The organism is Aquimarina sp. AU119 (genome assembly GCF_900312735.1).
In the GTDB taxonomy this organism is placed as follows: domain Bacteria; phylum Bacteroidota; class Bacteroidia; order Flavobacteriales; family Flavobacteriaceae; genus Aquimarina; species Aquimarina algiphila.
Genome location: NZ_OMPF01000026.1, coordinates 1 through 40,617, shown reverse-complemented (window position 1 = coordinate 40,617; position 40,617 = coordinate 1). Strand labels below are relative to the sequence as shown.

Genomic DNA, 40,617 nt, shown 5'->3' with positions numbered 1-40,617 from the left:
AATCATCCAAAAGTTGAGCAGTCTCTCCTTTTGATAAATAATGAACATCATTAATACTTTTAATTGGATCTGATAAAAGACACGACAATAAACTCTGATAATGAAGAATGAATTTCTCAATCATTCCCTGATCATAAACATCTGTGTTATATTTGAACATCATATTTATTCCTCCCGCTATTTCTGTAGGATCAATCTCCAAATCAAACTTAACCATACAGCTTCCCAAATCTTGATTATCATTGAAAACTAAACCATTCTCTGAAATACCGTGATAATCCATTTTCATATCAAACAATGGACTTCTACTTGTGTTTCTCACTAAGTTTAAGTCTTCTAATAATCGATCAAACGGATACATCTGATGATCAAAGGCATCCAATGTGTTCTCTTTAATTTGATCAAACAATTGAATAAAATTATGATCAGGATTAATCTTATTACGCAATGGTAAAATATTAATATAAAAACCGATCTGATCCTCTAAGTCTGGGTGATCTCTGCCTGCCACAGGATTACCTATAGTTATATCTGTTTGGCCTGTATATCGGTAAATTAACACCTTCCAAACTGCCAATAATCCCATAAATAAACTACCTCCTCTTTCCGTTGTAAAATCACGTAATTTCGAAGTCATTTCTGGAGAAATGTAAGTTCCTATACCTTTTCCTTTATAAGTCTTTACAGGTAATCTCTTCTTTTTTGTCGGTAGATCTAAAACCGTCACTTCATTTCTAAACTTAGAGAGCCAATATTCTTTATGACTTTGAAATGAAGAACTATTTAACTGATCCAATTGCCAAACAGCATAATCCTTATATTGAATTCGTAATGGTGTAATATCTGGGAAAGTACTGGTTACAAATGCCTTATAATACGTCATCATATCCCGAGATAAAATTTCCATTGATACTCCATCACCAATGATATGATGCATATTATAATAGAATATGTATCGATTATCAGAAATTTGTAATAAACTAGCTCGTAACAAAGGGCCTTTTTCTAAATCAAAAAGTTTATACGAATCTTCAGTCACATAAGCATCACAGGAAAACTCTGGATCCTCTTCATATCTATAATCTTTAAAATCTATCGAAAACTTTGTTTCTTCGAGAGAACTGATGTATTGCCTAACTTCTCCTGTATCTGTTATCTTGAAAACAGTACGTAAAATCTCGTGACGTTCTATTACCGAATGTAAAGCCTTTTGAAAACAATCTATATTATAATTTCCATCCAAAAAAACTGTATTTGGTGTATTATAAGCAACTGATCCTTCTTCATTTTGACTTGCCAACCAAAGTCGATATTGCGCATTCGAAACAGGGTAATTCTGTAAGTTTGATTCAATTTTTGGAATAGATGAAGTATATTCTGACCTATCTTTATTATTGCTTTCTAAATATAAGATGATCTGATCTTTAATTAATTTAATTTCATGTATTTGATCTTGACTTATTTTATTTTTGTAAGAAATAATTTCTAAATCGTCTCCTTTCAGAATTAACTTAATTTCTTGTTTTCTAAGCTTGGCAAGTAATTCTATCACTTTTTTCATTGGCTTTTAATTTACTGATAATGAATAAATTGCATTTTAAAGTGCTTCCAAAAACAAACCTAAAATCTTACTTTCAAGTTCGGGAAGTTTTAGAGTCCAATAAGGTTTTATTAGATTATCTATCTCACCTATCTAATATTAGTTACAAAAAGAAGGATGTACCAAGGTGAGTCTTTAGTTTTTGAAAAGTATAATCTTTAAATATTTTTGTATCTAATATTCAATCGTTTTTTCACCATATAATCGAACTGCGTCAATTCCTCTTTTCTTACACTCTTCAATCAACCTGTTTGATTCGACAATCGGCTTTGATTCGTCCGTATATTTTATAGAACTGATAAACTCCAACCAAGGCTCCATACCCATAGCATATATAAATACATTTTTAGGATTAAATATGTTTACAAGTCTTTCTCCTTGTTTAAAATTTGAACCAGCTAATCGACGCGATTGATCTTGATCTCTGGTAAGAGGTTCTGGTAACAAAGGGCCATATAACCAAGATAATGGAGCTCCATCACATTCCATACCCAAAAACAACACATCTACATCACCCATAATTTTATGAATTCTATCATATACCATAGGTTCAACATTTTGAGAATCTGCTGCAAATAAAATTTTAAATCTATTATGAAGTTCTACATGATAACAAAGCTTACTTCTAATATCTAAATCTGAGTGCTCTCCGATAAAAGGTAAACCAGTAATAGTACATCTATCTAATTCTACAGATTCCATGTCATCTAATTCAATAATATTATTAAAACCAATCTTATTAAACATGATTCTTAAACTAGGGTCTTGAAGGTTACCCTTACTTGCTCCAGGAAGGATTATTTTCCCAATTTTGTGTCTCAATTGCAATAAGGTTTCAAATAAAATATGGTCTTGGTGATTATGTGTAATCAAAACATAATCTATAAATTCTGGTAGATCATCAATAGTATATCTATTAACATCTGTTTCATACCCATCATAACTAATTACAGGATCTACCAAAATTGAAACTTCTTTTGTTTCTACCAATACACAAGCATGTCCAAAATATCTAGTAAGAATTCCTTCTCTCTCATACTTTTGATATTCTTTTGGTGGTTCAGTAGTAAAAAAAGATTCAAAAAGATCATTTTGTTCTGCTGGTATGTTTAATGCTTCTTTAATATTTTCTACATCTCCCGGTTGACGTTTCATTTTAAACAAATCATCAATAACTGAGTTTTTGAAAGGAATATCCAAGTGAATCACATTAGGATCATCTAATCTTGGGGTACTCAGACAAAACGAGCGTGAATTATCGGATTCTATAATTTGTAATGAAATGGTTTGCATAGACTCATCATAAAATTCGCTTTCATATAGTAAAGATTCGAAAAATCTAAAATTTGGATGGTTATTTAAATCATAATAAAGCTCCACATAACCTCTTAAAATTTCAGGTATTTCATCATATAAAGAATCTAAACAGTACCCTTTAGCCTCCTTTTGCACTATGGTATTTAGGTCATTTACCGCTTCGCAAAATTCTAAAACTTTCTCTCTTTTGTTAATAGTTTGCTCATACAGTTCTTTAATTTCTTCAACTCTACCTCCATCATAATCAATAAATGGTCCACCTAACATTTCAGGTTTGTTCACTGCCGCAAAATGAATTTTAGGGTTTTTAATATAAGATTGCATAATTTTTAAATGCCTTTCTTTGATATTCATTGCAGCTGTTGCAGGGGATATAATGTGTGGCCATGCATACCATCTATCAACTAATGCTTCTAATCCTACGTTTAATTTTAAATACTTGTTCATTTTGATTAAATTAAATTGTTATTTTCTCCACGACTTGACTTGTTTCTATTTGCTTCTTATCCCATAACATATTTGCTATAAGTTGTGCTAGTTCTGAAATACATCTTACTCTAAAAATTAATGTAAAATCAATCCTTACATCAAAAACTTTGTTTACTCTTGATAACATATTAACAGCCTTAAGACTATGCCCGCCTAAGTCAAAAAAGTCATCCATCACACCTATTTTCTTTGTTCCTATTACTTCTTCCCATATAGTCACCAATTGCTTTTCTATTTCATTTCTAGGAGCTATATACTCTACATTACTAGTAAGAGTTTCTGCGTTAAGTTTTAACAAAGCTTTTTTGTTTAACTTGCCGTTTGGAGTAAGCGGAAATTCTTCTAATTGTATGTAATGCGAAGGAAGCATATAATCTGATAAGGTATTCTTCAATGACTTTCTTAAATCAGAAGTGTTTTGTTTTTTTGAAGAAATGATGTATGCAATTAATTCCTTTTCATTGTTGACATATTCCTTTACCAAAACTATAGCGTTATCTATTTGTTCTAATTTTAGTAAAGCATTTTCTATTTCCCCAAGTTCTATACGATGACCTCTTATTTTTACCTGATCATCTTTCCGTCCAATAAATTCTACATTACCATTGGGCAACCATCTTCCCAGATCTCCCGTTTTATAAACTCTTTCTCCTTGTTTAAATGGATGAGGGATAAATTTTTCATCTGTTAATTCCGAGCGATTTAGGTATCCCCTAGCCAATCCAGGGCCCCCTATACATATTTCTCCAATAACCTCTTTTGGTACTAAAGAATTATTTTCGTCAATTATATATATCTGAGCATTAGATATTGGACTCCCAATTGGTATATTATTTGACATCAGAGTACAACCTTTATCTATCTTAAAAATTGAGGCACAGATACTAACCTCAGTAGGACCATACCCATTATAAAATGTACCCCAATTAAGAAATTCTGAAACTTTATCAGGAACTGCTGATTCTCCTGCAGTTATCAGTGTTTTTAATCCTTGTATTTTTTGAATATCCATCAATTTTAAATATGAAGGAGAAATTGTGGCTATATCGATGTTTTCATACTCGATAAAAGATTCTAATAACTTAGGGTCATTTCTTTCTTCTTCACCTGCTATATGAAGGCTTGCTCCTGATAATAAGACTATAAAAATTTCGAATATTGAAGCGTCGAAGGAAAAAGATGCAAATAATAATCCCCTCTTATGACCCTTAAGGTTTAAAATATCTATTGAAGATAGAATTGTATTTACAATTCCTCTATGCTCAATCATAACTCCTTTAGGTTTTCCTGTGGACCCAGATGTATATATCACATAAGCCAGATTCCTTATATCAATATCAATATTGGGTGCAACTTTTGAGCTATTTTCTTTTCTTTTGAAAGTGTTTAATAGTTCATCATCTATAATAATTTTACAATTACTATCCTCCTCTATATGAGACATTATTTGATTAGGATAGTTGGGGTCTATTGGAACATAAGCCGCTCCTAATTTAAGGATTGATAATATCGAAATTACAAACCATTCGCTACGATCTAACTTTATTCCTATTATATTTTCTTTCTCTATTTTATAGTTTGACAGTAAATAATTTGCTAAACTGTTGGAGTCTTCGTCTAATTCTCTATACGTAAGTGTTCGTCCCTTAAAAGCTAATGCAATTGCATCAGGAGTCTTTGTTATTTGTTCTTTAAACAAATCGACAATAGTCTTATCATTTGGATAAATAACACTGGTAGCATTGAAATCATATAGCAATTCTCTTTTTTCTTCTTGTGTTAGAAAATCAATCGAACCTATTTTTTCTTTAGGAGTTAATAAAAGGTTATCCAGTAATTGCTTGAAATGATGTATTAAATTATTGATCATTATTCCATCATAAACATCTGTGTTGTAGATAACCTGGAAAGAAAGACAATCTCCTACTTCTTGAAAACTAAGCTCTATATCATATTTCGATACTGTATTTCCTAAATCTTCTATCTTATTGATATTATGCTCTGAAATGTCAAACTCATTTATATCTGACCCTGCATTTTGCAACACCAACATGATATCAAAAATTGCATTACGTCCTACATCTCGCTTTAAATCCAAATCCTCAATCAAACGATCAAATGGGTACATCTGATGATCAAAAGAAGATAAAGTTGATTTTTTCACCTTATCATAAAATGAAATAAAACTCTCTTCTGGATTTACAGTATTCCTTAGAGCTAGTGTATTTACATAAAACCCAATCTGATCAACTAAATCTTCATGATCCCTTCCTGCAACAGGACTTCCTATGACAATATCTTGATCAGATGTATACTTATATAATAAGACATTCCATGTTGACAAAAGACTAATGAACAAACTTCCTCCTTGTTGCTGACTAAAATTTCTTAAATTCTTAGTAGTACTTTTGGATAAATATGTCTTAAAACTATGCCCTTTATGTGTTTTAATAGAAGGACGCAACTTACTGCTTGGTAAATCTATAACCGGTAATTCACCGGACAACTCATTTAACCAGTAATCTCTATCTTTATTGTTAGATAGCTCTTCTAGGTTTGATAACTGCCAGGATGCGTAATCTTTATATTGAATTCTTAAAGGAGAAATAACAAATTCTTTATTGTTTTTAAAAATTTCATAAAAATTCAATATTTCTTTTGATAGTACATTCATCGACCATCCATCACAAATAATGTGATGCATATTACAGTAAAAGACATATTCGTCATCTTCAAGGTGAAGTAAGCTTGCTCTTAATAAAGGACCATTTTCTAAATCAAAAGCTTTATAAGAATCTTCTTTGATATAGGCTTTTATCTTGTCCTTTTTATCCTCATAGTTTCTAAAATCATGATATTCTAAATTAAAATCTAATACTTCTTTAGGAATTATATATTGATTTACCTCTCCAAGATCATCCAACTTAAAAACGGTTCGTAATATCTCATGACGATCGATTACTGCACTTATTGCACTATTAAAAGAAGTAACATCATATTCTCCTTTTAGAACTACTTCAAAAGGCATGTTATAAACCTCAGCTCCTTCATCCAATTGACTCAAAACCCATAACCTACGCTGACCAGCAGATAATGAGTACCTATCTGATTTGGTCACTGGTGTAATGCGTTTAAATTTCATCTCATTAAGGTTATTACTTTTTTCAAGTAACTGAATCAGCATTCTTTTGTTATCAGAAATATTGATTTTGTCTTGCTTTGTTAAAGAATTAGTATCTCCAACTACTCTTAGCTTCTCTCCTGAATCGTCAAGAAAAATCTGAACATTTTTGTTGGACAAAACTTCAATAATACTTTTAACTTTTTCCATTTTTTAATTATCTATTTTTTACAAAACCTTTTCGATATTCATCTACAACTATTAAGAATAGTTTCTGATAAATGTTTTTTCTTGGATAATGTCTTGATCAATTGAGTGAGGGGGGGTAGAAAAACTTTTAGCGATAAGCTAAGATTAGTTTAAATAAAAACATTAGAAATCATATAATTTCCTTCGATATATACTACTATTTTGAAAGACAGAGTAGGTATCTAAAATGTAATAGAATATTTAGTTTTTAAAACACTAATTCATCGCCTTCGATAAGGGTATTACTTTCTTGGGCGTTCAAAATTTGAATTGATTGTATATAATTCGACAAATTAGATATTGTTGGTTTTTGATATACCTCTTTTAATTCGATCTTTACATCAAAATCTCGTTGGACTCTGGATATCATCCTTGTAGCTTTTAAGCTATGCCCTCCTAAAGTAAAAAAACTATCCTCGATTCCTATTGTCTTTTTCTGAAGAATATCCTGCCATATTAACACTAGTTTTTCTTCGAGAACATTTCTGGGAGCTACATATTCTATAACATTAAAAGATTTTAGATTATCCGGCTCGGGTAAAGCGCTTTTATTAATCTTTCCATTAAGTGTTAATGGCATAGACTCCAATTCAATATAATAGCTCGGCAACATATAATTCGGTAACTTCTTACTTAAAGATGAATGTATTTTTTTTCTATCTATATCTTTATTACTCACCAGGTAAGAAACGATTATACTATCTCCTTGTACCTTCTTGACTATCACTACACATTGATCAACATCTTCTTGAAGCAATAGTGCATTTTCTATTTCTCCTAATTCTATTCTATATCCTCTAACTTTTACTTGAGTATCTTTTCTTCCTAAGAATTCAATATTTTTATCTGGTAACCATCTTGCCAGATCACCAGTATCATAAATATATTCTCCTTTACAATATGGGTTTTCTATAAAACTTTGGGCTGTTAATTCTGAACGATTCAAATACCCTTGTGCAACTCCTGCTCCAGAAATATATAATTTTCCTATTGCTCCTGATGGTAATAACTGCATATTATCATCTAAAATATAAACTTGAGTGTTTGTTATAGGTCGTCCTATTGGAATTGATGTATATACTTTTGTGTTTGTCAACTTGTAACATGTACTATAAGTAGTATCTTCTGATGGACCATAAAGATTTCTAACCTCTATATTGTATGGTAAAAGTTTTTGAGCAATATCAACAGTAAAAGGTTCTCCTGCTAAATTAATAGCACTTACATTGTTTAAATCATACCCTTCTTCTAAAATATTTCTTATACTAGAAGGAACAGTATTTAACAAAATTTTACTATCCTCTCTTAAATGTTCCCCTATTTTCAATGCATTATCAAGTAATTTTATTTTTTTTCCTACAGATAAAGTATAAAATAATTCAAATATAGAAAGATCGAAACAGTGAGAAGTAGCTGCATAAACTACATCAAAATTAGTGTCTGAAAATTCATCCTTTGCCCAGTTAATTAATGCAACAGCATTCTGATGGGATATCATAACTCCTTTAGGGTATCCAGTGGTTCCTGAGGTATAAACAATATAGGCCAAATTACTTGCCTCGCTATTATTTCCTATGTTTTCCTTTGAATAGCCTTTTTGACACTCTAAAAAACAACCGAATTGATTTTCATCTATAACCAATCTACAATTACTATCCTTTTCTATATAAGCAATTCTCTCTTTTGGATAATTTACATCTATTGGCACATAGGTAGCACCAGCTTTGAGGATTGCTAGTAGTGTTATTAATAACCTTTCACTTCTTTCTAATTTTACTCCGATAAAATCCTGTGCAGAAATATTCAATTCTTTTTTTAAGTAATATGCTAAATCATTAGCCAGGTCATTGAGCATAGAATAAGTAAGCTCTTTGTCTCCATATTCAATAGCTATATTTTCTGGGTTTAATATTACTTGCTCTTCAAATAAAGAAATAATGGTTTCATCGGTATTATGAACAACTCTAGTATGGTTATATTCTTTCAGTAAAATTTGCTTCTCCTCTGTAGTTAATATATCTATTGCTTCTATTGCTATAGATGGTGATTCTAGTATTTGTAAAAATATATTTTCCAGATGCGAAAAAATACCTCGTATAAAAGACTCTTCATAAATATCGGTATTATAAGAAATACTTAAGCATAAACCTTCCTTCTCCTCAAATGCAAAAGACAAATCAAATTGTGCAAATTCTGAGTCAAGATTAAATTCACTTATGGTTAAATCTTGTATTGATGTTCTATGCTGAAAATTCGACAATTGTTGTTGGTTCTGTAATACTACCATCACATCAAATAAGGGAGACCTAGAAGTGTCGTGATTTAAATTAAGCTGTTCTACAAGTACATCAAAAGGAAAATCTTGATGCGAATATGCATCTATTAAATGTTGTTTTTCTTTCTTCAATACATCCAAAAAACTATCATTCTTATCCAATTGTGTTCTAATTGCCAACGTGTTAAGATACAAACCTATTTGAGATTCTAAATCTGGATATTCGCGTCCTGCAATCGGTGTACCTAGAATGATATCTTTTTGATTACTATATCGAGAAAGCAAGATTTTAACCACAGACATTAAAGTCATAAATAATGTCACCTCATGATGGTTTGAGAAATACTTCAGTTCTGACAAGATTTCTTCTGAATAACTATGAGTCAAAACGTTCCCTGAATATGTTTTTACTTGAGGACGTTTTTTATAGCTCGGTAATTCTAATATAGGTAATTCCCCCTGGAAAACATTTAGCCAATACTCTTTTGAATCTTTTTCTGAACCTACGGTATTTCTTTCTGCAAGCCAAACCGCATAATCTTTAAACTGTAAGGACAACTCTGGCAATACTATATTTTCTCCTAATTGTAGTTGTTGGTATCCTGTGATAATTTCAGAAGTTAAAATTTCTATTGACCATCCATCGCTAATAATATGATGCATCGATAAGAAAAATATAAAGCTGTTATCTTTTCTTTTTAAAAGTGAAGCTTTTAATAAAGGTGCATTGGATAAATCATACTCTTTTTTTTGTTCTTCTTTTAAATATTTTTTAAGAGATTCCTCAGAGGATGCTGATTCTGAAAAATCTTCTACGGAAAGATTAATTTCAAAATCAGATTTTGAAAGTATAAACTGTTGTAAAAAACCATCATCATTATTTTGGAAATAAGTTCTTAATATTTCGTGACGATTGATTACATGGTTAAAAGCTCTTTGAAAATTCTCAACCACAATATTACCTTCCAAAATTACAGCCCCAGAGATATTATATGCCTGAGTAGCTCCTTCAAATTGACTTAAAAACCATAGCCTTTGTTGCGCAGGTGTAGTAGGATAAAAGTCAGATTTACCTACACAATTTATAGGTAAGAACTCTTGGTCCTTTAATTCATCACACAACCTCTCTATAGTCGGATTATTATAAAACAATGCATACGAAATGCTCTTACCTATATTCTTATGAATTCGATTAATAACTTGGGAAATCATCAAACTATGCCCTCCTAAATCAAAGAAGTTGTCGGTAACTCCCACTCGTTCTTGATGTAAAACATCTTGCCAGACTGATACTAATTTCTTTTCCAATGTTGTTCTGGGCGCAACATATTCATGCTTGAGAATATTTTCTCCTGTAATCTCTGGAAGATCTTCCTTGTCTATTTTACCATTAGAAGTTAATGGAATTGCATCTAATGTCACATAACAATTTGGTAACATGTAATCCGGTAAATTTCTACTTAGGTTAACTCTTATTTTTTGCTCATCTACATCGCCTGATTCTGAAACAATATATGCAACTAGCATAGGACCTATCGCTTGTTTCTTAACTGTAACTACAGCTTGTTTTATCCCGGGTTGGGATAATAAGACATTTTCAATCTCACCTAATTCTATACGGTATCCTCGTATTTTTACTTGATCATCTTTTCTTCCAACAAACTCAATTACTTTATCTGGTGTCCACTTTGCTAAGTCACCTGTTTTATACAATCGCTTTCCTTTTTTAAATGGATGAGAGATAAACTTTTCTTCTGTTAAATCTCTTTTATTTAGATATCCTCTTGCTAGACCATCTCCACCTAAATAGATTTCACCAATTACTCCTACGGGAACTGGACGACAATTACTATCCAAAATATAACAAGTACTATTAGATATAGCCGTACCGATAGGTATTGTTTGAATATTTTCTTGTACATTTTTGATAGTGTAATAAGTAGAATAAGTTGTATTTTCAGTTGGACCATATACGTGATGAAGGTTCACTTCGGGATATAGCTCTTTAAATCGTCTCACATGTTTTACTGACACTTGTTCTCCTCCAAATAATATGTATTTTAGATTTCCTATTGATCTTAATTCTGACTCTACAAGGGTATTAAATAAAGCTGTTGTTATAAAAAAGCTGTCTATATGTTTCTCTATTAATATATCTTCAAAATTATTAATATCTAAAAAAATATTTTTTGAGGATACTACTAAAGTAGCTCCTCGCAAAAGAGACATAAATATATCAAACGTAGAGCCATCAAATGAAAAACTAGATAACCCTAAAATTTTATCTCCTTCAACAACTTCAATATAATTTGTATTTACTACTAATCTTACAACAGATCGGTGCTCAACTAATATTCCTTTTGGCTTTCCAGTTGATCCCGAGGTATAGATTACATAAGCTAAGTTGTCTGGTTTGATTCGTATTTCTGGAAGAGTATTCGAGTAATTTTTAGCTCTTTTAAAAGCTTCTAATAAATCTTTATCTATAACTAACTTACAGTTGCTATCTTCTTCAATGTATCTTATTCGAGATTGAGGGTAATTTGGGTCTATAGGTACATAAGCTCCTCCTATTTTTAATACTGCTAATAAAGATATAATAGATAATTCGCTACGATCCAACTTTATTCCCACCAAATCCTCTATTTCTATTTTATAGTTAGATAGTAAATAATTAGCTAAACGACTTGACTCCTCATCTAACTCTCTATATGTAAGTTCTTTTTCCTCAAAAATTAAAGCTATTGTATCTGGAGTATTTTTTACTTGATCTACAAATAATTCTATAATGGATTTGTCTTTGGGGTAATCTGTTTTAGTATCATTAAAATCTATTAATATTTCTTTTTTCTCTGAATCAGTTAACAAATCCATATCTTCTATGCTAAGGTCAGGAGATATCAATATCTGTTCAAATAAATTTTCTAGATGTAAAAAGATACTTTTTATAAATACTTCATCATAAATGTCAGTGTTGTATGATATATTTAAGGATAATTTATCGTCTTCTACAAATGCAAAAGATAAATCAAACTGCACAATTTCTTGTTCTATTTCAAATTCACTTATTGTTACGTCAGTAAGACTTGTTCTATTCTGGAAATCAGATAGCTGCTTTTGATTTTGTAATACCATCATTACATCAAATAATGGTGATCTAGAAGTATTTCTATTTAAATTAAGTTCCTCTACTAACCTATCAAAAGGAAAACTCTGATTTGAATATGCTTCTAATAAATGGTGTTTTTCTTTCTTTAGTAAATCTAAAAAACTATCCTTTTCATTTAGTTGTGTTCGTATTGCTAATGTGTTAATATATAATCCTATTTGAGGCTCTAAATCGGGATGTTCTCTTCCTGCAATTGGTGTACCTACTATGATATCTCTTTGATTACTATATTTGAACAGTAAGGTTTTAATTGCTGACATTAAAGTCATAAATAATGTCACTTGATATTGCTGTGAAAAAACCTTTAATCGAGATAAAACTTCTTCTGAGTAACTATGATTTAATTCTTTTCCTGTATATGTTTTTATCAAAGGACGATTTTTAAAACTTGGTATTTCTAATACAGGTAATTCACCTTCAAACGAATTCAACCAATACGCTTTTGCCTGTTGCAATGAATTTTCAGTATTCGTTTCTTCTAACCAAGAAGCATAATCTTTGAATTGTATCGATAAATATGGCAATGAACACTCTCCTTGCTCTAATTGCCTGTAACTTTCTATAATTTCAGATGTTAAAATCTCCAATGACCATCCATCACTAATGATGTGGTGCATTGATAAGAAAAAAACATATTTAGTGTCGTTAATCTTCAAAAGTGACATAGTAAATAAAGGTCCTTTCGATAAATCATATCCTTTATTTTGCTCTTCTTTTATATACTCCTTAACAGATTGATTTGGTCTTGCTGATTTAGAAAAATCTTTAACAGAAACATTAAAGTCAAATTCAGATATCGGAACTATATATTGTTGTAAAATTCCATCTTCATTATTCTTGAAATAAGTTCGTAATATCTCATGACGGTCAACTACATATTTAAAAGATTTTTTGAAATTTTCAACAATAATATTCCCTTCTAATAATAAAGCTCCGGTAATTTGATAAGCCTGATTATTATTTTCTATCTGACTTAACAACCATAAACGATGTTGAGATGGTGTTATAGTATATGAATCTGAGATAGGAATCTTCTTTATAGCAACAAATTCATCTTTTTGCAGTAACTTACTTATACTTTCAATAGTTGGGTTAGAATAAAAAGCCTTAAATGAAATACTTTTATTCATCACCTTATATACTATATTGAACATTTGAGAAATCATCAAACTATGCCCACCTAACTCAAAAAAATTATCTTTTATACCTATACCCTTAATTCCTATAACCTCTTCCCAAATAGATACTAATTTCTTTTCTGTTTTATTGCCTGGAGCCACATAAGTATCTCTTAACACATCCAATAAATCAACATCTGGTAGTGCTTCCTTATTAACTTTTCCATTAGGTGTTAACGGTATAGATTCTAATTTAACAAAATGGTTAGGAATCATATAGGACGGAAGATATTCTCCTAAGTATGTTCTTAAATATGATTTATTAACTATACTACTTTCTATATAATATGCTACTAAAGCTTCTTCTTTTTGAACCTTTTTTACAACAACTACTACTTGTTGAATATCTTTAGAAAACTGTAATATTGCATTCTCTATCTCTCCTAATTCAATACGATATCCTCGCAACTTAATCTGGTCATCTCTTCTACCTAGATACTCTATATTATCATTGGCACCCCATCTTGCTAAATCACCAGTGTCATACATCTTAGTTCCTTTTAAAAAAGGGTTCTCTATAAACTTCTCTGAGGTTAAATTAAAACGATTTAGATATCCTTTTGCTATCCCATTTCCTGATAGATAAAGTCTACCTGTTACTCCAGAAGGAAGTAATTCTAAATAATCATCTAATACATACGCTTGTGTATTAGAAATAGGTTTTCCTATAGGTATTGTTCTATATGAATTTTTAGTTAACTTATAACACGTGCTATATGTTGTATCTTCGGAAGGGCCATATAGGTTTCTAATTTCAATATTCTCTCCTACTAGTCTATTGGCAATATCTACCGGAAAAGGCTCGCCTGCTAAATTTAAAATTGACACATTCTGTAAACTATGACCTTCTTCTAAGACCTTTCTTATTGTAGAAGGCACAGTATTTAATAAAATATCTTTATCAAGATCTAAATATAGAGGAATCTCCAATCCATTATTTAAAATTCTCATAGGTTTCCCTATAGATAATGTGTAGAATATTTCAAACACAGAGAGATCAAAACAATGAGATGTTACCGCATATACTATATCAAACATTGAAGTATCGAACTCTTGTTGTGCCCAATAGATTAAAGAAATTGCATTTGAATGAGTTATCATTACCCCTTTCGGTTTTCCCGTAGTTCCCGAAGTATAAATAATATAACCTAATTCGAAAGATGGGACTACAACCAAAGAATTTTTAGATGAAAAATTCAATTCAACATCAATAAAATCGTTCCAACAATGTTTATCTACAATCAATTTTGAATTACTATCTTTTTCTATATAAGCAACTCTGGCACTCGGATAATTAATATCAATAGGAACATATGCTGCTCCACATTTAAGAATCCCAATTAAAATTATTGGTAAAAGTTCATTTCTTTCAACTTTTACTCCAACCAAATCTCCTAATTGTATTTGACAAACTGTTTCTAAGTAATTTGCAAATCTATTAGCTCTCTCATTCAATTCTTGATATGTAACCTGTTTGTCAAAATACTCAATAGCTATAGCGGTAGGGCATTCTAACGCTTTTGCTTCGAATAAGCCATGAATAGTCTGGTTATCCTGTATCTTTATATTATTAATACTTTTTGAAAAAGCAAGTATTCTTTTTTGACTTTCAATATTCAATAAAGGAATTTTAAGCACATTAATATCTAAATTCTTTTCTATATTAATTAACCAATTTTTAAATGTTTTCAAAAACTGATCTATCAAAAATTTGGGATAAGATAAAGAATCATAAATAAGAGAAAATTCTAATTCGGATTTCGGATTTTTTTTGACGTCCAACTGAAAACCTACTACAGGTTTTGAAGTATTAGTTAATCCATAATTAATATTAAAATCTGTATATTGATTAAATAAGTCCTCGTGTACTATAGTTTCTTCATAATCTAAATTTTTATACGCTTCTTGAACTTCTTCTTTTACTTCTTCTAAAACCTCTCTTATTGTTTTATCCTTAACATCTATAAAAGAAAAAAACAATGGCTTACTTTTAAAACAGGAAGATTTAGAAATAACATCTCTTTTACCTTCAAAAAACCTATGCATCAAAATATTAAAAAGAGTAAGTAATACTGTATACTCCACAACTGTATTCTCTTGCGTTAATCTATTAAAATACAGTAAATCACTAACAATCAAAACATTCTTTTCGTGTACTTGGTTTTCTTTATTACCTCTTTGTACAATAGATAAATGCTTGACCTTATTTAACCAAAATTTACTCTTCTTTTTTCTGGCAATATCATTCATAATAGGATTTTAAAAATTGTATACTAAGGTGTATATTAACATTAGAAGAAACATCTATTATTGCTGAGTGGTTTATACAAACCCAACAATTTTAATTGAAATATCTTATGAAATAAAATTATTTTATTAGACAGGAACTATAAGGAGTGAGAAATGATAAAGGAATAGTTGCATATATACTCTGTCTAAGTGAATTTATCGAAACCTGAATTTTAAAATTATCATCAACTCTTTCAACTTTGCACTTTAAACCTTCTAGAGGTCCATAAGATATTTTCATCGTCTCTCCCAAATGTGGCAAACTATAATTACTTTGTAAGTCTTTTATACCATCCATACTTACCAATCGACGTATATTTTCTATTTCAGATTTTTTTACAACTGCATATTCTTTTCCAAATTTTATAAAGGTACATGCTCCATCTGCACTTGTAGCCATATAGAAGTCCATCTTTGAATTTATGTTTACAAAAACATACGAACTAAATAATGGAACTTTTAATTTCTTCTTTCTATCACTCCATTCACGAATAACAGTTGTCATAGGCAGAAAAACATCTAATCCTTTTTCTTTTAATGACTGATAAACCTTATTTTCTTGTTTAGATCGTACATAAAGTACATACCAACTATTACTGATTCCCATATTTTTATTAGATTTTAATTATTAAACAGGGCTTCGCCTCTCCCAGTCACATGGGTAATTATTCAAAATTGGGAGGTAAATAAAAGTAATTCTATCTATTACCCTTACAGGTGAATAGTCAGATAATAGTAATCTAGTTCTAAATAACTATCTATACAATGGTTTTTATAAAATTCAGATCTACTACTATTCTTGTCAAATAGACAAAACATCTCATACACTAAGTGCACGTAGTTTTTGTATAATTTTCTATTAATCTAACTTGGACTAATAAAATCAATGAACTCTATTTTTTTCTATTGTAACTTAATCAAATTTAAGTCACAATGATTGGCATTTTGCTACACCTTAGGGTAGTAACACTCTAGGTAACTGAATACTACACTATTGTGTAGCAAGCCTTTAAAATCTTAATAAGAATCTCTTATTCAATTAAGTGTTTGTTTTTATTATAGAAATCAATTAATCCATAATAAGACATACTTACAGGAATTGTTTCTGATCCTAAATAATCAATGGATTCTCCTACAATTTTAGTTTTGATTCCCATAAGAGTTATAATACGAAGTAGTTTTGCATCGCATTCGGCAAAAGCAATATTATCTTTATGCTTACAGATTGGTCTAATGGCGCATACCATCAATTTTTTTAATAAATTTATATCACGTGCCCCTTTTTTAATAGCAAACCTTCCTATATGCCATATTTCATTTATAGAATTATCATTAATACATACTAACGGGTTTATTCCAAATATCTTTTGAATTGGTAATAGGCTAATGTAATTCCATTTTAAAGCCCTAATTGTACCGATTATCTCGTTATTTTCATTTTTTATAGCAAAAACTTGTGAATTCTCTAGGTAATTCATTTCCTCCTTATAAATAGAGGTTATATCATTTTTATAGTCATTTGGAAATTTTTCATCTGTATGATGCTTAAAATTCTCGGTAACTACAAATTTTGACATATTAAAGAGTTCATTTTGTGTAATTCTAACTGGATAATTTTGTGTGAATATCATGTCTTTTGTTTTACTTAAAACTATCACACAACAGACAGAGATACGCTACACAAAATACTAGTTACTATACCTTTACACTAAAACTACCTTAAAGTGTAGTTTGTTAAATGAATTATAAAAGATCAATCTAATCCAATGTTTAGTTAGAGTAAAATTATAATCTCAAAATTTAATAAATTGCTAGGTTAAGGTTAATGATTCTATTCGAAAACATCCTTATACTTATATTGGGTTAATCCAATAAAACATAATACTGTTAAAACTTACAAAAAAGGCGGTTGTTTTGAAGGAGAAGTTCGTGTTATCTCTTAATATTTAAAAAAAAATACTACTTTTAATATTCAATAAAAAAACCAACTTATTTATGGTAAGTGAAAGTGACTTTTTCTCTTCACGTAACACCGTTAACAATATCTCTGAAAATGAGAAAATTCAATCTATGTACTATTTGGAAGCAATTAAAGCTTTCGCTAGAACTACATATAAGAGTATTTATGTAATCGATTATGAGAAAAAAGGATTTGAATACGTTTCTGAAAACCCGCTGTTTTTATGCGGACATACCGCAGAAGAGGTTAAGAAATTAGGGTATGCTTTTTATTTCAAATATGTTATTCCGGATGATCTTGATTTACTTTTAAAAATAAATACAATTGGATTTGACTTTTATGAGAAAATTCCTATTGAGCAAAGAATATATCATACAATTAGTTATGATTTTTATCTAAAAAATTTAGATGGAAAGAAAATTCTTATTAATCAAAAATTAACTCCTGTATATTTAACTCAAACTGGAAAAATTTGGAAGGCGATTTGTATAATTTCACTTTCTACAGAAAAGAATTCGGGTAATGTTAAAATTTATAAAAAAGGAGATAATAAAGTGTTCCGATATGACTTAGAAGGTAACTTTTGGAAAATTATGGACAGAATAACTTTGACCGATCGCGAGAAGGAAATTCTTCAGTTTTCTATAAGGGGGTACACCATTGGTGAAATTGCAGAGACCATTTTTGTATCTCCAGATACTGTTAAATTTCATAGAAGAAAATTATTCGCAAAACTTGGTGTAACAAATATTTCTGAGGCAATAGCATATGCTACAAACAATAATATATTAGTTTAATGACTATAGATTATCATCAATTATTTTTGATAAATAAAATTCTGGGAATTTTTTAAAATTTTTCCCTGTAGCTATATTAAAAAGTAAGTGAGTACACATTGCTGCTACAGACCAAGAGGCAATAGCCAATTGAGGTGGTGGTAGGTTTTCTTCTTCTTCCAAATATTTTTTAATTATTTCATCTATCCATTTCTGTGGATTCCCCCAAAATCTTAAATAACTTGATGCATATTTCACTAAAGTTATCTCATTAAAATCTTCATTAGGTTTTGATATTGTATCCAATGAAAATCCATCCTTATCAATTATTGTAACAAGACTACCCCAGCCAATATTGTATGGATGCAGAATAGGGATATTTAACTTTTGACAGGCTGTATCAAATATTAATGGTACAGGCGAAGAAAAATCTAAAGCGTTTATTGCTACTTTATGACCACTAATATATTCGTCAATATTTTCAATAGTTAAAAAAAAATCTAGACACCTAATTTTTGCTTCTTTATTAATAGATAATAAACGTTTAGCCAATGCATCAACTTTATTTGTATTAATATCATCCTCAGTATAATTTTGACGATTTAAATTAGACCTTTCAACTTGGTCTCCATCAATAATAGTAATATTTTCAAAACCAAAACGTAAAGCACATTCTGCTATTACACTCCCAATACCACTACCTGCAAGTAAAATAGGGAAGTCTTTGATTATTTTCTGTTCTTCTTCGCTAATATATATCCTATTTCGAGCATATTGACTTTCCATATTTCATTTTAATTCAAATGTACACTAACATAAATAAAATAAACTTAACTAAAAGGGTAGTTTTATTTAAAATCATTTGAGCATCCTTTCTATTTGATTAAAAAACTCAATATAATGGTAAGATTTTAACAATAAAAAACACTTCAGATTAAAAATTTTCTAATTCAAAAAACAAATGTTGACTACATACTCTCTGAACAAAATATATAAATACCCAAAATACCAGGGATAAACAATAATGAATTTACCATGCAGATATCTAATATACTTTAATTTACCTAATAGAAATGATGTGTGTTTTCCATATATCCTTATTCAAATCAATTTGCCCCACAACACAATTATCACATCAAATAAACAATACTATACAAATCTATACAATTTAAAGAGATAGATTACACTTTTAATTGTTAGTAAATATATAAATCACCTTTCTTTAAGCTTTTTTAAGCTTCATAATTCGATCCTAACACAAGTGCACACCTCTTTCATAGAATTCTGATTTATATCACCTATTTATAGCCCGAAAAATTATCTATACTTTCAAAAGGTAGTATCAGACTCTTATTTTTGATTTGGAGTTTCTTCTGGAAATGAAAAAAACCTACACAAATTGTATAGGTTTTTAATTTAAAGTGGGCGCTAAGGGATTCGAACCCCTGACCCCTTGGGTGTAAACCAAGTGCTCTGAACCAACTGAGCTAAGCGCCCGCTATCTTGCGATTGCGGATGCAAATATAAGACAGTTTTACAGTCTACCAAAAGAATTTTAAAGAAAATTTAAATTATTTCTGCAACAACAAATGTGCTTCCTCCTACATATACAACATCACGTTTTGTAGCCACCTGTAATGCAGCTTCATACGCCTCTTTTACCGTACCATACTCTTCGCCAAACAAATTATACTCTAAAGCCTTTTTCTTTAATTTTTTTGCATCCAACCCTCTTGGAATATCAGGTTTAGAAAAATAATATTGAGCTTCTTTTGGAAATAAAGACATAACACTATCTAAATCTTTATCATTAACCATTCCCAAAACGATATGAAGGCAATCGTATTTTTCTTCTAATAATTGCTCCAAAACTTTGGTTAACCCATCTTTATTATGAGCAGTATCACATATAACCTTAGGCTCTTTATGTATGATTTGCCATCTTCCTAACAATCCTGTATTGACTACAACCTTAGTAAGACCTCTTGAAATAGCAGGTTCATTAATTTTCCACCCTTGTCTTTGTAAGATCAAAATTGTTTGCAGTACGGTTCTAATATTCTCTTTCTGATAAACCCCAAGTAAATCTGAAGAATACATCTGACCATCATATTCTATTGCAAAATGTAAATCACTATTACATTTTTTAGCCTTTTCTGTAAAAACTTTTTTTGTTTCAGGTGTAGTTCTCCCAATTACTACAGGTACATTTTTTTTAATAATTCCAGCTTTCTCTCCTGCGATCTTTGTTAGCGTATTTCCTAAAAATTTAACATGATCCATTCCTATATTAGTAATGACAGAAACTTCTGGAATAATAATATTAGTAGAATCTAATCTCCCTCCAAGCCCTACTTCAATTATTGCAATATCAACCTCTGATGTTGCAAAATAAAGAAATGCCATCCCAACTGTCATTTCAAAAAAGGATAATTGATTTACCTCAAAATAGGATTTATATGTAGAAACAAAATCAACAACATACTGTTCTGGGATCTCATTACCATTAATACGAATACGTTCTCTAAAATCCTTAAGGTGCGGAGATGTATATAACCCTACTTTATATCCTGCTTCTTGTAAAACCGATGCCAACATATGACTTGAGGATCCTTTTCCGTTGGTTCCTGCAACATGAATACTCTTAAACTTGGTTTCCGGGTTTCCTAAGTATGCAGCTAATTTAATGGTATTATGAAGATCAACTTTATATGCACTAGCGCCATCACGCTGGTACATTGGCAATTGGGCAAACATCCAATCGAGAGTTTCCCTATAATTCATATGCTATATTATTCGGAAAGTTTAAACTGATAGATAATAGTTCCTACTTGTTTTGCGGGAGCTTTAGAATCATTATTAAATCGTGTAGCCAAAGCAGCTCTCTTTGCCGGCTCCATTAAGCATGAAGCACTATTCGTTGTTCCTTTCATCCCAGGAGTAGCTCGTATTACCTTACCACTTTGATTAACTTCTATTTTCACTACAACAATACCAGATTCATTACAATCCTGAACAAATTTTTCTTTGTTAAGTGCTTTCCTTCCTCCTAATCGATAATTCCCATCGCCATCCAGTCCTTTACCTGTGCCATAGTATGACTTAGCATTAGGATCTCCATCTGGACGACCTTTATCTCCAGGTGATCTATCATCACCTTCCCCTCCTTTGGCTTTACCATCACTTTTGGGGCCATTAGAAAAACTATTCAATATATCCAGAGTAGATTTATCTGGTTTTGGATCTGGTTTCTTTTCCTCTACCTTCTTAACAGGTTTTTCTTCTGTCTGATTCTTTGAAGGTTTCTGATCAGAAGGCTTAGGTTTTTTCTTAGGTTCATCCACCTTTTTTTTAGGCTTCTTTTTTGGTTTTTTTTCAATTACCGGAGCATCATCCAGATTTTGAGTAACCACCTTATCTTCGATTTGGGGTGTTTCTTCTTGTGGTTCTGGAGTAGATGAGGTTGTTTCTGGTGTGGTTTGTTTTGGCGTAGATTTGATCGGTTTATTAGGCTGAATATTACCTGATCCCGTCTCTGTAGTTCCAAAATTCACCGCAATACCACTTTCCTCCTCAGGATTTATATAACTTAAACTTAGATAAAACAATAAAAATATAATCCCAATGTGAACTATTATAGTCAGTATAAAGGATTTTCTTTTATGTTTTGTATCAAGCTTTATCATATTATTATTCAGGTCTTACCGCAAGTATTACTTTATATTTATTTCTATTCGCAATATCCATTACACCAACCGCCTTCTCTATCGGAACTCCTTCCTCGGCTCTTAAAATAATGGTAGGCTCATTGTTTCCTTGTAATCTAGATAATAATTCAGATTCTAACCTACTTTGACTTATACGTTCTTCATCAATATAGTATTGTAGTTTATTTGTAATACTAACCGATATGTTCTGCGCATTAGAACTTTTTCCTTTTGCCTTCGGTAATATTAAATCCAAAGCCTCTGGAGTAATTGCAGGTGATGTCAATAAAAAGAATACCAATAACAGAAATACAATATCTGTCATTGAAGACATGCTAAATTCTGGACTAACCTTATTTCTTCCTCTTAAATTCATACTATGCAGGTTCGTTTAACAAGTCCAAGAAATCTACAGCGTTAGCTTCCATACTATGAATCACTTTATCCGTACGTACTACCAGATGATTGTATCCAATATATGCTACAATTCCTACTACTAATCCACCTACAGTGGTTGTCATCGCAGTATAAATACCTTCAGCCAGAACCCCCATATCGGCAGTTCCTGAACTAGAAGCCAAATTATGGAATGCCAAAATCATACCAATTACTGTTCCTAAAAATCCAATCATGGGAGCTGCTCCTGCAACCGTTGCTAAAATACTTACATTTTTTTCCAGTTTATATACCTCTAGTCTACCTGCATTTTCAATAGCTTTATTTATATCCTCTAAAGAGTGACCTATTCTAGAAATTCCTTTTTCGGTTAATCTTGCTACGGGATTATTGGTTTGAGCACATAAAATTTTTGCTGCTTCAATTTTACCACTAACTACACTATCTCTAATTTTACTCATAAAACCTTCGTCATATTTTGAAGCTGCTTTAATTGCAAAGAGTCTTTCAAAATAGATATATACAGCTACAAAGAGCAATACAAAAAGAATAGAGATGATAACTACAGCACCGGTACCTCCGCTAAACAAAAGGTCCATAATAGATAATGAAGTTTCTTCTAATTCTGGGTTATTTTCTGGGGTGTTTTGGGCTAAAACACCAAGCATAGATAAATACGTCATTTTGATTTTGTTAATTTAGTGTTAGTATACTAACGTTATTTCTGTAGGTTAAGTATGTTTTTTCTCTTTACAATATATATATTATTCCCAATAAACCAATACCTCCTAGTACTATTGTATATGGAAAGGCCATTTTTACCATTTTCATATAGGACAATCCAATCAATGGAGCTAAAGAGGAAGTTAGTAAAAATAAGAACGCCGCTTGCCCATTAGGTGTTGCAACACTTGGTAAATTTGTTCCTGTATTTATTGCAATTGCTAATTTTTCAAACTGCTCCCTAGATATTGCTCCGTTATCAAAAGCCTGCTTAACTTCTCCTATATATACTGTAGCCACAAAAACATTATCACTTATCATAGATAATACTCCATTAGCCACATAAAACATGGAAGGCTGCTGTCCTGGATCTAGAGATAATGCCCAATCAATAATCGGTTTAAAGAGATGCTGATCATGAATCATTGCAACAATGACAAAGAAAACTACAATCAAACCTGTAAATGGAAGTGCTTCTTCGAATGCTTTTCCTAAATGGTGCTCTTCTGTAATCCCCATAAATGCCGTCTGTACAATAATTAATGCTAATCCAATAAACCCTACCGGAGCCAAATGTAATGCCAAGCCAACAATCAAAAGCAGAGCTGATACAGCCTGTACTATTAGTCCGTATTTGGATTTATCAGATCTGTTAGCATCTTCCTTTTCTGTATAATTCTCAATAATATTTCTAGCAACCTCTGGTAATTTTGCACCAAAACCAAAGGATCCTGTAGTCTCCAGAATAACCGTTGTAATAAGCCCTGCTCCTAAAACAGGTAATGAAATTGGTGCCATTTTAAGGAAAAATTCTATAAAATCCCATCCCATTCGCTCTCCAATTAATAAATTTTGAGGCTCACCAACCAATGTACATACTCCTCCTAGCGCAGTACCTACAACACCATGCATTACCAAACTTCTTAGAAAACTTCTAAATTGCTCAAGAGTTTCACCACTTAATTCTTTTTTATCTAAAACTCCACTCTCATCATAGTCTCCAGACCCAGAATGAATCTTATGATATACTCCATAAAATCCTACTGCTACACTTATCAAAACAGCAGTAACCGTTAGAGCATCCAAAAATGCAGAAAGTACTGCTGCTAAAAATACAAACAGTAAAGAAAGTATCATTTTAGATTTTATTTTAGTAAATACTTTACTAAAAATATACATTAACAAGGGTTTCATAAAATAGATTCCCGCTACCATAAACACCAACAGTAACACAACTTCTAGATTTTGATCTACCTCATGATAAGCATTTTTTGGTGTTGTTAGATTTAATGCTAGAATTTCTATAGCCAGTAACCCTCCTGATTGCAATGGATAACATTTAAGTGCCATCGCTAGAGTAAAAATAAATTCTCCAATAAATAGCCAAGCTGTCACGGTTGGCCCCAAAATGAAATAAGAAAATACATTAAAAATTAAAAATCCGATCATTAGAGTTTTATACCATTTCGGACTATTACCTAAAAAATACTTAAACATAGTTGTACTTGATTAATGCGATTAATACTATATCAGCTGTTTGAGAGCAATCTCAAATGCTGTTTTACTTATATTAGTTTGTGTTTGTTTATTATTGTAAGTGCTTTGAATAGCCCTTTTTATGGTTTCTGATGTATCCATGAAAATAGCTTCATCTGTCATTTGTACTTTGCGCTCCATAAAATATGCAAAAACTCTTGCCATTCCACAATTAGAGATAAAATCAGGTATCAAACTTACTCTCTCATCCGTATATTCCATGATTGGTCCAAAAAATATTTCTTTATCAGCAAAAGGAACATTGGCACCACAAGAAATCACCTCAAGACCCGAATTAATCATTTGACTTATTTGATCTTCTGTTATTAACCTTGACGCAGCACATGGAGTAAAAATTTCTGTTTTGAGCGACCATATTTTTTTATTTAATTCTTCAAAAGGAATAAGGTTTTCGCTATACAGTTTATTTCCTTTTTTATTTAAATACAGTTGTTTAATTTCTTCAAAAGAAAAACCGTTTTCATTTATTAACCCTCCGGCATGATCGATTATTCCCACAATCTTTGCTCCCATTTCTGAAAGATAATAAGCAGCTGCCGATCCTACATTTCCAAATCCCTGTACTACAGCTCTTTTCCCTTTTACTTCTCCACCATAAATATCGTAATAGTGTCGAACAGCTTCAGCAACTCCATATCCAGTAATCATATCTGCAACAGTATATTTTCTGGAAACATTAGGAGAAAACATAGTATTTTCTAATACCTTAATCACTCCTTGTCGTAGCTGTCCAATTCTATTTATTTTGTCAGCCTCAGTGGGTTGAAAATGACCATTAAAAACTCCTTCCTGAGGATGCCAAACTCCACATTCTTCTGTAATAGGTATCACTTCATGAATCTCATCAACATTAAGATCTCCTCCAGTTCCATAATAGCTTTTTAATAATGGGGACACTGCTTTGTACCATCGTTTAAGCACTCCTTTTTTACGCGGATCTTCTGGGTCAAAATTAATACCAGATTTGGCTCCACCTATTGCAGGTCCAGATACTGTAAACTTAACTTCCATTGTTTTTGCCAAAGAAAGTACTTCATTCATATCTAAACCCTTTCTCATTCTTGTTCCTCCTCCAGCTGCTCCTCCTCGTAAAGAATTTATAACCGTCCAACCTTCTGCTTCGGTTTCTGCATCTTTCCAATTAAAAATTATTTCAGGCTCTTTATTTTCGTATATTTTTAATAACTCTTTCATTCTTTTAAATTTCAATCCATTGAATACATAACTGTATGCTTTTGCAGCAACATCCTTTATAATTGTCTTTTTTTTAATAAAATAATCCCTCCATTACAGAGGTTAGAGTTGAGTCATATTATAAGGTATTACAATACATTGAAATTACAGTCAAAATGAGACTTCACAAATATAAAAAACTAAATACGTCAAAAGGATAAATAAAAATAAAATTATGCTAATAAACAACAGAATGTTTCGCTTGAGATATTATCATAGAATTTAGTAAAGCATATTCAAAAAATTTCTTAAACAACACTAATAAAAATCATTATATCAAAAAACGAAAAAAACAGCAAAACTATCATATTATCACTTATATTTGTGGGATTAATAAAATTTACGAGGTTATCTCGATTTATTTTCATCGAAAAGTAAGAATTGCGTGTTATGCGCGCACAGTAAATTATACAGAAATATGGACTTTAAATTATCCGAAGAACAGTTAATGATACGAGATGCAGCTCGTGATTTTGCCAAAACTGAATTATTACCAGGAGTAATTGAGCGTGATAACAAGCAAGAATTTCCTACTCAACAAGTAAAAAGAATGGGGGAACTTGGGTTTTTAGGCATGATGGCTTCTCCAGAATATGGAGGAGGAGGAATGGATACCATCTCTTATGTTTTGGTTATGGAAGAGTTATCCAAGATAGATGCATCTTGTTCTGTTATTGTATCTGTAAATAATTCTTTAGTATGCTGGGGACTTGACACCTATGGCACTCCAGAACAAAAAGAAAAATATCTAACAAAACTTACCACAGGAGAATCTATTGGAGCTTTCTGTTTATCTGAACCCGAAGCTGGTAGTGATGCAACATCTCAAAAAACAACAGCTGTAGACAAAGGAGATCATTATATTCTTAACGGAACCAAGAACTGGATCACTAATGGAGGATCTGCAGATTACTATTTGGTCATTGCGCAAACGGATAAAGAAAAAAAACATAAAGGTATTAATGCATTTATCGTTGAAAAAGGATGGGAAGGATTTGAAATTGGCCCCAAAGAAGATAAGTTAGGGATACGTGGTAGTGACACTCACTCTCTAATTTTTAATGATGTAAAAGTTCCTAAAGAAAATCGTATTGGAGAAGATGGTTTTGGGTTTAAATTTGCAATGAAGACTTTAGCTGGAGGGCGTATAGGAATTGCAGCTCAAGCACTAGGAATTGCAGCAGGAGCGTATGAATTAGCAAAAGAATATGCTAAGGTTCGTAAAGCTTTTGGTACTGAAATTATGAATCATCAAGCAATCGCTTTCAAACTTGCAGACATGCATGTACAGATTGAAGCAGCTCGTATGCTAGTATATAAAGCAGCTATGGACAAAGATAATCACGAAAATTATGACTTATCAGGAGCTATGGCAAAACTTGTTGCATCTCAAGCTGCAATGGATGTTAGTATAGAAGCAGTACAAGTACATGGAGGTAATGGTTTTGTTAAAGAGTATCATGTAGAGCGATTAATGAGAGATGCTAAAATCACTCAGATCTATGAAGGAACCAGCGAAATCCAAAAGATCGTAATATCACGAAGCATTCTTAGAGATTAATTAGTTAAAATTCTCTAATCTAAAAGCCCAAATCACTAATCTTGATTTGGGCTTTTTGTTGTTCATTCTAGGTAGTCTAAATCATGTAATATTAATAATCATCAATTCTTTTAAAAGCAGTCCCAACACAAGGCTTAATATCAGAAACACAACCTCCTCCACTACAATCATTACCAAGTCTTGAAGCTCTTTCTAAATCATTACCCCCATTTACATATTGCATTGAGATACCCAATTTTGTAATGTTAATTTTTTTTAATCCGATTTTTCTTTTTTCCATAACATCTTTTAATTAGTAGTTAAAAATAAAAAAGAAATATTGATCAACATAGATTCAAAATTATTTAGCGGTTAAAATTTATAAATTTTAACCTGTTTTTTTTATATAAAACTATATACAGCAAACTAATCCCTATACCTTTTAACATATTCTGCAGGGTTACACCCTTTATTTTTAGAAAAGGCCTTTGCAAATGATTGAATGTTATTAAACCCTACTTCTTTTGCCATTGACTTAATTGAATATTGTCTAAACATTTTATTCTCTTCTATCTTTAAAATACAATATGCAATTCGCAAATCATTAATGTAAGTTGCAAAATTCTTTTGTTTTTCCATATTAATAACATTAGACAAATAAGTAGAATTCGTTTTTAAACTTTTTGAAACCTTAGCTAGAGTAAGATCATTTTTCAAATACCCAAGATCACTTTCAAAATCACTTAACTTCTTAAGTATCTCTTGTTTTAACTCTACAGAAAGGTCTAAACTTGTCTTTACAGATTTGGAATTCTTTTTCTCTAAAACTTCAACTCTTTTCAATTCCTTGTTCAACAAAGTTTTGTAAGCACTTTTCCTTTTCTTATAAAAATATCTGAATAAAAAACTTATCCCAACCATTACAAAAGCACTTAAGACTATCAACCTATAAGTTGAACGCTTATTATTATTAACAATTTCTCTTATCAATTGATCTTTATCCTTTATCAATTGTGGAGTATCATATTTTTTAACAATTGAGTTATTTAAACGACTCTGTTTTATAGCAGAAATACTATCATATCGTACCAATTTTTCCATTACTTTTAATTGGTTGTTTTGATCATTACTTTTTTTATAATGATCAATTAATAAAGTAAAAGCGTCTCTTATCTCTAATCTATAATTCGAATCATTGGTTACAGCATCAACTTTTTGTAAATAACTTAGTGCCCGGGGCTCTTCTTTTATCTTTAAATAGATCTTTCCTAAATATAAATAACTAATTCTTACCTGTGATTTATTAATATCGTCTTCAAATAAATTTAGCGCTTTTTGTAAACTATCAATCGCGGGGTTGTATTCATTCCTGTAGTAACTATTTATCCCAAATGCAAACAACAAATCTGAATAATAGAACTTACGATTGCTAGATAAACTAGATTTTATACCTTTTTGCAAATAAAAATATGCCGAATCATATTTTTTAAGACGATTGTAACTTTTTGACAACCCATACAATGTAGCAATATAGATCTGACTAGGCTTTTCTACTTCATCTTGTTTTTTGAAATGATTATAATTCTCCTTAAACACTAATAATGCTTCCTCCTCTTTCCCCAGAATAGTCTTTAATAAGGCAATGTTATGTTTCAACCCCATCAATTGCCAACTGTTATCATTAATTTCCGCATACTTTTTAGCTATTAAATATGCCTCTAAAGATTCATCATATCTTTCAACTCCACTTAATAAATTTCCTTTCATCATATACCCCGTGGATGGGTAATGATTATTTTCTAAGTCTTTTGTTACATTTATAATAGAATCTATATACCGTAATGATATCTCTGGTTGTTTTTCATAAATAGAAAGAAACATTTGATATCCATCAGCAATCTTTTCTCTATCCTTATTCTTTTTAGCCTTTACTATGTAAAAATTCGCTAACTCATGCTTGATTATTGAATCCTGATTTTTACTATTCCAAAAAAGAGTATTGAGTTCTTGAAGTGTCTTCTCTTTTAGTGAATCAGAAGAACTATTATAGATTTCTTTCTGTTCTTGCATAGAATACAATGTAGATATAAAGCATCCTATTATTACAAATAAACTAATAACTCTCATATGTACTCTAACCAAGGGCAAGGATTAGTTTTTAACAAAATTTTGGGTAAACATACAAAGAATATTAAAGGAAATGCAAAAAAAACAAGGTTATCATGACAATTCTAAAAAGGATTAGAAGTTACAAAATGGTAAGGTAAAATTTATAAATCGATAAGGTAAAATTTATAAATGCTGACCAGATCCTCTTGAAAAAATTTCCTTTTACACATACTTTAGTATCTCAAAACTATGCAGCCAACCTGTATATTCATATCATTTTCTATAAAATGAATGTATAAAAATTTTAGTCGTAGAATCACAAACGACACTAAACATATTGTGGTATCAAATAATTAAAATATATATTATGAAAAAATCGATTTTAGATTTCGGAAAAACATTAAGCAAAAGTCAACAACAAAAAATAGTCGGCGGGGCACGTATATGTGATCATAGTATAGGAAGGTGTTATGAAGGATCCGCACCTACTAATGATCTTAACAGATTGGTATATCTTGATTCAGAAGGGGTATATCATATATTCTAAACATTAAGTTAGCATTATTTAACTTTAAATAAGCAAAGTAATTATATTAACTTATAAATTCCGGAAACAAACGGTTAATATAAATTATTGCGAAAAAAGTTCTATGTTAACTACTTATGATTAGATAATTATTCAATAACACTTTAAAATTACATTTTATGTATTTAAAAAATTTTTCTAAGTATAGAATTGACAAGAAATTATTATCAAAAATCAATGCAGGTGGGCATGGTTTAGTAATTTGTGGTAATGGAGAATCATTTAGCGCATCTGCAGAATCAGAAAGCTCAGTAGAACGAGGCGGTAGCCGCTGGTGCCGAGATAGAGGTGGTGTATCTGCTACTGTATATCTTGAATAAAATAAACTTTTGCTAAACGCTACGAAAAGATAAAATAGGGCTTGGTATTAATTATAAGCTTCTAATAAATCGTGTTTCCAAACATCCTTCTTTCTTATTGTAGCGTTTAGCAACCAATATACATTCAATTTACTAATAGCAAATCTACAGAATTGGCTAACCCCACAAATAGCAAAGAGATAGAACACCTCACTATCCTCCATAATTTCATATACTATGGGGTCTATAATATTAATTTTACAACTGGTAAATAAAGAATATAACATTACAGTTTTTTGAGCAGCTCTATGAAAACCCGAAAACAGATAATTCTTTCTGCCTAGAGCCCATAGTTTGATGATGTTCTCCTCCTAATTGTTGTAAATCTCAAAACGACATCAGTGATATATCTTTTCAGTTTGTTCCATAATTTTAATGCACATCCAATTGCTTTTCCCTTAGCACTTTTAGGCAGAACCTCAAGAACCTGTGCCTTAGACTAACTTTCAAAACTATTTAAAATTGAAGCAGCATATAATTTGCGGTAACGGTTTCTCTGTTCAGCTGAACTTTCAAGTTTCCTTGCTTTTCACTCTATAGCGTATAGCTTTTGATTTTGCCCCAATACATATCTGGCTCAGAATACATCCCTATTCAGAGTTTTTTCAAAATCCCTTCTAGCATGTTCCATACATACCAATAAAGTAATGTTTCCTTTTGTATTAAAGTTTGCGAAAACCGAAAAGCTTAATAAAAATAGAGTAGGTATAATTCTTAAAAATTAATTATGAAAAATTTAAAGCAATTTAAAATAAACGCAAAACAACTAAAAAAAGTTTATGGAGGAGAACTGCTATTGACACATCAGGTCTTGAACGACGTATAGAGCCTGTAGGTACAGGGTTCGATACCGAACTAGTACTTTAATTAGAAAGCTAAAGATGGGTATATAAATAAATCTTATCCATTGTTTCAATTCCTCTCCTTAAATTAAATATAAAATTATTGGACTATAAGGCTTCAATTATACAAAAGACTCTTTCATTTCTTTTCGATATAGAAGTAAATATGACTGTCTTTCTCAAAAAAGTTCTAACCGAATGCTCATATAGACTGGTCAAGTCTTTTTTCTAAAATCCTTTTTGTTCATCGTTTGTCATAATACCACATAGTAAAATCAATAATTAAAATTTAGTACAGACAGAATTTAGCTTACATGCTCATTAACCTTCAAGTTTTTTATCCTCATTTTGGTATATCGCATTTGCAAAATTCATAACCGAAAATCTTAGGTTTTGATAACTATTCTTAATCGCTTCTTCTAAGGGAACAATATCCAAAAGAATTGAGGTCGAGAATCTTAGTCCTAATTGATGGTAATCTTTATCTGGGATATCCACAATTCCACAAAAAGCAGCTACCGGAATATTCATTTTTTTAGCACTATCAACAACTCCTTTCATTGTTTTACCTGCTAATGTTTGCCTATCTAATCTGCCTTCACCAGTAATCACCCAATCAGCATCTTTAATATGTATATCAATATCTGCCATTCTTTTAACTAACTCAATTCCAGATATTAAGTTTGCATTTAAAAATGTAATTGCTGCCGCTCCCATTCCCCCTGCCGCTCCAGATCCTTTTTCTTTTTGCACATCTTTAGAAAACTCTACTTTTAATAGGTTAGAAAAATGTCGCAACCCAAGATCCAAAAATTCTATTTCACTTTTGGAAGCCCCCTTTTGTGCTGCATATATTTTTGCTGCTCCATTTTTTCCGTATAGAGGATTATTCACATCACACGCCACTTCAAATTTTACATTTGCCAATTTTGGATGAAGATGATGTGTATTTATTTTTGTTATTGAAGACAAATTCTTTCCGACAGGAGTCACTTTATTGCCAGCACAATCTAAAAACCTATACCCTAGTGCTTCTGCCATTCCAATTCCACAATCATTAGTACTACTACCTCCGATTCCTAATATAATTCTTTCTGCTCCTTTGTCTATTGCATCTACTATTAATTCTCCTGTTCCGTAAGAAGAAGTATTCATACAATTCTGTTCTGATTCTTTTAGCAATTTTAATCCAGAAGCTTCTGCCATTTCAATATATGCTATCTTTTCTTGAGAATTAAAGAGATAGTTAGCACTTATCTTTCTAAAAAGAGGGTCGTTTATTGTACTACTGACTTTTTCGCCCTTTAGATAATATCGAATAACTTCCATTGTTCCATCTCCTCCATCTGCAAGAGGAAGCTTAATTATTTTTGCTTTTGGAATTACTTGCCGCAAACCTTCTTCAACAGCATCACAAAACTCAAAACCATCAAGAGATCCTTTAAACTTATCCGGCGCAATTACAAATTTCATTCGCTTATATCTTTTCGAGTATTAATTGTATTTAGAATAGTTTTGGTAAAAACCATGCAATAGAAATGATTAGTATAAAATATCCCAAAAGAATAAATATTTCTTTTTTTTGTTTGTAAAAAACGGTCTCCAATACATTATTATTTCTGTTTTTTAACAATAAGCTTATCGAATACCCTATAATGATTGTAACGAGACAACCGATAGCATTCCACCAAAACCAAAATATTTCGGGAACATATAACCATAAATACATATTACATAAAACACCAGTGATAATACCAATGTTAGCTCCAAATGCACTAGTCTTTTTTGTTAAGATAGCTAATACAAACGCTGCGAGGATAGGCCCATAAAATATGGAACTGATTTTATTTATGACTTCTATTACTGTCCCTTCTATATTTCCTGCAAAAAATGCAAAACCTAAACATACTATTCCCCAAAATACCGATAGCACCCTGGAATATGTTACATATCGATCCAAAGGAATATCTTTTTTGTATCTCTTAATAAAATCTTCCATTGTCACGGCGGATAAGGAATTTACGGTGGAGCTTAGCGAAGACATTGCTGCAGACATGATTGCTATAATTAGGATTCCTATAATACCATTGGGTAAATAATGGATTATAAATACTGGAACCATTAAATCAGCTTTTTTTCCTTCTAATGATGTAATATTTTCTTGATATATCGAATCCATTGCTTGTGCAAAATTTACATCCATTACTAAAAGTGTTCCCAATACTAACCCCATAATACAATACGTAAGTGTTATAGGAAATCTAAAAAGTCCATTTGCTAACAATAGTTTTTTAATTGTAGACATATTACTTGCTGATAATAATCTTTGAGACTGTGTCTGATCAGTACCATAATAGGAAGCATATAAGAAGAAACCACCTATTACCATTGGCCAGAAACCAAATTCATCCTGTTTATCAGCATTATTAAATCCCCATTTTGAAAAATCAATTGCAGTAATTCTATCTTGATCTACGTTTGTTAAAAAATTATCTAAACCACCCAATTCGCTAATACCATAAATCAAACAAATAACAATTCCCAGAAAGAGAATGATCATTTGTATTACATCTCCCCATATTACTGCTTTCATTCCTCCCTGATATGAATATAGCAAAGTAATAACACCTATTATTAAAATGGATACCCAGAAATCAATTCCAATGGTTGCTTGCAAAATTAGAGACATCGTATATACCATTACTCCTGTAGCTACTGACCTACTAATCTGAAAAACAAAACTTATCAATAATCTCGAAGAAGCATCAAATCTTCTTTCAAGAAATTCGTATACACTGATAATTCCCGATTTATACAATGGAGGGATTATCGCAATCATTAAAAAAGCCATCGCTAGAGGCACTCCAAATTCATAAGTCAACCATTGCAATCCACCTCCATCTTTCAAGCCTACAAAAGCTGGAGCTGAGATGAAACTTATTGCTGATAATTGTGTAGCCATTGTAGATAAGCTTAGAGGAAACCACCCCATGCTTTTTCCGCCTAAAAAATAATCTTGGGATGTTTTATTTTCTTTAAAGAAGTATCCTATCCCAATAAACCCTACGAGGTATAAAATGATAATGATATAATCCAAGTAATTCATATGGTTCTGTATAATGTATTAACAACAGCTAAAAACAAGTATTCCTTAATAATCAGACTTTATTTAATTTATTTTTCAATTCGTATTTTACATTTTCATTCCATTCTTTTTTAAGAATACCTAAAACTATAGCATCGGTTCTTCCTTTTCCATTAAGTGATGGAAAAAAACCTCTTAATATTCCTTCTTTTTTACATCCTACACTTGTCATCGCCGCAATACTAATTTCATTCTCAACATAAGCTCCAAAGCCTATTCTTTCCAACCCTAATTTTTCAAACGTAAATTCAAATAATAAATATTTGCAATGCTTATTTAATCCAGTACCTCTAAATTCTTTTCCATACCAGGTATGTCCCAGTTTAATAGTATTAAGATCTGGTATAAATTCATAGAAACGAGTACTGCCTGCATATCTATTTTTTCTTTTATCAAACACAACAAATGGATACTCTTTCTTACGTCTTCGGTTTTCAATTGCAGATTTGACATATTTGGTTAAATTCTCGATTTCGTTTCCTTTTTCAAAAAAATACATCCAAATATTCGGATCATTTGAAATTTCTAATAAGCTTTTAATATGTTCAACTTCTAGCGAAACCAATTTCACCACATCATCCTCCAAAATATACGTATCTGAAAAATTAAATCTTATTTTTTGCTTATGCATATCTATAAAATTAATCTTTTAAAAGGTCTATCAATAATGCTGCACTCCAAGAAAAATTTCTTCCTCCGTATCCACCATGCTCCATATTCTTATACATATTTTTTCTTGGATCAAAATATTCATAAAAACCAGCCTTATCAATAAGTTCTACCGAATCATTTTTAACTCTCTTAGCTAATTCATCATATCCATATTTCTTTAATCCGTAATACAACATCCAGTTTAGATTAATCCATACTGGACCTCTCCAATATTTTTTTGGATTAAATCTTTCATTTGCAGGATCAAAAGAAGCGCACAAATACTTATCCTCACCTCCAAAACGTTCTAACATTGTATTGACAAGAACTTTTGCTTTATCTATATCTGGAATCCCTGCAAACAATGGAGCAAAAGATGATGATGAAACAAATGAAATCTGTTTTTCATTTCTAAGGTCATAATGAACATATGCTCCTAACTCATTATTAAAAAGCTTCTCATTAAAACTCCTTATACTTTTTCTTTGCCATATTCTTAACTGATCAATTTTGTTAGAGTGACCTCCTATTACTTCATATAAATTGATTAATGATTCATTTGATTTAATAAGCATTGCGTTAAACAATGGATCTTGAATCAAAAACGGAGAAGTTTCTGCTATTGCTTTATCATCATAGTTATGATTCTTTGCAATTTCTATAATATGTAGGTAATGATCATATTCTCTTTTTGAAGGACGTTGAGATGGATCTACATGAGTAGTATCTCTTCTTTCAAATTCATATTCTGGAGGATTCATAGTTTTCCATATATCATCCCACATAGGTGAATTATCTGTTCCAGACTCCCAATTATGATAAATATACACTAGTCCTTCATTACGAGGATCTCTTTGCCCATAAAAATATTCATGATTTTTATATACTCTATCAATATGACTTTTAACAAAAGACAACATATCTTCTTTATCTTCCACAATTCTATGCATTTCCTCTAAAATGAAACCGGTAATCGGTGGTTGTGTCATTCCTGTAGAACGGAATTCTCTTGAAGATTGTGGATGTAATTCAGATTTATGAAAATCAGGTCCTGGAAAATAAGTGTCACTATCTGTGTGAAAAACAATATGCGGAATAAAACCATTTTCCCATTGCGCATCTAGTAATGTAGTTATTTCTTTTTTGGATTTTGCAACATCAAAATAAGCATAACCAATTGCAATAAAACCAGAATCCCATTTCCATTGGAATGGATACAACCCTTCACAAGGAATTGTAAACCCTTCTTTCTGAAAGTTATTATTCAAGACTTTTTCTGCTTCTTCAATCAAATTTCTTTTATCCATAGTATATATTCAAAAAAGCATTGATGTTATATAAAACACCACTAATGCTTTTAATTCTTAAAAAACAATTAAACTGGTATCATGAAAATATTAAAAACTAAATGTAGCATTGAAGAATAATCGAATTGGCAGAATCGGTCTTCCTACAAAAAATTCTGCTTCTGTTTGACCATCTCCTAATCTTGGGGATCCTTCAGTTATTCCTGCATCATCAAACAGATTAAACACTTGTGTTCCTAAACGCAATGTTTCCCCATCATCAGTAAGATCAAAAGTATATCCAGCATCAAAATTCGCTATCCCGAAACCTTCTAACTCAATTGTGTTCGTTTGATTAGAGAATTTATCACCGGTATAATTATATCTAAGACTACTATCAAACTTACCGTTATCATATTGAACACCTATATTGGCCAAGAAATTAGGCTGTCTTCTTAGTTCGTTACCTTCTAAAGTCGGATCATTCTCTGATTTTGTAATTTCATGTTCCTGATAAGTAACAGATCCACTTAAGCTAAAAGCGTCATAAAACTTCCAATTCCAAGTTCCTTCTAAGCCAACAGTTCTCGTGTTTTGCACATCTACATCCTCTGTAAATCCTCCACCAGGGGCATTTATAAAAGTGATTGATCTTCTATCATTAAGTCCTGTTGCATAAGCTGCAAGTGTCCCAGAAAATTTACTGGCCCCATATTTCACTCCTAATTCACCTTGTATTATGCTTTCGGCTTCATATGAAGATGGATCACCATTACCATCAAAGCTTGTTCCTCTTAATTCTGGAAAGAAATACCCTTTTGAGAAGTTAGCATATATACTCATATCATCATTAACCTTGTACAATCCAGCCAACGCGACTGCAAAATCGGTCGCAGAAACATGACCTCTTGTAAAACTCCCATTACCCCATATGACATTATCTAACCCATCAATACTGGTATTATCAACTAAAAAAGATGAAGTCCCTTCATTCTCTATATCTCCTGAAGCTCTCTCTATTCTCACGCCAATATCAAAATTCCAACGTTCTAACTGAATTTCATCAGTTAAAAACACAGCAACTTTATTACTTGATATATTTCGGTTTTGATAACCAAGACCTCTATTAGAAACTCCATTAACAGTATGATTAGACACATTAACTAGTCGCGGACGATTATTAAACTCACTTAAATATCTTGTAATTACATTAAAATCGCCTGCTTCTGATCTGGACAGAAATGCTCCAAGTGTAATATTATGAGAATCAATTGTCTTTGTAAGTTTTATATCAGCCATTAACTCTCTTAACGGCCTACTTCTATCTAATATTCGATTCTCAAATAATAGTGCATTCGAAGGAAGCGCTTGTCCATTTAAATACGTGAACGTTTCTGCCCCAAGTCCTCTTGTATCTAGGTATTGCTGTTGTGTTTCTACAGGCCGGGCACCACTAACACCGCTACCGTCTAAAAAGAGATTAAATTGATGCTTATACTTTGAATATCTAACTTTGGCATCTAATTTAAAAGTTCCATAATCCTGTTTGAAGTTCGCCATGATATACCCACCCGAAGTTGAAACTCCATCTTCTATTGGAGAATTATAAATCCCATCCGGAGTTGCATAAGAAATATCACTAGCATCAGCCGTTTGTAAAGTTAATATCTCATTTCCATCATTCCCATTAGGCCGATCTCTGCTTCCACCTTCTAGTGGAAATGGTAGAAAAAACTGAACTTGGTCATCTATATATTGACCTGAGATAGTGATTGACCCTTTTTTAGTGAGCTGTTTAATATTTCCTCTTAACTGAAAACCTTCTGTTGGTAATCCCGTTTTCAAAGGACCTTCATCGTATCTATAAAAGCCAGAAAGTGCATAAAATGTATTTGAATCCTCATTACCCAAAGGTCCACTAGTTACAAAATCTGCTTTATATCGCGAATTAGATGCTACTTCTGTACGTATCGTAGTTTTTGGTACCGCTGAACCTGTGATACTGGTGTAGTTAATAATTCCAGCAACTGATCCTACCCCATATAGAATTGATGCTCCACCACGAACAAATTCTAGACTCTTGACACCAATATCATTCCTAAAGTATACATCATGAGCCGATGAATTCAATCCAAACGTACTTAAGACAGGCATCCCATCAATTTGTAATGGATTAAATTGAAATTGTCCTCCTGAAGGTAGCCCTCTAACAAAAACATTTGAAGCCACTTCACCACCACCACCTTCTGTAGTTATCCCAGGGACACTTCTTAAAACATCAGCTTGACTACTAGTATTAACTTTTGATAGCTGCTCAGCATTTAGCGCAGTTATAGATAATGCTGTTTCTTTTTGTGATCTTGTTGTTGATGTAGCGGTCAATAAAATTTCGTCCAATGCTTCTCCACCCTCTGTAAGTATTGCATTCACTTGAATTGGTTTATTCTCTAGTACTATATCTTTTTCAAAAGTACTATATCCAATATATGAGATTAATATTGTGTATATTCCTGTTACATCGGTAGTGAGTGTAAAATTACCATCAAAATCTGTCGTTGTCCCCAAGCTAGTTCCTTTTAATAAAATATTAGCTCCAGGAATTAGATTGCCCCTTGCGTCTTTGATATTCCCCGTGATCTCTGTTTGTGCATTAACAAAAAATAAAGAAAATATAAAAAACATACTTAGAATTAGTTTTTTCATAAACTTGTCTGTTATATTAGCATTAAAATTTTCAATAATATTTTAATAAATGTATAGCCCAATTATTAATATAATATCAATTTTTTAACAAAAAAACTACGCAAACGTTTGCGAAAACGTTTGAAATTTATTTTATAAATGAGTAAGAGAAGTATTACATTAAAAGATTTATCAAATTCGCTTAATCTATCCATATCTACAGTTTCGAGAGCATTAAAAGATCATCCGGATATCAGTACTGAAACTAAAGATAAGGTTCAAAGGCTTGCTAAAGAATTAAATTATGTTCCTAATTCTTTAGCTCAAAATCTTAGAAATAGTAGTACCAAAACGATTGGAGTTGTTATTCCTAATCTTCAACTAGATTTTAGTTCAAAGGTTATCAATGGTATGATTCATCAATCAAGAGAAGAAGGATATAGACTTGTTATATCTGAATCTGGCCACAGCTATGAATTAGAAAAAGACATTTTACAAAATATGATTCGATCAGGAGTAGATGGAGTGTTGCTTTCTCTTACCAATTTTACTAAAAATATTGATCATGTTCTTGAAGCCATGGATACATGTCCGATTATATTATATGATAAAGTTTCTGATAAGGTACCCTGTACTAAAATCATTGTAGATGATGAAATAGGAGCTTGTAAAGCTGTAGAACATCTTATTGAACAGGGAAGAAGAAAAATTTTATACATCAACGGACCTGATCATTCTTTTAATGCAAGAAAAAGATTAAGAGGTTATGAAAAGGCTCTAAAATTACATGACATCCAAGTTCTTGAAGAACGTATTATAAAATGTAAAAATGTATCCATTGATGAAGGAAAAGAAATTGTAGATCAAGCACTAAAAAATGGTTTAGATTTTGATGCTATTTTTGCAGTTACTGATAATGCTGCTATTGGAGCAATTAAATCCTTAAAAAATCATAGTATAAGTATTCCTCAGGAAGTAGCGATTGTTGGTTTTAGTAATTCTAAAAACGCAACAATTATTGAGCCTAACTTAACATCTATTGAACAGCCAGGATATGATATTGGTAAATACGCTGTTTCTTATTTAACACAATCACTAAGGGATAACTTAAAATCAGATGATTATATCCAAACAACTTCTAAAACTGTTGAATTAAAAACCAATTTAATCATAAGAGAATCCAGTAATCTTATCTCTTGATCTCTCTATATCCCTCATAAATAGTAGATATAAAAAAACCCTTCAATATGAATATTGAAGGGTTTTCAAGGAAGGCGGCGACCTACTCTCCCACGATTGTAGTACCATTGGCGCTAATGGGCTTAACTTCTCTGTTCGGAATGGTAAGAGGTGAGCCCCATTGCTATAACCACCTTAA

General features: G+C 31.3%; 25 protein-coding genes, 1 tRNA gene and 1 rRNA gene. 5 read left to right on the top strand and 22 right to left on the bottom strand.

Features of this window, described 5'->3' with window-relative positions; genetic code table 11:
- The 6 genes from DK442_RS23775 to DK442_RS23740 all read right to left on the bottom strand — a co-directional run.
- A partial coding sequence (locus DK442_RS23775) for a condensation domain-containing protein (protein WP_235011026.1) occupies positions 1-1,561 on the bottom strand: 1,561 nt, incomplete at its 3' end.
- A 213-nt stretch (positions 1,562-1,774) separates the two neighbouring features.
- On the bottom strand, positions 1,775-3,364 hold the full coding sequence (locus DK442_RS23770) for an MBL fold metallo-hydrolase (RefSeq protein WP_109438420.1): 1,590 nt from the start codon (positions 3,362-3,364) through the stop codon (positions 1,775-1,777).
- A gap of 10 nt (positions 3,365-3,374) precedes the next feature.
- Positions 3,375-6,737, bottom strand: a complete 3,363-nt coding sequence (locus DK442_RS23765) for a non-ribosomal peptide synthetase (RefSeq protein ID WP_109438419.1) — start codon at positions 6,735-6,737, stop codon at positions 3,375-3,377.
- 247 nt (positions 6,738-6,984) lie between these two features.
- On the bottom strand, positions 6,985-15,648 hold the full coding sequence (locus tag DK442_RS28550; protein ID WP_200825166.1) for a non-ribosomal peptide synthetase: 8,664 nt from the start codon (positions 15,646-15,648) through the stop codon (positions 6,985-6,987).
- A 118-nt stretch (positions 15,649-15,766) separates the two neighbouring features.
- Positions 15,767-16,294, bottom strand: a complete 528-nt coding sequence (locus DK442_RS23745) for a UpxY family transcription antiterminator (protein ID WP_109438417.1) — start codon at positions 16,292-16,294, stop codon at positions 15,767-15,769.
- A 424-nt stretch (positions 16,295-16,718) separates the two neighbouring features.
- Positions 16,719-17,318: a hypothetical protein gene (locus DK442_RS23740; protein ID WP_160114326.1), complete on the bottom strand. Its 600-nt coding sequence runs from the start codon at positions 17,316-17,318 to the stop codon at positions 16,719-16,721.
- A 364-nt stretch (positions 17,319-17,682) separates the two neighbouring features.
- Here DK442_RS23740 and DK442_RS23735 point away from each other — a divergent pair, with 364 nt between their 5' ends.
- Positions 17,683-18,444, top strand: coding sequence for a response regulator transcription factor (locus DK442_RS23735; RefSeq protein WP_109438415.1), 762 nt, complete (start codon positions 17,683-17,685; stop codon positions 18,442-18,444).
- Between the two features lie 3 nt (positions 18,445-18,447).
- On the opposite strand, the gene DK442_RS23730 is transcribed toward DK442_RS23735, so the two are convergent.
- The 8 genes from DK442_RS23730 to DK442_RS23695 all read right to left on the bottom strand — a co-directional run bounded on the left by DK442_RS23730 (position 18,448) and on the right by DK442_RS23695 (position 26,000).
- Positions 18,448-19,209 carry a ThiF family adenylyltransferase gene (locus DK442_RS23730; RefSeq protein ID WP_109438414.1) on the bottom strand — a complete coding sequence of 254 codons (762 nt, stop codon included), beginning with the start codon at positions 19,207-19,209 and terminating at the stop codon, positions 18,448-18,450.
- A 636-nt stretch (positions 19,210-19,845) separates the two neighbouring features.
- Positions 19,846-19,920, bottom strand: a tRNA-Val gene (locus tag DK442_RS23725).
- A gap of 69 nt (positions 19,921-19,989) precedes the next feature.
- A complete protein-coding gene (locus DK442_RS23720) occupies positions 19,990-21,207 on the bottom strand; it encodes a folylpolyglutamate synthase/dihydrofolate synthase family protein (RefSeq protein WP_109438413.1) in 1,218 nt (405 codons plus the stop codon).
- 8 nt (positions 21,208-21,215) lie between these two features.
- Complete coding sequence (locus tag DK442_RS23715) at positions 21,216-22,109, bottom strand: energy transducer TonB (RefSeq protein ID WP_109438412.1); 894 nt, start codon at positions 22,107-22,109, stop codon at positions 21,216-21,218.
- 4 nt (positions 22,110-22,113) lie between these two features.
- On the bottom strand, positions 22,114-22,506 hold the full coding sequence (locus DK442_RS23710) for a biopolymer transporter ExbD (RefSeq protein ID WP_109438411.1): 393 nt from the start codon (positions 22,504-22,506) through the stop codon (positions 22,114-22,116).
- A 1-nt stretch (position 22,507) separates the two neighbouring features.
- Complete coding sequence (locus tag DK442_RS23705) at positions 22,508-23,194, bottom strand: MotA/TolQ/ExbB proton channel family protein (RefSeq protein ID WP_109438410.1); 687 nt, start codon at positions 23,192-23,194, stop codon at positions 22,508-22,510.
- An 82-nt stretch (positions 23,195-23,276) separates the two neighbouring features.
- A complete protein-coding gene (gene nhaB / locus DK442_RS23700; RefSeq protein ID WP_109438409.1) occupies positions 23,277-24,746 on the bottom strand; it encodes a sodium/proton antiporter NhaB in 1,470 nt (489 codons plus the stop codon).
- Between the two features lie 27 nt (positions 24,747-24,773).
- Positions 24,774-26,000: a Glu/Leu/Phe/Val dehydrogenase dimerization domain-containing protein gene (locus DK442_RS23695; RefSeq protein WP_109438408.1), complete on the bottom strand. Its 1,227-nt coding sequence runs from the start codon at positions 25,998-26,000 to the stop codon at positions 24,774-24,776.
- Positions 26,001-26,457: 457 nt separating this feature from the next.
- Here DK442_RS23695 and DK442_RS23690 point away from each other — a divergent pair, with 457 nt between their 5' ends.
- Entirely contained in the window at positions 26,458-27,600 is a 1,143-nt protein-coding gene (locus DK442_RS23690; protein ID WP_109438407.1) for an acyl-CoA dehydrogenase, read from the top strand.
- Positions 27,601-27,691: 91 nt separating this feature from the next.
- Here the strand turns inward: DK442_RS23690 and DK442_RS23685 are convergent, their stop codons facing one another.
- Together DK442_RS23685 and DK442_RS23680 are read right to left on the bottom strand one after the other, a co-directional pair.
- A complete protein-coding gene (locus DK442_RS23685; RefSeq protein ID WP_109438406.1) occupies positions 27,692-27,880 on the bottom strand; it encodes a hypothetical protein in 189 nt (62 codons plus the stop codon).
- Between the two features lie 125 nt (positions 27,881-28,005).
- A complete protein-coding gene (locus tag DK442_RS23680; protein WP_160114325.1) occupies positions 28,006-29,649 on the bottom strand; it encodes an AraC family transcriptional regulator in 1,644 nt (547 codons plus the stop codon).
- A gap of 406 nt (positions 29,650-30,055) precedes the next feature.
- On the opposite strand from DK442_RS23680, the gene DK442_RS23675 reads away from it, so the two are divergent.
- Both DK442_RS23675 and DK442_RS23670 read left to right on the top strand, forming a co-directional pair.
- The gene (locus tag DK442_RS23675) at positions 30,056-30,235 is read left to right on the top strand and encodes a hypothetical protein (RefSeq protein ID WP_109438404.1); all 180 of its coding nucleotides are present in this window, start codon (positions 30,056-30,058) and stop codon (positions 30,233-30,235) included.
- Positions 30,236-30,393: 158 nt separating this feature from the next.
- Positions 30,394-30,594 (top strand): hypothetical protein, encoded by a 201-nt coding sequence (locus DK442_RS23670; protein ID WP_109438403.1) that lies wholly within the window; start codon positions 30,394-30,396, stop codon positions 30,592-30,594.
- A 1,202-nt stretch (positions 30,595-31,796) separates the two neighbouring features.
- Here DK442_RS23670 and DK442_RS23665 read toward each other — a convergent pair.
- The 5 genes from DK442_RS23665 to DK442_RS23645 all read right to left on the bottom strand — a co-directional run bounded on the left by DK442_RS23665 (position 31,797) and on the right by DK442_RS23645 (position 39,260).
- Positions 31,797-32,948, bottom strand: a complete 1,152-nt coding sequence (locus DK442_RS23665) for a glycerate kinase (protein ID WP_109438402.1) — start codon at positions 32,946-32,948, stop codon at positions 31,797-31,799.
- A 31-nt stretch (positions 32,949-32,979) separates the two neighbouring features.
- The gene (locus DK442_RS23660; RefSeq protein WP_109438401.1) at positions 32,980-34,581 is read right to left on the bottom strand and encodes a sodium:solute symporter; all 1,602 of its coding nucleotides are present in this window, start codon (positions 34,579-34,581) and stop codon (positions 32,980-32,982) included.
- A gap of 52 nt (positions 34,582-34,633) precedes the next feature.
- Positions 34,634-35,251: a GNAT family N-acetyltransferase gene (locus DK442_RS23655; protein ID WP_109438400.1), complete on the bottom strand. Its 618-nt coding sequence runs from the start codon at positions 35,249-35,251 to the stop codon at positions 34,634-34,636.
- Between the two features lie 10 nt (positions 35,252-35,261).
- Positions 35,262-36,578: a trehalase family glycosidase gene (locus tag DK442_RS23650; RefSeq protein WP_109438399.1), complete on the bottom strand. Its 1,317-nt coding sequence runs from the start codon at positions 36,576-36,578 to the stop codon at positions 35,262-35,264.
- Positions 36,579-36,668: 90 nt separating this feature from the next.
- A complete protein-coding gene (locus DK442_RS23645; RefSeq protein ID WP_109438398.1) occupies positions 36,669-39,260 on the bottom strand; it encodes a TonB-dependent receptor in 2,592 nt (863 codons plus the stop codon).
- 138 nt (positions 39,261-39,398) lie between these two features.
- Between DK442_RS23645 and DK442_RS23640 the strand changes: the two genes are divergently transcribed.
- Entirely contained in the window at positions 39,399-40,439 is a 1,041-nt protein-coding gene (locus tag DK442_RS23640) for a LacI family DNA-binding transcriptional regulator (protein ID WP_109438397.1), read from the top strand.
- A 69-nt stretch (positions 40,440-40,508) separates the two neighbouring features.
- On the opposite strand, the gene rrf is transcribed toward DK442_RS23640, so the two are convergent.
- Positions 40,509-40,616: ribosomal RNA gene (gene rrf, locus DK442_RS23635) — 5S ribosomal RNA — on the bottom strand.
- Position 40,617 lies beyond the last annotated feature (1 nt).

Bases quoted from the DNA above. Each gene is read 5' to 3' on its own strand.
- DK442_RS23720 (WP_109438413.1), bottom strand. From the start codon at position 21,207: ATGAATTATAGGGAAACTCTCGATTGGATGTTTGCCCAATTGCCAATG.
- DK442_RS23655 (WP_109438400.1), bottom strand. From the start codon at position 35,251: ATGCATAAGCAAAAAATAAGATTTAATTTTTCAGATACGTATATTTTG.
- DK442_RS23680 (WP_160114325.1), bottom strand. From the start codon at position 29,649: ATGCAAGAACAGAAAGAAATCTATAATAGTTCTTCTGATTCACTAAAA.
- DK442_RS23670 (WP_109438403.1), top strand. From the start codon at position 30,394: ATGTATTTAAAAAATTTTTCTAAGTATAGAATTGACAAGAAATTATTA.
- DK442_RS23690 (WP_109438407.1), top strand. From the start codon at position 26,458: ATGGACTTTAAATTATCCGAAGAACAGTTAATGATACGAGATGCAGCT.
- DK442_RS23735 (WP_109438415.1), top strand. From the start codon at position 17,683: ATGGTAAGTGAAAGTGACTTTTTCTCTTCACGTAACACCGTTAACAAT.
- DK442_RS23710 (WP_109438411.1), bottom strand. From the start codon at position 22,506: ATGAATTTAAGAGGAAGAAATAAGGTTAGTCCAGAATTTAGCATGTCT.
- DK442_RS23740 (WP_160114326.1), bottom strand. From the start codon at position 17,318: ATGATATTCACACAAAATTATCCAGTTAGAATTACACAAAATGAACTC.
- DK442_RS23640 (WP_109438397.1), top strand. From the start codon at position 39,399: ATGAGTAAGAGAAGTATTACATTAAAAGATTTATCAAATTCGCTTAAT.
- nhaB (WP_109438409.1), bottom strand. From the start codon at position 24,746: ATGTTTAAGTATTTTTTAGGTAATAGTCCGAAATGGTATAAAACTCTA.
- DK442_RS23770 (WP_109438420.1), bottom strand. From the start codon at position 3,364: ATGAACAAGTATTTAAAATTAAACGTAGGATTAGAAGCATTAGTTGAT.
- DK442_RS23705 (WP_109438410.1), bottom strand. From the start codon at position 23,194: ATGCTTGGTGTTTTAGCCCAAAACACCCCAGAAAATAACCCAGAATTA.
- DK442_RS23685 (WP_109438406.1), bottom strand. From the start codon at position 27,880: ATGGAAAAAAGAAAAATCGGATTAAAAAAAATTAACATTACAAAATTG.
- DK442_RS28550 (WP_200825166.1), bottom strand. From the start codon at position 15,648: ATGAATGATATTGCCAGAAAAAAGAAGAGTAAATTTTGGTTAAATAAG.
- DK442_RS23745 (WP_109438417.1), bottom strand. From the start codon at position 16,294: ATGGGAATCAGTAATAGTTGGTATGTACTTTATGTACGATCTAAACAA.
- DK442_RS23645 (WP_109438398.1), bottom strand. From the start codon at position 39,260: ATGAAAAAACTAATTCTAAGTATGTTTTTTATATTTTCTTTATTTTTT.
- DK442_RS23695 (WP_109438408.1), bottom strand. From the start codon at position 26,000: ATGAAAGAGTTATTAAAAATATACGAAAATAAAGAGCCTGAAATAATT.
- DK442_RS23765 (WP_109438419.1), bottom strand. From the start codon at position 6,737: ATGGAAAAAGTTAAAAGTATTATTGAAGTTTTGTCCAACAAAAATGTT.
- DK442_RS23715 (WP_109438412.1), bottom strand. From the start codon at position 22,109: ATGATAAAGCTTGATACAAAACATAAAAGAAAATCCTTTATACTGACT.
- DK442_RS23665 (WP_109438402.1), bottom strand. From the start codon at position 32,948: ATGAAATTTGTAATTGCGCCGGATAAGTTTAAAGGATCTCTTGATGGT.
- DK442_RS23730 (WP_109438414.1), bottom strand. From the start codon at position 19,209: ATGGAAAGTCAATATGCTCGAAATAGGATATATATTAGCGAAGAAGAA.
- DK442_RS23660 (WP_109438401.1), bottom strand. From the start codon at position 34,581: ATGAATTACTTGGATTATATCATTATCATTTTATACCTCGTAGGGTTT.
- DK442_RS23650 (WP_109438399.1), bottom strand. From the start codon at position 36,578: ATGGATAAAAGAAATTTGATTGAAGAAGCAGAAAAAGTCTTGAATAAT.
- DK442_RS23675 (WP_109438404.1), top strand. From the start codon at position 30,056: ATGAAAAAATCGATTTTAGATTTCGGAAAAACATTAAGCAAAAGTCAA.